The following is a 55529-nucleotide window of genomic DNA, read 5'->3' on the forward strand; positions in this document are numbered from 1 at the left end:
GCTTCTGAAGCTCTTGCTTTTCCTCTGACGTTAGATAGTTTCTGACTCCCATGGCTTATTCCAGAATTTTAATGTATTATACGCAGTTTAGATGACTAACAGCTTACCAACGATACCTAGGGAATCTATCAGAGCTTTGTAGCCATTTTTTCTGATTTCAGTTTGTTTCATAACGTCTACTTTCTCTCAGAAGGTAGAGATAATGGGAATCGCCTAAGATTAGGCGGTTGTTTCTAGCAAGATTTGTTGCCAGGAATTAGGGCTACGTTGACTGATGTAAAGAACTTCGATGCCAACGACCTTTCCTTCTGCGTTGTAATCCAAGATAATACCTTCACTGACTTCTTCAGACTCGATGATGGCCGTATCGTCTAGGCGCAGGGATAGGGCATCATCATCTTTATGAACGGTTAGTTTCATTTTAGCCTCCTGTCGAAAAACAGCGTGATTACTCGGTTGGGAAAAATGTTAGGGTTAACCACTACGCGCAACCATCGATGGCCAAACTCTGGAATCTGCTTTAGATAGTGGGTGTTGCCGTGAGAGTCGGCAAGGAGCAAAATCTGATCAGGGTTAGAAAGGGTTTCTGTCAACCAAGATGGTTGAATATTTCGCTCCTTCATCTGGAATCGAGCGTGATCAGAGAGTTCAAACTCATTCATAGTTATCCCTCCCTCCAATAATGGCAAGTTCTGCGTCGGTGAGGCCGTAGGGTTGGGCGACGATGGTATCCATTTCGGCTTCGTAGGGGGCGATAGCTTGTCCCTTAGCATTTAGGCAATGCTGAGAAAATCCTTTTCTGCTAGCAAGTTTTCTTCTCATCTTAGCCTAGGTAAAGGTAATATTCTGAATACGCTTCTAGACAAATATAATGCTCTCTATTCTATAGCGGTTCCTGAACGAATGAAGTACAGCAGGAACCTTTCCAGACAAGGGTTTTAGGTCTCTGTACGTACCTTATGCCAACGAGAACCACTATAGTGTTGTCCACTAACAACTATTTGGAGATTTGATCCACAAGCATTGATTAAAGTGATGCCTTAAAGCACTCTCGCTTACGGGTGGATATTTAGGACGCACTTTCCTAAGCGGCTTCCCATTCAATTCACGATACTCGGTTTCCATCAGCTCTGGAGCTACGCAAACTATGAGCGTGTCTGGGTTGATAGCAATCTTGAATGAGTCAAATAGCTTATGCAAGTCGGATCTTAAAATCAGCCCATTTGACAGGTGATTGGTTTTCACGCCTAGATAGGGAACAATATGAGCCGCCTCTAGAACATCTTTGACCGAACAATCTGTGATTGCACACCGACCATCATAGGCAGAAAGTAAGTTTTCCCTGAATGCAGCTTGGCCTTCGCGAATGACGACTAACTTTAAATCTTTTTCTCTTTCATCTTCAAGGTCAGCGACTTCGATGGCTTCTAGCCAGTCAGCCTCATCCAAGTCAAGCTTGTCTAAGTTTTCGTTCTCCAGATCTTCTAGCTCTTCATTTTCCAGATCTTCTAAATTTTCGTCATCTAGATCCTCTGGTTCTCCGTTACGGATTTGCACAGGCATTACCAAATAGATAATGTTGGCATCTCCGAGAGGACTTAATATTGCAGGACTTGTGGCCGTGCTACACCTCATTTGCACCTGTTGACTATTAAACGCTTTCAATCCATCCAGCAGATAGCTAATATTAAAGGCAATGTCTAGGTCGTCACCCATCATTTGGGCCGCTAAGTCCTCACGCCCTCTTACTACTCCCTGGACTTCTACCGATAGATTCACTCGCTGGACTACGCTGTTCAATGAGAATTTGGCAATGCCGTCCTTGGGGCTTGTCAGCACAGCTATCCGATTCAGGCTTTTGATGAGTTCATCCCGATTAAGAATGATGTGACGGGTCAATTTCTTCGGCTTCGGAAACGAATCCCGATAGTTGGGATATTGCCCCTCCAGCAATCTCGTAGTCAGCTCGTGAAGACCACCCAGATCAAACAGGACTTGGGTGTCATCCCAGCGAACCTGAACTATCCCAGTAAAAGTATGGGCTTTAATCGTATGCGCTAGTTCCCGCAGAGCCTTAGCGGGTATCGTCATCTTCATTGGTGGGATCAGCTTGCCCGTTCTATCCACCATTTGTACTTCCGCTAATCGATGGCCATCAGTGGCCACAAATTTGAGGGTATCTTCATCCGATAGCCAATGAACCCCAGTCAAGACCTGCTTGGTTTCATCATTACTTACAGCAAATAGAGACCTTTCCAGCCCATACAGAAGTGACTCCGCCGATAGAGACACCGCATCCCCGTCCTCCACCGTTGGAAGAGAAGGATAATCCTCAGCACCAAGTCCCCGAATTTTGTAGCGCCCTGGGCTACTGGTTATGATGACCGTTGTCTCATCGACATCAGCTTCAATGTGTACCGCTTCATTGGGCAATCGAGAGATCAGATCTCCCCAGAGCTTAGCGGGCAATGTCAGGTTTCCAGGGGCTTCAACCTCCGCCGGAAAGCGACTCTCTATCCCCAACACCTCATCAGAGGCGACTAAGGTGACGGTTTGCTGTTTTGCGTCCGCCATCACCAAAATATTGCCGAGGACAGGCCGACTTGGACGCGAGGGCACCGCTCGGCTCACCAAGGACAAATGATGATTGAGTTCGCTCTGGAGACAGCTAAACCTCATGGCGGGTTAACCCATGTCGAAGGGCAGCGGGCCGCTAGGGAAACGATGCTACTGTACTCCTCCCATTATGCAGCCCCCGGCTTCCTGAAGAAACCGGGGGTCTCGTTATCTGCGATTTAGGACTGGGCTGAACTCAGCACCTTTTCCGCCGGATTGGCCTCTGGGCTGTCGGCCTCGGAGGGGGAACCACCTGCCAGAACTTGGGTAGATACTCGCTCCAGAACTAGCTCTAGCGCAATAGATCCAGTTATTGACCAGCAAGGATTACGCTTTGCGCTAGGCCATCCCCTGTTCTTGACCTAGGGCGATAGCGAAAAACCCTGCTGTACCAAATCAGCTTGGACGGATGACAGCACTTCCTGAGCCAGTTCCAATGCAGTCTGGGCATCCTCTAGGGTTGGCTCTTCTAGTCTGCTAGGGTAGCGGCTTTCCACAGTCCATTCTGTCAATCTTGGAAGGTTCGTGAGTTGACTACAGACCAAGTTTTTTGGGAAAAGTGAGGCGAGAAGTTCGAGATCGTGGCGAAACGGAAACTCTATTTGGAGAAAAATTAGAGCTGCTTTTAAGCTTTTTTCAGCAGCCTGTTGGGACAAAACGCAAATCTGTGGAGCAAACCTATCCCCTTCCCGTGCCAGGGCTTGTGCAGCGGTGAAATCCCGCTGAGCATAGGCCAGCCAACGGCGAGTCTCAACGAGGATTTTATTCATCTCGCTCATAGATCACCTTGCCTTCCCGGAGAGCAGGTCTGAGAATTGGGCCAACTAAATCCCCATACTCAGCAATCTCAACGGGGGTGGTTACCACAATATTCTTGGCGATAGGTAGATCGTAATGATTCACTCCCCCCCTGGCTAAATCGCTATAACCCTTGATCTCTCGTTCAAGGAGAGGGGGGATGTGAACGGTTACCTGCCCCCTGTGGGCTGGGGTAAGGTATGGCGCAAGGGCAATCTGCCACAATAGACTGAAACTAGATTTGGTATGGTCGATGCGAAAGCAAATCATCGAATACACCAACCCCCTCGATGCCCTCATTGCCTTAGCCAAGCAGCTCACAACCTATGAGCTGCAATACCAGATGGATTCCTCCGAATTCTTCAGCCAATACAGCCAGGGCAACACCAGCGACGACGAAGACCTTGTGGAGTGGGCAGGTCTCTATCAACAATACCTAGGTCTCTATCAAGAGCTAGGCCAACGGCTGCAATATGTCGCGTGAGAGATTGATCGCTTACATTTCCAGGCCAAATATTTGCTAGCCGTTAGTGAGGCGCTGCGGGTGATTGATGGCCAAGTTACGCAGCTTGACTATCCCTATCATTTCCAAGATAAAAATCACCAACTCATCTTCCGTTACGACAGCACCCCCCATTTCCCCGACCTAGCGAGTTTTCCCCATCACAAACACCTACCTGATAACGTGGTTGCCACCGATAAGCCAGAGCTTGCCCAAGTTCTGCAAGAAGCCAACCGCTATTTACGTTGACACCGTTTGAGGCGCGACGACTAGGAGGCTTTTATTCATCTCGCTCATAGATCACCTTGCCTTCCCGGAGAGCAGGTCTGAGAATTGGGCCAACTAAATCCCCATACTCAGCAATCTCAACGGGGGTTGTTACCACAATATCCTTGGCGATAGGTAGATCGGCCAAAATGTTTCGGATAGCAATGGTCGTTTCCCGTTTGTGTGTTAACGCAGAAAGCACGACCAGCAGATCAATGTCGCTATCTGCCGTCGCTTCTCCCCTGGCATAGGAGCCAAATAGGATAATTTTAAGGGGATCGAACTGCTGAACGATGCGATCCGTCATCACCTGGAGCCAGGGAACTGAGGTTGGGGGTAAGGGCATAGGCCAGTGGAGGATGGCAATAATGGCATGATAGCCCCTGATCAAATCCAGATCATCATATTGCACTGCCTCCGTGAATCAGCCCCCCAGCTTCTTGAAAAAACCGGGGGGCTCGTTATCTGCGATTTAGGACTGGGCCGAACTCAGCACCTTTTCCGCCGGATTGGCCTCTGGGCTGTCGGCCTCGGAGGGGGGCACCACCTGCCAGAACTTGGGCAGATACTCGCTCCAGTTGTCGAGGATGCGCTGGCCCTTGGCGCTGCCCGTATGGGCGACGTGGGCCTCAATCAGCGCCTTCAACTGGGCCTCCCCAGCCGGAGTAATCACCCGCTGCACCTTGACGATTTCCGGGTTCACCAGGGTGGGGAAGTTACCGTCTTCGTCCAGGAAGTAGGCCAAGCCCCCGGTCATCCCCGCACCCACGTTGCGACCCACAGGGCCAAGCACAACCACGGTGCCGCCCGTCATGTATTCGCAGCAGTGGTCGCCAGCGCCTTCAATCACCGCTTGCCCCTTGGAGTTACGCACGGCAAAGCGTTCCCCAGCGCGGCCTAGGGCATACAGAGTGCCCCCAGTTGCGCCGTAGAGACAGGTATTGCCGATAATCACGTTCTCGGAGGGGTCGTAGGTGATGTCTACGGGGGGCTTCACCACCAGTTCACCGCCGTTCATGCCCTTGCCCACGTAGTCGTTCGACTCGCCAACTAGGGTGAGGGTCATCCCCGGCAGGTTAAACGCGCCGAAGCTCTGGCCCGCGCTGCCCTCAAAGGTGAGGTTCAGTTGGCCCTCAAAGCCAGAGTTACCGTACTTGTCGGCAATCACCCCCGCCACCCGTGCGCCCACGGTGCGGTCGGTGTTGATGACTTTGTAGCTCTTGGCCACGGTGCCCTGGTTGTGGATCGCCTGCTGCACCTCGGCATCGGCCAGGATGGTGTCATCCAGCACGGGGCCGTTGCTGTGAACGGCTTCGTGGGTGAGCCAGCTCCGGTCTTGGCGCACGTCGGGCAGGTTGATCAGGGTCTCCAAATGCAGGGACTGGGTTTTGGCGGGTTTTGCACCGTCGCGGGGCTTCAGCAGGTCGGAGCGACCGACGATATCCACCAGGTTGGCATAGCCCAGCCGTGCCAGCAGGGAGCGCACTTCTTCGGCAATGTAGAAGAAGAAGTTGACGACGTGCTCAGGAACGCCCGTGAACCGCTTGCGGAGTTCTTCCTTCTGGGTGGCGACGCCGACGGGGCAGTTGTTGGTGTGGCAGACGCGAGCCATAATGCAGCCCTCGGCAATCATGGCGATGGAGCCAAAGCCGAATTCCTCGGCCCCCATCAGGGCACCCATCACCACATCCCAGCCCGTCTTCAGGCCGCCATCCACGCGCAGGGTGACGCGGTCACGCAGTTGGTTGTCTAGCAGCACCTTGTGAACTTCCGTCAGGCCCAGTTCCCAGGGCACCCCGGCGTGCTTGATCGAGCTGAGGGGCGAAGCACCCGTGCCGCCATCGTGGCCGGAGACCTGGATGATGTCGGCGTTGGCCTTGGCGACCCCCGCCGCGATGGTGCCGATACCCACCTCAGACACCAGCTTCACGGAAACGCCCGCCCTGGGGTTGATCTGGTGCAGGTCAAAGATGAGCTGGGCCAGGTCTTCGATGGAGTAGATGTCGTGGTGGGGCGGCGGCGAAATCAGCGAAACCCCAGGCTTCGACCGCCGCAGCATAGCAATGTAAGGGCTGACCTTTTTACCGGGCAGTTGGCCCCCCTCACCGGGTTTTGCCCCCTGGGCCAGCTTAATTTCAATCTGCTTGGCGTGCATCAGGTATTCCGGCGTCACCCCAAAGCGACCGGAGGCCACCTGTTTGATGGCGGAACTGGCGGTGTCACCGTTTTTCAGGCCGCGCAGGTGGGGGAAGGTGGGAGAATTCCCCTCACCATCCACATCCTTCAGCACGTTGAAGCGCACCGGATCTTCGCCGCCCTCACCGGAGTTGGACTTGCCGCCGATGCGGTTCATGGCGATGGCCAGCACCTCGTGGGCCTCGCGGGACAGCGCCCCTAGGGACATGCCCCCGGTGCAGAACCGCTTCATGATCGACTCCACCGACTCCACCTGTTCCAGCGGAATGGGCTGACGGTCGCTCTGGAGATCCAACAAATCGCGCAGGGCGGTGAGGGGACGATTCTCAAGCTGCTGTTTGTACAGTTCGTAGTGGTCGTACTGGCGATCCGCCACGGCCTTGTGCAGCAGCTTGGTCATGGCCGGGTTGTTCATGTGGTACTCGCCGCTGGGCCGAGACTGCACAAAGCCCATGTTTTGCAGGCGCTTGGCCACCTCGGGGAAGGCCCGCTGGTGGAAGCTCATGGTTTCCTGGGCCAAATCCGCGATGGACAGGCCCCCCAGCCGCGAGGTCGTACCCCGGAAGGCCAGTTCTAGCAGGTCTTCGCCAATGCCGATGGCCTCGAAAATCTGTGCCCCTTGGTAGCTGGTAATCAGCGAGATCCCCATTTTGGAGAGAATCTTCAGCAGCCCCGCATCCACAGCCTTACGGTAGTTGTCCTGGGCACCGTTGAGGGTGGACACAGGCAGCTTGCCGCTTTCCATCAGCTTTTGGGTGCGGCTGTCCGACCACCAGTGGCGCACCGATTCCAGCGCCAGGTAGGGGCACACGGCACTGGCCCCATAGCCAATCAAACAGGCGAAGTGGTGGGTGCTCCAGCACTGGGCCGTATCCACCACCAGGGAGGTGTGCATCCGCAGGCCGTTGCGAATCAGGTGATGGTGGACGGCCCCCACGGCCAGCAGGGGCGGAATGTAGGTGGTATCAGCGCTGAGGGTAGTGGGGTTGCCGTTAGCGTCTACACGATCACTCAGTACCAGGATGGTCTTGCCCGCCTTCACGGCCTGGTCGGCCTGCTCACAGAGGGCATCCACCGCCTTGGCCAAATCCCCAGGGCCAGCGGCCAGGGTGTAGAGGGTGGACAGGGTGGCGGTGTCAAAGCCGGACTGGTGGATTTGGTTAAGTTCGACTTCGTTGATCACCGGGCTTTCCAGCTTCAGCAGACGAGCGTATTCCGGCTTTTCGTCTAGCAAATTGCCCCGTGCCCCCAGTTGGGTGGTCAGCGACATCACTAACCGCTCCCGCAGGGGGTCGATGGCGGGGTTCGTCACCTGGGCAAAGCGCTGCTTGAAGTAGTCGTAGATCAGGTGGGGCTTTTCGGACAGCACCGCCAGGGGAATGTCGTCGCCCATGCAGTAGGTGGGCTCCTTGGCCTGGGCCGCCATGTCTTGGATGATCATGTCCACATCCTCGACGGTGTAGCCAAAGGCGTTTTGCTGCTTCAGCAGGGCTGCGCCATCGTAGAGGCTGTCTTCGGCGAACAACTGGGGCGAAATCTCTTTGCGGTTTGTCTTCAGCCAGTCGCCGTAGGGATGGCGATGGGCCACCCGCTGCTTCAGTGTCCAGTTTTTCAGAATTTCCTGGGTATCCAGATCCACCGCGATCATCTGACCGGGGCCAAGCCGCCCCTTTTCCACGATGTCGCTGGCGGCCACATCCAGCACCCCGGCTTCCGAAGACACCATCAGCAGACCATCTTTGGTAACCACATAGCGGGCTGGACGCAGGCCGTTGCGATCCAGCGTTGCCCCCACCTGATGACCGTCACTGAAGACGACCAGCGCAGGCCCATCCCAGGGTTCTTGCAGGCCGCTGTAGTATTCGTAAAAATCGGTAATTTCGGGATATTGATCGAGGGCGGGCTGGTTGTTGTAGGCTTCCGGCACCATGATCATCAGGGCTTCCTGGGGCGTGCGGCCTGAGCGCACCAGCATCTCCATCACGTTGTCGAGGTTGGCGGAGTCGCTGTTGTCCAAATTCACGATGGGCTTCAGCATTTCCACCCGGTCGCCCCACACCTCGTTGGCCAGATCCGCCTGCCGTGCCATCATCCAGTTGACGTTGCCCACCAGGGTATTGATTTCGCCGTTATGGCCCAGCAGCCGCATGGGGTGAGCCAGGGGCCACTTGGGCATGGTGTTGGTGCTAAAGCGACGGTGATACACCGCAAAGGCACTGACGTAGGCGGGGTTGGTGAGGTCGTTGTAGAACGAAGCCAGCACCGAAGAGCGCACCATGCCCTTGTACACAATCGTGCGGCAGGAGAAGGAGCAGACATAGAAGTCGCCTAGAGCCTGCACTTGCTCAGCGGGGAGCGTACCACCCGTTTTCAGTTGGGCTACTGCTTGGAGCACCTGCCGCCGCACCAGATAAAGCTTGCGTTCTAGGTCTTCGCCCGTGGCCGACTCCGAAGCCACCACCAACTGTTCGATGTGGGGCTGGAACTGTTTGGCCAACGCACCCAGAACATCAGGAGTAACGGGCACCTGCCGCCAGCCCACGAGGGTCAGTCCCTCATCTTTGATGACACGCTCGAAGGTCTCCCGCACCAGAGTCGCTGCGGCCTCGTACTGGGGCAAAAAGATCATCCCCACGCCCGTCTGATCTGGGTTGAGAGCCGCTTTGCCCGATTCTGACGCCCAGGTCTGCAAAATCGCCCAGGGAATTGCCGTCATCACCCCAGCCCCATCGCCAGAATCCTGGTCGGCACAGCAACCGCCCCGGTGTTCCATGCAGTCCAACGCTGCCAAGGCTCTGGCGACTAGATCATGGCTGGCCCGATTCTGCTGATCGGCCAAAAAGCCAACGCCACAAGCATCCCGCTCTTCCACAATGGATTTCGGCCCCCAGTTGGGCCAAGGAGCAGAGGATTGAGGCAGCGATGGATGCGAGTGGTTCACAGGTGTATGTCCCATGGGATAGCAGGTCAAGCGAGGGGATAGGTCTGAAACAAGCGGTCAAAGAGTGAGCCAATCCATCAAAGAATTGACTGCATCACGGGCGAAACCTTGGACAATTCAATCAGCCTTACGAAGTCAATCAGCCTTACGAAGGCCGAGGCGGTGGTGTCATAGAGGCATAGCAGGATCCGTATGATAAACCATCCAGCCCCGGCACCTAAACCGCTTTAACACCGTCATGGGGAGTTGAGAGAAGCGGAGCCGAAAAGATCGCCCTCCCTTGCCCATAACTTACAGACTTTATCAGTAGTTTACAGACCTTAGCATCTCCTTGGGTCAAGGTTCGATAATGGATGAGCCCACCGTGCCCGATGCCCATCTTCATCCAGTCTTCACCCAGTCCCCCAAGAGAGTCGGTTTTCCATGACGCCATCGCCCCGTATCGGTTTTCCTGTGCTCCTGCTAACTGGCCTCCTGATCGGTTTGGCCCATCCAGCCATCATCCACAGCGCCGCCGCAACCTCCCCCGATTCGCTCAAGGCTGACGCTCCCATCGCTCAGGCTTCCATCGATCCTACTCCCATTGCTCAAGCGGTTCGCGCCACGGGTAATCGCGTCAGCATCAATGGCGTTAGTGTATCTGTCCCCTGGATGCAGCAGGATGGCCGAATTGGCCTCGCGGATTACGGTCTGACGGATCACTTGGGAATAACGCTACTCAATAGCAACGATTCCCAGCGCCAACCCGTGCAGTGGTTTTCCAGCAGTCAAACCCCGACCGTCCTCAGCGTGTGGGTGCAGGGTGGCTACCGCTACCTTGACCTCGCGCCGCTGCAAACTACCCATGGATGGACGGCCACGGTACAGGGACAAACCCTAAACCTCACGGTACCCACCACCCAAATCACCGCCCTGCGTTCCGGCAATCAGCCCTGGGGCCAGCGTTGGGTGATTGATGTCTCTGGGCCAACCGTGGCTCAAATTAACGAAACCGGGGGATCTGTCACCGTCACTCTCGCCGCTACTGTCACCTCTGCCGTGGCCCAATCCGTCGCCCGTCCGCCCAGTGGTCAGACCCCGGCGCAAATCACCCCAGCGGGGCAATCCACCCAGATCACCCTGCCCATCCCCAATGCCAACGCCCGCCCGGTGCTATTCACCCTCGCCAATCCCCACCGGGTGGTGGTGGATGTGCGCACGGATCATTTGCGGCCCTTGGATATTCTCTGGGCACCAGGTCTGCGCTGGCGACAACAGTATTTCACGGTCGGCACCAAAACCTTACCCGTCTACTGGCTCCAACTCAGTAGCCGGGAGGCCCAAACCACCCTGCGACCGATCTGGACGGATCCTACAACGGCAACGGGAACCGCCCCCCTACAAACCATGGCCCAGCGCTGGCAGGCCACAGCGGCCATCAATGCCGGATTTTTCAACCGCAATAATCAATATCCGTTGGGAGCCGTCCGCTACAGCAACGACTGGATTTCCGGCCCCATCCTCGGTCGTGGGGTGGTGGGCTGGGGCAACGGCCAGGTGCAGATGGATCGACTAACGCTGCGACAAACCCTGCGGACGGGGAACGGCCAAAGTTATCCCATTCAGGCCATCAACAGCGGATATGTGCAAGCCGGAATGGGCCTCTACACCCCTGCCTGGGGCAGCACCTATCGCCCCATCACCGAGTCGGAACGCATTATCACCGTGCGAAATCAGCAGGTAGTCGGTCAACAGTCGGTCACTGGCGAGATGGCCGTGCCCATCCCACAAGACGGCTATATCCTCGCTCTACGTGCCTACGATACCCCCGCCCCCGCCCTGACTTCTGGCACCGCTGTCACGATTCAATCCGACTTCCTCCCCGCTAGCCTTTCCCCCTTTCCCCATATCGTCGGTGGTGGCCCGCTGTTGATTCGGAACCGAGGCATTGTCCTGGATGCCGCCCTAGAGCAATTCGGGAGCGCCTTTGCCAGCCAAGCCGCCCCCCGCAGCGCCATCGGCCACACGGCGAACGGGGATCTCCTGCTGGTTGCCATCCATAACAGCCCTGCTGGCTCCGGCCCTACCCTGGCCGAAACCGCCCAAATCATGGCCCAACTCGGCAGCGTCGATGCCCTCAACCTCGATGGCGGCAGTTCCGCCAGCCTCTACCTGGGGGGACGACTCATTAACCGTCACCCCCGCACCGCCGCCCGCGTCAACAACGGCATTGGCCTATTTTTGCCCTGATGGAAGATGGATGCCCCACGCCCCAACAGAAATTCGGAAGGCTCCTCCTAGGGCATTACTTCTTGGTTGCTTTCCCCTCTCTGTTGCTTCAACCATTTGAAGAGTCGGTATAGTTTCAGGGATCCTTCTGTCTACACCCTTGCGCCCCAAGGAGGGATTGCTAAACTAGGCTCCAAGCATGGGAAATTTCCCCGATGGCCAGTTACTAATATCTGTGAATCAGCCCCAAACTCGTCGGTTTCTTCCGTAGTGTTCACGAGTTTCCAATCGGCCTATCTCCCAAGAGTTGCTACCATCAACCAATTATTCCAGTGGATGTGCGGGGGGTATCTTGCATCAACATGGGAACCTTATGTCAGGTCAAGTCCTGTTTAAGCCTACAGCCACAGTCCTATTGAAACCGTTACCTCATCCATAATCTAGGAGACCATCATCACTATGCCTAAGCTAGAAGAGTCCATCCAGGCCGCTACCCTAACCCTCGCCAGTAGCAATGGCAAAGAGAAAGATATTGCCGAAACGGGCCAGCGCCCCTGGGGTTCCTACACCGTGCTCGAAGAGGGCCGGGGCTACAAAATTAAGCGCATTGAAGTGAAGCCCGGTCATCGCCTCAGCCTGCAACTGCACCACCACCGCAGCGAACACTGGATTGTGGTCTCCGGCACGGCCAAGGTCACCTGTGCCGAGCAGGAAATCCTGCTTTCCACTAACCAATCTACTTATGTGCCCCCCTGCACCCAACACCGTCTAGAAAACGTTGGCGTCATTCCCCTCGTGCTGATTGAAGTGCAAAACGGCGAATACCTCGGCGAAGACGACATCGTGCGCTTCCACGACGATTATGCCCGTGCAGGCGAAAAGGCGAAGTAAGCCCATTTCTCGTCACCTAGATCCCCAATGGGATCCCTAACGAGAACTGAGCTACACGATTAAGACCCCCTGCCGACAGCGTCTCACCTGTCGGCATCGTTTTTAGGAGGACTTATTTCGGAGGACTGGATCGGCTGGAGCGGCTGGCCCATCAGTGCCCTCCGGCTGGCGTGATAGTCTGAGGATCGGCCCAATTTTGGTAGGCCATCAGCCCCTAGTCCACACGTCACCATGATTCATCTGCGCCCCGCAGCCGCCCAAGAGATCCAGCGCCTTTTGCAATCGTCCCCCAATCACCATGGCTTGAGAATTCATCTCCAGCCGAGCGACTGTGCCGAGTGGATTTACGACCTCAGCCCAGCCCAGGGCGTCGATCCTAAGGACGTAACCTTTCAAGTGGGCGATCTTCACATCGTCATCGCCGAATCGATTGGGCGACTTATCAACGGCCTCACCATTGACTACGCCGAGGATTTGATGGGCGGGGGCTTTCGCTTCGTCAATCCCCAGGCCAGCCAGACCTGTGGCTGCGGTAACGCTTTTTCTACCACCACCCATGCGGTCGCCGAGGACTGCCATACCGTGGCCGAAAATCCTCGCTAAACGAGGCCCCTAGCTCACCTGTGACCGCAGAGGCAGCGCCATCCTCAACGAACGCAATTCTCAAGATGACTTGACTCATTGACGCAAGACCGCTCAGGCTGAGCTTGTCGAAGCTCGTTCACCCTTCGACAAGCTCAGGGCGAACGGCCAATGTACCAAAATGAGAATGGCTACGAACATAAACCAAGATTGACGAAAGCATCTTCACAGTGATACGCTAGACCCTTGTGAAAACTTTCAAATCACTAGCCATACTGTAGCGTCTAGAGCACCTGATCTATGCCCACGATTCAGCAACTCATTCGGAGTGAGCGTCAGAAAACCGAGAAAAAGACCAAGTCTCCTGCCCTAAAAAGCTGCCCCCAACGTCGTGGGGTATGTACCCGTGTCTACACCACCACCCCCAAGAAACCGAACTCGGCCCTGCGGAAGGTGGCCCGTGTGCGCCTAACCTCTGGCTTTGAGGTCACGGCCTATATTCCTGGCATTGGTCACAACCTGCAAGAGCACTCCGTGGTCATGATTCGTGGTGGTCGGGTTAAGGATCTTCCCGGTGTTCGTTATCACATCATTCGCGGCACCCTAGATACCGCTGGCGTTAAGGATCGTCGTCAAGGACGTTCCAAGTACGGCGCTAAGCGTCCCAAGGCGTAGATCAGAATTCTAGCTTTCGGCAATGGTGTGGCTAGTCGCAGCGGTTCATCGTGTCTGGAAAGCAAGTTTTGGTCTTCAATCCTTTAGACTGGTTGCCCTTAACGCCTGGGAAAAGCATCCTTGGCTGCCTTTTCCCTACTTCTAAACTCGATCATTACGTTCCACAGACTTCGGAAGATTAAGTTATGTCCCGCCGTACCGTTATTCAAAAACGTCCGATTCCCCCCGACTCGGTCTACAACAGCCGCCTCATTACTATGATGAGCCGTCGTTTGATGACCAGCGGCAAACGCTCCCTGGCCGACCGCATCATCTACGATGCGTTCAACATCATTAAGGAGCGCAGTGGTGGCGATCCCCTCGAAGTATTCGAGCGGGCTGTCCGCAACACCACGCCCCTGGTGGAGGTGAAGGCTCGTCGGGTGGGGGGTGCCACCTATCAGGTACCCATGGAAGTCCGCCCTGAGCGGGGTGTGGCCCTGTCCTTGCGCTGGCTCACCCAGTTCTCCCGCCAACGGTCGGGTAAATCCATGGCCATCAAACTGGCTAACGAACTGATGGATGCCGCCAACGAAACTGGCGGTGCTGTTCGTAAGCGCGAAGAAACCCACCGCATGGCCGAAGCCAACAAGGCCTTTGCCCACTACCGCTACTAAGTCCCAGTTTGTCCATCGCTGGTTGGCTGTTTAAGACGATGAAAGCGGCTGGCGATGGGGGTTGGTTGAGAAAAAACAGTGCGGTTAATAAACTAGCTCCATACTAATCAGGAGGTAGCTGTGGCACGGACAACGCCCCTAGAGCGGGTTAGAAATATCGGTATCGCCGCCCACATTGATGCAGGCAAGACCACCACAACGGAACGTATCCTCTACTACTCTGGGATCGTTCACAAAATTGGTGAAGTCCATGAGGGCACCGCCGTAACCGACTGGATGGAGCAGGAGCGGGAACGGGGAATTACCATTACCGCTGCCGCCATCAGCACCAGTTGGCGGGATCATCAAATCAACATCATTGATACCCCTGGCCACGTCGATTTCACTATCGAGGTCGAACGTTCCATGCGGGTATTGGATGGGGTGATTGCCGTGTTTTGCTCGGTGGGTGGTGTTCAGCCCCAGTCTGAAACCGTTTGGCGGCAAGCGAATCGGTACAAGGTGCCGCGCATTGCCTTCGTCAACAAGATGGATCGCACCGGGGCCAACTTTTTCAAGGTCTATCAACAACTGCGGGATCGCCTTGGGGCGAATGCTGTGGCGATTCAGGTACCCATTGGCTCCGAGGGCAACTTCCAGGGGCTCATTGATCTAGTGGCGATGCGGGCACGTATTTACCATGACGATCTCGGTAAAGATGTTGAGGATGCTGAGATCCCTGCCGATCTGCTGGAGGTGGCTGAAGAATACCGCACGCGCCTCGTGGAAGCGGTGGCGGAGGTGGATGATCGCCTAATGGAGAAGTACCTGGAAGGGGAAGACTTTTCCCCTGAAGACATTGTTACGGCCCTGCGCCAGGGAACCGTCAGTGGCAATATCGTCCCGGTGCTTTGTGGATCCGCCTTCAAAAATCGAGGCGTTCAACTCCTGCTGGATGCCGTCGTGGATTATCTTCCAGCCCCTCCCGATGTACCTGCTATCCAGGGGCTTTTACCCGACGGCAGCACCGCCGAGCGTCACCCCAATGACGAAGATCCCCTAGCCGCATTGGCCTTCAAGATTATGGCCGATCCCTATGGTCGCCTAACCTTTGTGCGAGTGTACTCCGGGGTATTGAAAAAAGGCAGCTACATCTACAACGCCACCAAGGACAAAAAGGAGCGTATCTCCCGTCTGATTGTGCTCAAGGCCGATGATCGTATCGAGGTGGATGAGTTACGAGCCGGGGATCTAGGAGCCGCCATTGGCCTTAAGGACACCTTCACAGGCGACACCATTTGTGAGCCTGAACATCCCATCATCCTAGAGTCTTTGTTTGTGCCAGAGCCTGTGATTTCTGTGGCCGTAGAACCAAAGACCAAACAGGACATGGATAAGCTTGCCAAGGCACTGCAATCCCTTTCAGAGGAGGATCCAACCTTCCGAGTCAGCACCGATCCCGAAACCAACCAAACCGTGATTGCGGGCATGGGAGAACTGCACCTCGACATTCTCGTAGACCGTATGTTGCGGGAATTTAAGGTGGAAGCCAACATCGGTGCGCCCCAAGTGGCCTACCGCGAGACTATCCGCCAGAAAACCGCAGCGGAGGGTAAGTTTATCCGCCAAAGTGGCGGCAAAGGCCAGTACGGACATGTTGTAGTTGAGGTTGAACCTGCTGAAGAAAGCAGCGGATTTGAATTTGTGTCTAAGATCGTAGGGGGAACAATTCCAAAAGAATATATTCCTTCTGCCGAACAAGGCATGAAAGAGGCCTGCGAATCTGGTATCCTAGCTGGGTATCCTGTGATCGATTTAAAGGTTACACTAACCGACGGGTCTTACCATGAGGTGGATTCTTCGGAAATGGCCTTTAAGATCGCGGGGTCGATGGCGATGAAAGAAGCCGTCATGAAGGCATCTCCCGTCCTTCTTGAGCCCGTTATGAAGGTCGAGGTTGAAGTTCCGGAAGACTTTCTGGGCGATGTCATGGGAGACTTAAACTCCCGACGTGGTCAGATCGAAGGCATGGGGTCTGAGGCTGGTGTTGCAAAGGTTACCGCCGATGTCCCATTAGCTGAGATGTTTGGTTATGCTACCGACATCCGCTCTAAAACGCAGGGTCGGGGCATTTTTTCGATGGAGTTTAGCCATTATGGCGAGGTTCCTCGAAATGTGGCTGAGGCCATTATCTCTAAAAACAGTGGGAACGCTTAGAAAAAGAAAGGACACGTAACGTAAATGGCACGCGAAAAGTTTGTACGGACTAAACCACACGTTAACATTGGCACCATCGGTCACGTTGACCATGGTAAAACCACCCTCACCGCCGCTATCACCATGGCTCTAGCGGCAGTTGGTGGTGCTCAGGCTCGTAAATACGATGAAATTGATGCTGCCCCCGAAGAAAAAGCTCGTGGGATTACCATCAACACCGCCCACGTGGAGTATGAAACGGAAACCCGTCACTACGCCCACGTAGACTGCCCCGGCCACGCGGACTATGTGAAAAACATGATCACCGGTGCCGCCCAGATGGACGGCGCTATCCTGGTGTGCTCCGCCGCCGATGGCCCCATGCCCCAGACCCGTGAGCACATTCTGCTCGCTCGCCAGGTTGGTGTGCCCAGCCTAGTCGTCTTCCTCAACAAGCAGGACATGGTGGATGACGATGAACTGCTGGAACTGGTAGAACTGGAAGTGCGTGAGTTGCTCAGCTCCTACGATTTCCCTGGGGATGACCTGCCCATCACCCCTGGCTCAGCTCTGCAAGCTGTAGAAGCCCTGACCGCAAATCCTAAGCTCCAGCGTGGCGACAACCCGTGGGTAGACAAAATTTTGGCACTGATGGACACCGTTGACGAGTACATTCCTACTCCTGAGCGTGCTGTCGATAAGCCTTTCCTGATGGCCGTTGAAGACGTGTTCTCCATCACGGGTCGGGGTACTGTGGCCACTGGCCGGATTGAGCGCGGTGTCGTCAAGGTTGGCGATGTGGTTGAGCTGGTAGGTATTCGTGACACCCGCAACACGACGGTCACGGGTATCGAAATGTTCAAGAAGAGCCTTGACCAAGGCCAAGCCGGTGATAATGCTGGTCTTCTGCTTCGTGGCATCCAGAAGGAAGATGTAGAGCGGGGTATGGTGTTGGCCAAACCCGGCAGCATTACTCCCCATACTCAGTTCGAGGGTGAAGTCTACATCCTGACTGAGAAAGAAGGTGGACGGAAGACTCCCTTCTTCCCTGGCTACAAGCCTCAGTTCTATGTGCGTACCACCGATGTAACGGGCAGCATCAAAGCGTTTACCGCCGATGATGGCGGTGAAGCTGAAATGGTTATGCCCGGTGACCGCATCAAAATGACTGTAGAACTCATCAACCCTGTTGCCATTGAGGAAGGTATGCGCTTCGCAATTCGTGAAGGTGGTCGTACTGTGGGTGCGGGTGTTGTGTCCAAGATCATCAAGTAGGGTCTAGTTCCTACTGTTAGAAGACAAGGGCAGGGTCATGTTGTCCTGTCCTTGTTCTTCTTGATTCTTCTTTTTGTTGAACCTTGAAAACTTAACTGGAGTTAGCCCTATGGCCACCATTCAGCAGCAAAAAATTCGCATTCGCCTCAAAGCTTTTGATCGCAGACTGCTCGATACCTCCTGCGAAAAAATTGTGGATACCGCCAACCGCACCAACGCTACCGCGATTGGCCCTATTCCTCTGCCCACCAAGCGGCGTATTTATTGTGTGCTCCGTTCTCCCCACGTGGATAAGGACTCCCGCGAACACTTTGAAAGCCGCACCCACCGCCGCATTATTGATATCTATCAGCCGTCCCCTAAAACCATTGATGCGCTGATGAAGCTGGATTTGCCTGCGGGAGTTGACATTGAGGTGAAGCTGTAGGTTTACCGTGGGATCACGCATACCTCTTCCGAGTCGTTACCTTTGACAGGTCGCTCCCTTTATTTCCTTTGGAATGGAGGGAGTTTTTATTGCCGTTGCCCTAGCTATTGAAAAAAACTTGTCTGGGTATCGGAAAAGGTGGTGGACAGCTTCACTAGGAAGGCGACTTTCTGCTCAATAGGTGAGTTAGGATAGAGAGAGATTATATTAAAAAGTATTACGCTTGAGCGGTGTTGAGTGTTCTGACACTGAGCACAGAGACATTTTGATCCATAGGGGAGTCCATGGCATTCTCTGAATCAATTTCTGTCCGGGAGCTACCGCTGTTCCCTTTGCCAGAACTGGTGTTGTTTCCTGGGAGGCATCTCCCCCTCCACATTTTTGAATTTCGCTATCGAATTATGGTGAATACGCTGCTCCAAGGGGATCGGCGGTTTGGGGTATTGATGCTGGATCCGGCGACGGGGGAGCCTGCGCAGGTAGGCTGCTGTGCTGAGATTTTGCACTATCAGCGATTGCCCGATGATCGCATGAAGGTTCTGACCATTGGGCAGCAGCGCTTCCGAGTGTTGAGTTATGTGCGAGAGAAGCCCTATCGGGTTGGCCTGGTAGAGTGGCTGGAGGATACGCCCACGAATGGTAACTTGGCTCCTTTGGCTTCGGATGTGGATCGGTTACTGCGGGATGTGGTTAGACTGTCGGCTAAGTTGACCAGCCAGGAAATTGAGATACCCGATAATATTCCGACCCTGCCCACGGAACTCTCCTATTGGGTGGCTAGCAACCTCTATGGCGTGGCGCTAGAGCAGCAATCCTTGTTGGAAATGAATGATACAGAAGCTAGGCTGGAGCGTGAGGTCGAAATTTTGACCTCGACCCGTAACCATTTGGCCGCCCGCACCGCCCTCAAAGAAGTGCTGGAGTAAGTGAAGCCAGTTCAACCTACCAACGTGCGATATTGCACTAAGTTACGTGGGTTGACGCCAAGCGAGTTGTGGTCTACTGGGGTTTCTAACTATTTCGTGGCCTAGGTTGGCAACTACCTAGGTTGATCGGCACTGTACTTGGCCTTGGCTGCCGTTAAGCTACTGGTCACAGCAATAAGGTCGTAGCTGCCAAAATCCATCAGTTGTTCTGTGCATTGGCTCAGTTCTTGAATGGCTTGCAGGGTTTTATCCTGATGGCAGTCGGCCTCTAGATCGACGAAAAAGAGGTAATCCCCCAGGGCTCGCTTGGCAGGACGGGACTCGATGCGGCTGAGGTTGATAGCGTGGTGGGAAAAGACCTGGAGGGGCTTGAGCAGCGCACCGGGAGCGTTGACGGGCAGGGTGAAGGCCAGGGAGGTGTAGGTTCCGGCGGCGGGGGCCACGAGGCTATACGGTGGGCCAAGCACCCAGAATTTGGTGCAGTTGTCGGCTAGGTCGTTGATGTCGTGGGCGAGGATGGGCAGGTCGTAGAGTTCGGCGGCCCACTCGGAGGCGATGGCGGCGATGGTGGGGTTGTCGGCCAGGTGCTGAAGGGCTTCGGTGGTGGAACTGGTGGGAACAAGGGTAGCCTGGGGCACCTGTTGCTCTAGCCAGTTTTGGCATTGGGAGAGAGCTTGGGGGTGGGAATAGACGGTCTGAATGTGGTCTAGACCAGAGGCGTAGGACAGAAAACCGTGGCGGATGGGCATGACCAGGGCGCGATGCACCCGCAGGGTTTCTAGCCGCCAGAGGGTATCGAGGGTGGTGGTGACACCGCCTTCAATGGAATTTTCTACCGGGACGATGGTGAGGGTGGTTTCCCCGGTGGCGGTGGCCTGCATGGCCTTGGGAATGCTGGGAAAGGCCCGCAGGATAACGGATTCCTGACGCTGCTGTTCCAGTTCGAGGCTGTAGGCTAGGGCGGCCAATTGGGAGTAGGTGCCTTTGGGGCCGAGGTAGGCGAGGGTAAGCGTCATAGGCGACACAAGGAGTTTGGGCAGGATGAGGCGACCGAGCTACTGTTTATACACGTCTTGTTTTCATGGTGTAAGTCCTTGGAGATCCCCCTAAATCCCCCTTAAAAAGGGGGACTTTGAGTCCGGTTCCCCCCTTGCTAAGGGGGGCTAGGGGGGATCAACCATCGGAACACCAGTTTAGAGAGAGCCTTGTGTATAAGCAGTAGCCCCTAGGATGGGCTGGAGTCATCCTTGGGATTATCGCATTAGGAGAGGCGGGGTTTGAACTTCCGTAACCGCAGGGCATTACTGACCACGGACACGGAGCTAAAGGCCATCGCCGCCCCGGCAATGATGGGGTTCAGCAGCCAGCCCACTAGGGGATAGAGCACCCCCGCTGCAATGGGAATGCCGAGGACGTTGTAGATGAAGGCGAAGAACAGGTTTTGGCGAATGTTCCGCAGGGTGGCGCGGGAGAGCTGGATGGCGGTGACGATGCCGTGGAGGTCGCCGGAGATCAGGGTGATGTCGCTGGCGGCAATGGCCACATCGGTTCCGGTGCCAATGGCCATGCCCACATCAGCTTGGGCGAGGGCGGGGGCGTCGTTGATGCCGTCGCCTACCATGGCCACGATTTTCTGTTCCCGCTGCAAGTCCTGAATCACCGACGCCTTTTGGTCGGGGCGCACCTCGGCGATGACGCGGCTAATCACCACCTCCTGGGCAATGGCTTCGGCGGTGCGGCGGTTGTCTCCGGTCAGCATCACCACTTCTAAACCCATCCGTTGCAACAGGCTGATGGCGTGGACAGAGGAGGGTTTCACCGCATCGGCAATGGCCAAAATGGCCTCCACCTGGCTATCCACCGCCAGCCACACCACCGTGCGGCCTTGGGATTCCAGCCGTTCCCAGGGTTCCTGAAGCGCCTCCGTGGCGATGCCCAATTCCCGCAGCCAGCGATGGGTGCCGATGTGTACCCATCGCCCATCCACAGAGCCTTGGACGCCGCTGCCTGCCATGGCTTCAAAATCCTGGGCGTCGCTTAGACCAACCTGCTGGGTTTCGGCGTAGGCCACCACCGCCTCGGCCAGGGGATGCTCGGAATACTGCTCTAGGGAGGCCGCCAGCCGCAGCAGCGCCAGTTCGTTGTCGTGGGCTGTGCCGCGCACCGTCACATAGTCTGTCACGGTGGGTTTGCCCTGGGTGATGGTTCCGGTTTTGTCCAGCACAATGGTCTGAATCCGGTGGGCCAGTTCCAGACTATCCGCCCCTTTGATGAGAATGCCGTGTTCCGCCCCCTTGCCCGTGCCCACCATAATCGAGGTCGGCGTGGCCAATCCCAACGCACAAGGACAGGCAATGATCAACACGCCCACGGTGGTGGTCAGCGCCATGGTGAGGTTGCCCGTGGCCATCATCCACACCCCAAAGGTCAGCACCGCAATGGCCATCACCACGGGCACAAACCAGGCCGTCACCCGATCCGCCACCCGCTGAATGGGAGCCTTCGACCCCTGGGCCTGCTGCACCAGGGTAACAATCTGGGCCAAAAAGGTGTCCTTGCCGACCCGCGTGGCCCGAAACTTGAAACTGCCCGTTTTGTTGAGGGTGGCCCCAATCACCTCGTCGCCCGCGCCCTTTTGCACCGGAACGCTTTCCCCCGTCACCATGGATTCATCCAGGGTGGAACTGCCCTCCAAAATTTCGCCATCCACCGGGATTTTTTCGCCGGGACGCACCACCACAATGTCCCCCAGCATCACCTCGGTAATGGGGATGTCTAGGGTTTGGCCCCCGCGCACCACCCGCGCCGTCTTCGGTTGCAGGCCAATCAGGTTGCGAATCGCCTCGGAGGTTTGGCCCTTGGCTCGGTTTTCCAGCAAATTCCCCAGCAAAATCATGGCGATGATGACGGCGGCCACCTCAAAGTAGACCTCCACCATGTCGCCGTGGCTGTGGAACCGCTGGGGGAACAGCATCACCACCACAGAATAGAGATAGGCGGCTCCGGTGCCCACGGCCACCAGGGTATCCATCGTGGCCGTGCGGCGTTTGAAGGCTTTCCAGGCGTTGATAAAAAACGACTGCCCCGCCCACACCATCACCGGAGTGGTCAGCACAAACTGAAACCAGGGCGCATGGAGCCACATGGGAATGAAGGGCATGGGAATCCCGGTCATCATTGGCAGCGACCCGACGATTAAAATCGCCCCAATTCCCAGACTAAACACCGCCTTCCGCAGGAACTGTCGCCGCTCGGCTTCCCGCTCCCGACGGTCGGCCTCGTCGTCAAAGTCCAGCACGTTGTCGTTGAGGGGTTGGGCACCGTAGCCCGCCGCCTCCACCGCCGCCTGGATGTCTGCCACCGTGACCCCCTGGGCATCGTAGGTGACAGCGGCCTGCTCGGCCCCAAAGTTGACGTTGCAGGCTTCCACCCCCGGCACCGCCAGAATCGCACCTTCCACACTGCCCGCACAGGCGGCACAGCTCATGCCCCGCAATTTGAAGGTTTGGGTGGTGGTTTGGGTGGTTTGGGTCGGTTGGGTGAGCATGGCGGCTCTCCTAGCGTATGGGCACAGCAAACATGGACACAGCGCATCAGAAGTCTGGGTCGTAGTCGGTCGGTGGAACGAATGACCTCCTGACCTGGGTTAAGCGACGGTATAACCAGCGGCCACAATGGCGTCTTTAATCGCGGATTCGGATGCGCTAGTGGTCACAGAGACTTCCTTCGTTTTCGGATCTGCTGCCACTTCGGCCCCATCATCCACCGCTTTCACCGCCTTGGTCACGGCCTCTACACAGGCAGAACAGGCTAGGTTAGGAACTTTAAAATCCAACGTCATCGCGACACCTCAAGACTAGAACCCGGTCAATAACTGAGACCCCTCCGTAGTGGGCACCGCCCACCGACAGAAAGCCAATGTCCCAATTATGCATGGGTCTATTGTGAAGCCTACAGTTCACTGTAGAGTCAAGGGGGATAGGGGGAAAATCAACGTTGGAATGACAGCACCGAGGCTCCATCAACGTCTCCCCTGGGTTCTAGGCCATGACCACCCAGCCCCAACCCGAACCCACCCTAAGAGACCTCGCTAACAAGCTTGATTAACCTCAGTTCGGGTTAAGCTCAGTGGTTCGATGCCCCGGAAGCCCTCACCCCCCAGCCCCCTCTCCCCGTGGGAGAGGGGGAGCTAGAGTTTCAAAGTCCCTCTCCCTTGGGGAGAGGGATTTAGGGTGAGGGCCAGCGTCGTTGCCAGAAGCGGGTTTCTAGCGATTGAAGCCTTTGGCTTATCCCGAACTCAGGTTGATTAGCTCATTGCCGATGTGGATCAGTGGTTTAATGCCCTCAGCCGCGAGATGGGGCGATCTAACGATAGGTTTGACGCTTACCAAAAAGGAACCCAAGGGGTGGTGCAGTTGGCCTTTACCCTCATCGCCAGCGCCACCATCACCGTAATTCTGACCTCAGGCTTCAAGTAGGGGCTTCACCAGGCAACCGTAGGGTGGGGCAATGCCCACCAACTTTAATGACTTTAATGAAGAGCCTAAGTTAGATATTTAGGTTAAGATTAGCCGTCATTGTTACCCATTTGTTGCTCAAAGGCTTGTCGAATCAGGCCCATGATGTAGGGAAGTTCCTCAATGGTTTCTAGTCCTACTTCTACATCACCATTACCCCAACGTCCTAGGTTGGTGACATCTCGACATAATCCTTTGGGATCATAAATCTCAGGAAATCGCATATTAAGCGATAGCCGAAATCGTTTAGCTTGGGGTACAAGATCAACGAAATTAGTTTCAGCTTTGTAGGCAACATAGAGTTTGAGAAATTCCTCTGTAACACAGGGATCAAGAGCTAATACTTGAGTACGAAACGACTCAAATAAATCCGCCATAGCTGGAGTTAGCAAATAGGGATGATCTTGAATCGTGTAACCTTCGGGGCGTTGAGGTTTAGAGCGGTAGGCATCTAACACATCTGGAGCTAGACTAGGGGCTTGCCATACGGTAACAGCTAAATTGGCTAACCGTTCCGCCCGGTTTTGAATCGCGCTTTCATCCCACATGTTCACTTGCCCTAACCCTTCATTCATGCGTAGCGGACTTTGCCCAAATCCTCCTGACATATCGCGCTTTTCAGGGAAGGGACGATCACTATATTCAACGTTATATCCTGTCAGGGTTAGGTTGCCTAGGGTATGTAGCCAGGTTTGCTGAATCCGTTGCCAGTCAGGGCCGAGAGCTTCTTGCCAAGCAGGGGATAGATTTTCATTTTGCGGCAGGATGTGTTCTATAGTGTACTCATCCACAGGCACCCGTTCTTTGCGATTATGGTTTTCCATTCGTCGCAGCCAATAGGAACGGCGGGGAAATTTGTAGAGATCACGAGTCTTAATTTCACGCTTAAATTCCTCATCTTGGGGAAATCGACGATAGGAAGGTAGTCGTAGATATTGAGCCTGAATACTTTCTAGATAGCGATCCTTTTTCAGCGCACGGCCAAAGGTGGCAAAGGTTTTGTTCATTGAGTTAGTCGGAATGGCACATACTGCTCGACGAAACACATAGGCTTCTGTCAATCTCACGGCCTCTAATAATTGCTCCCATGGCAAAAGTCCTGTTTGATAATCATGGTATAACTCCAACAAAAATGGATAAGCTACATCAACTTTCAATTCTCGTAAATCTTGAAATGCTTCAGCCAGTTTCTTGTCCGGCTCTTTACCTAATGCCATCGCACAGAAATAACGAGCATAGGCATGAATATCGGCTACTAACGTATCAACTTTAATCGCAATATCATCCTTGGCACGAACATGATTTTTGAATGCCTCGTAAACATCACGAATATTAGGGATTTCGCCTGTCTTAACGGTTAGATAGTGACGCATGAAGCTATCAAAGTAACTACTGTAGGCTTCCTGCCCAAAGGCAACTTCCATCGGTCGCCAATGATCTTGATATAAGCGTGCTTGATGTTCTGGTTCTAAGCCCATCAGGATAAAATTACGAATCAAATCAGCTTGACTTAACTCTTTCCCGGTTGAGTTCATACTTTCAAAGATAAGCTGAGGATTATCTTGATCACGATTGAGTGCAACGTCTACAATGACCAACTTTGCCAATCCTTGACACAGAGGAATAAGATTGTCTTGGTGTGCCTTAACTTGTTTTTCAAAAAAGTCGAAATTCTCTTTTACCCGCAAGGAGTAATTTTCAGGTAAATTCTTTTGCTGGACTAAGGCTAGAAGTGTATCTTTATCTGTCTGGGTTAACAACAGCTTAAAACCACGATCTCCATCTTCTAGATGATTTAGTAAGTAGTAATTTCTGAGCTTCCTTGCTGAGAACCCAGCGATTAATTCCGTATCACCTAGTTGACGAGCTAGGGCTTCGAGAAGTAGCGAGAGCGTTGTTAGGCGCTGCTGTCCATCAATAACCAGTAAGGGTGATTGACTCGAAACCTGATAAAGTCCCTGTTCAATATAGACAACCGATCCAATAAAGTGAGCAGATATATTAATGTTGCGACCAGCCCGCAGAATATCCTCCCAAAGCTGAAGACATTCCTTCATGGTCCACGAATAGGTGCGTTGGTAAATCGGAATGATGAACTGTGGCGATTTCTGAAGGAATGCTAACAGTTTGGTTTCAGTCGCTTTCATTAGATCTCTCTGCCTTTCAACCTTTCCTGACTACCGATCCCAACTCGACTTTGATCATGGCTCAAGCTTGAGTCTTAGAAGCGAACTGGCCTAAATCTAGCCATGCTGGGTTCGTATTGATTTTAAGATGCCCTGATTTTTGGACGACATCCCAAATCGGTAGGTTTATTTGGGAAATAAGATGTTTCGTTACAGGCACACCACAAAAATCAACATGGTGACTCTAGAATTAGGTGGCAGGCGGCCAGAATCGGGGTTTTTACCCAGTTTTCTGCCATATTTCCTGTAAGTTAGCCGTTTGTCCGTTACCGATCAGTAATCAGGAAGTGGGGATGGCCCGCAGTAGCGTCAATGCTCGGCCCGTCATTCCCTTGGCGAGGGCCAGCCAGAGGAGATGGGAGCTACCGAAGCGCAGGTTAAGCATCGGTAGGACGAGGCAGGCGTCCCAATCCGACATGGAGCACGAGTATTGCAACGGCTAGGGGCAACATCAGCTACGGCTTAGAGGGCTTCCCCCAAACCCTGTGTCCAGTCTTGGCCGAGCTGAATGGTGATATCGGAGTTGAGGGCTCCGGTGCTTTCCACACGGGCTTCACCGATGGCAAGGAAGCGCTGCACCATTTCGGCGGTGGCCATATCCCCTCGCTGGGCCACAATGCGGCTGATGGGCAGGGGCGTTTGTAGGGTTTTGTCCACATAGATGTTGGAGTAGCCGCTATCTCGCAGGGTGCGGGTGAGCGCCTGAACCGCTACGGGGTTGTTGGTACTGTCTTGGATGGCAATGCGAACGCGGCTGGGGTCGGGGTTATTGGAGACCGTTTGGGTGCCAAAGCCAAAGTATTGATCCACCATGGTATCGATGTCGCCATAGCTGGGGAGCCAGTAGCTGACGTTGTATTCGCTGGGGCTACTGAAGTTTCCGGGCAACATCAGCATTTGTACGTTGGAGCGATTGACCTGGGAGGCATAGCCCAGCAGCGCCAGCAGTTCCTCCACTGAGAGGTTGGTATCGACGTTGGATTGAATCACCGACAGAATTTTGGGCAGGCGAGCAATGGTAGCAGGGTTGATGGTCTGTTCTGCCAGGGCGCGCATAAACATTTGCTGACGCTGGATGCGGCCAATGTCGCCGTTGGCATCGTAGCGGAAGCGCAGGAATTGTAGGGATTGGTTGCCGTTGAGCTTTTGTTCTCCAGCCTTGAGATTGATGTAGAGGTGTTGGCTGTCGTCTTGGTATTTCATCTCCTGGGGCACTGTGACCGTTACCCCGCCCAGGGCATCAATCAGCTTTTCTACCCCCTGCACGTTGATGCGCACGTAGCGATCCACCGCCACCCCGCCCAGCAGGTCGCTGACGGATTCCGCTGCCAGGGCGGGGCCACCATAGGCATTGGCTTCATTGAGCTTGGTGAGGCTACCGCGCACATAGGTACGGGTATCCCTAGGTAAGGACAACACCACAAGCTGCCCCGTCTGCGGATTAAACCGGATCAGCAACATGGAATCGGACAGCCCCTCAAAGGAATTGACTAGGGCGTGGTAGCCCGCATTGCGCAATTCCGGGGGCAGATCGTTCGTGTTCACATCGCTGGTGAGCACCTTGACGCCCAACACCAAAATGTTCACAGGCCGAGTGAGGCGGGGCAGGCGTAAATTACCGCCCGAAGAAATCGGGTCGCCCTGGTTAAACACGTTGGCATCATCCGCCGTGAGCTGTTGGTGTTGCAGGGGCGTCGCGGATAGAGACACCGCCAGCAGTGCCCCCGCCATCGCGGATACACTCGCCACGCCCGCCAAGGCCACACTGATGCCAATCACCCGAGGCAACCGCCAGCGGGAGGGCTTGTGCTTGACGCCTGCCCTTGACCAAGAGGCTGGGGGCTGGGGGTGTTGAGGCTGGGGACGCATGGAGGACGGGCGGGGTTTACGAGAAGACACGGGCTACCTCATCCAGGGAAGTCGAGCGGGAAAGGACTGATGTCACAGGTGGTTACCGATCATAGAACCTATGGCGTTTGGGGCACACGCTATCCAGTTTTGGCCTAGGGTGGCTTTTGGCCTTCGGATAGCGGCGGACAGCAAGCCTCCCTCCATCAGCATGGTGAACCATGACCCTGCCCACACACCCTGATCGAATCGGCATAGCTGGATCTCCATGACGAGATCGAATGCGACAGAGTTGTTCGAGGCCATTATGAGGCAAACGGCCAAAAATGGCGCAAGGAATTCGCCCCGTGGCTAAACAACGCCCCAAAGCCAGCGCTCCAGCCCATCCGAATTCGGCCCATCTAGTCGGTATGCCCAGGCCACCCCCTAATCGGGCCAACGCCGACTGAGGCGGCTAAACCCAGGCACCTTAACCGACTTGCCCTGCAATAGTCTCACCATCAACACCAAGTTGGTGAGGGTATAGCCCGTGGTCACCAGGGTATTGCTAATTAAAAACCGTAGGGATAGCCCCGGTGCCAGGTGGCTTCCCGTACTCAGCAGGCCGTACACCATCACCCAAGTCAGGGCTAGGGTAATCACCAAACGGCTGACAGATTGCTCTTGGCGGCTGCCCTGCTTTTGCCACACACGGTAGGCCGCTGGCACCACACCAAAAATAGGCACCAGATAAATCATCAGTTTCAGACGTTCTAGGGTGGTGCCTTCAGCAAGGTCATTGGGTTTCATCGAGATCTATCCCCAGGTATAGGGCGCAGCGGGGGTGATTGTGGTACGGTATGGCCAGTTTTGGGTCGGAAAGGTCGTCAGAAGGTTGTTTTTGAAGTCAGAAAAGATGAGGGCTGAGCTTGGAGGCTTTATTCGTGGGCATACTCTTATCCTAAGGTCAGTCTACCCAACTCTAGGGTGCCACGATCCCTCAGCTTGGGCCTGCACTTTTTCGAGCGTGCCCAAGACTCCACCCCAAAAACGCCCCAAAACATTGTTACTCGTCATAACACAAGGAGATCAAAATCCGTGGAGAAGATGACCCAGTGGCTCGTCACCGCGCAAGAACTGGTGATGACCTTTGGTTTGAATATTTTGGCTACCCTGGCCATCCTCGTCGTTGGTCAGTGGTTGGCTAAGCTCATTGGGCGCACCACCAAGCGCGTCATGACCCGCCGGGGCGTCGATCCAACCCTGATTAACTTCACGACCAGTTTGGTCTATTACGCCGCCTTGGCCTTCGTGGTGATTGCCGCCCTCAATCGCCTAGGTGTGCAAACGGCCTCGCTGATTGCGGTTCTGGGGGCGGCAGGTTTGGCTATTGGTTTAGCCCTGCAAGGGTCATTGTCCAACTTTGCCGCCGGGGTGCTGATGATTATCTTCCGTCCCTTCAGCGTGGGAGATGTGATCGAAGGGGCGGGCGTCTTTGGCACCGTGAAGGCCATTCAACTGTTCACGACCACTATCGTTACCCCCGACAACGCGACGGTGATTGTGCCCAATGCCAAAATCGGCGGCGACAACATCACCAACTTCACCCTCAAACCTACCCGCCGCGCCGAAACCATCGTGGGCATTAGCTACGGCGACAGCATCGAAAAAGCCCGCCAGGTCATCCTGGATGAACTCGCTAAGGATGCCCGCATTCTGCCAGACCCTGCCCCAGCGGTCACGGTTGGTGTGCTGGCCGACAGCAGCGTGGATTTGCAAGTCTGGGCCTGGACAGAAACCCCCCATTTCCTAGCCGTTCAGTTGGCCCTGCCAGAACTGATCAAAAATCGTCTGGATGCGGAAGGCATCACCATCCCCTTCCCCCAGCAGGACGTGCATATGTTTCAGCGCAACTAGAACCACGGTGCCTCGCCGGGAACCTGGGTGGGATGCCAAGGGTGAATGGTCAATCCCATGGCCGCTCTATTATCCTGGAGTCTGGGATTTTTTCTAACTCAGTCTATGTCTGCACCGTTCCTCCGTTCTCCATCGTCTCGTGATCGCAAGTTTAGAACCATGCTTTGGCAGAGGTGCCGCTGGCTAGGGGGCATGGGAGGTCGGGGGCTGGCCCTGGTCTTGGCGGTCATGGTTGGCTTGGGTGGCCTAGCGCCTGCCTGGGCGGAGGGAATGCGCTCTGGGCAGGCCTCCATTCAGCCCTATCTAGATCGCTTTGCCGAGGCGGTTAGCCAGTTCACCCTGGCCAACGGCATGACTTTTATTGTGCTAGAGCGGCCCCAGGCTCCGGTGGTGTCGTTTATGATCCATGCCGATGTGGGGGCGGTGGACGAGGAAGACGGCAAAACCGGGGTGGCTCACTATTTAGAACACCTCGCCTTTAAGGGCACTAGCCGCATTGGCACCCTTGACCACGCCTCTGAAATCCAAGTGTTTGAGGCCATGGATCGGACGTTTGCCGAGCAACTTCAGGCCGAGGCGATGGGGAACAACGACCGGGCAGCGGAACTGAAGGCTGAGCTAGAAACCCTGCGGCAGCAGGCGTCTAGCTATGTGGTGCAAAACCAATATGGTCAAATTATTGAACAGGCCGGGGGTGTGGGCCTGAATGCCACCACCGCCGCTGATGCCACCCGCTATTTCTACAGCCTGCCTGCCAATAAGCTGGAGCTATGGTTTTCCCTAGAGTCGGAGCGATTCCTCGACCCTGTATTTCGGGAATTTTTTGAGGAAAAGGACGTAATTCTGGAAGAACGGCGGATGCGGGTGGACAACTCCCCCATCGGTACCCTAATCGAAGAATTCCTAGGGAACGCCTTTGAGCAACACCCCTACCGTCGGCCCATCATCGGCTACCAGGAGGATCTCTATGTGGCCACCCGCCAGGATATTCAAGACTTCTACGACACCTACTACGGCCCCGACAACCTGACCGCCGTGGTCGTGGGCGATGTGGATGCCGCTGAGGTGAAACGCTTGGCGGAGGTGTACTTTGGCCGCTATCCAGCCCGCCCCACGCCGCCCCCGCCCGTCATTAACGAGCCGACCCAAACAGATCCCCGCAACCTCACCCTAGAGCTACCCTCCGAGCCGTGGTATATCGAGGGCTACCATCGCCCCAGCCTTAGCCATCCCGACCATGTGATCTACGACATGATCGACGGTCTCTTGACCAGTGGTCGCACCAGCCGCCTCTACAGAGCTCTGGTGGTCGATAACCCGGTCGCCCTGGATATCGGCACCCTGAACGGCTTTCCCGGCAACAAGTACGACAACCTGTTCGCTATCTACGGTCTCACGGCCCCCAACCATAGCCCCGACGACATTGCCATTTTGCTCCATGCCGAACTGGATCGGCTCCAGCGGGAACCCGTTACCCAGGCCGAGTTAGATCGGGTGAAAACCCAGTCCAGAGCCGGACTGTTACGCAGTCTCAATTCCAATAGCGGGCTAGCCTCCCTCTTGGCGGAATACCAAGCCAAAACCGGAGACTGGCGCAATGTCTTCCGAGATTTAGAGGCCATCGAGAAGGTGACCGCTGCCGATGTGCAGCGGGTGGCCCAGAGCCTCTTCCAACCCCAGCAGCGCACGGCGGTAAGGCTACTCTCGGCCTCGGATCAGTAAGTTTGGACGATGATTCAGTCCTCAAAGGCTTGCCATTTCCGGTGTTGGTAACATTGCCTTGTCCAGCGCTGGCCCACCCTTCGAGAAGCAAGCCCCACTCCCCTCTCCCTACCCCGCCACCTCTCCTAAGCCATGCTTCACAACCGACCCAACGCCCATGTTTCTCGTCTGCGCCGATTGCCCCGCCGTTGGGTGTCGATGGCGATTCTGGCCCTCTTGGGGGCAGGATTGGGCCTCCTGCTGGGCTGGCCCGCCCCCGCCAATGCCCTCACCCCTCGCCACTTTGACGAACTCTCCTTTCCAGACCTGCCGCAGGTGCAGGTGCCCGATTTTGAGCGCTACCCGTTGGCCAATGGTCTAGTGGTGTATTTGATGGAAGACCACGAACTGCCCCTAGTCAGCGGGTCGGCCACCTTCCGCACCGGATCTCGGTTTGAGCCAGCGGATCAGGTGGGTTTGGCTGGCATTACCGGGGAAGCCATGCGCCTAGGAGGCACCGTTACCCTAGACTCCGACGCCCTGAACGAAGCCCTAGAACAGCGAGCCGCCTCCATTGAAACGAGCTTTGATGTGGCGGCAGGTAGCGCCAGCTTTAGTGCCCTATCCGAAGACACCGAGGACATCCTGGCCCTGTTTGCCGATGTGATTCAGCGGCCCGCCTTTGCCCAAGACAAAATTGATTTCCTCAAGCGCCAGACCAGTGGCGGCATTGCTCGTCGCAACGACAACCCCGACAGCATTGCCTCCCGTGAGTTCCGTAAGCGAATCTATGGGGCCGACAGTCCCTACGCCCGCACCGTGGAATACGCCACCCTAGCTGCCATTGATCGGCAGGATGTCGTGAACTTCTACCAAGCTTCGGTACGCCCTGATCGAACCATCCTCGGCATCGTTGGGGATTTTGATCGGACGGCCATGAAGCGCCTGATTGACCAATACTTTGGCCCCTGGCAGGGCAGTGGAGAAGCCTTAGCCGTCACCCCCCTGCCCGATGTGGCCCAGGCGGACTCTGGGGTATTTGTGGTGGATCAGCCTCAGATGACCCAAAGCTCGGTGCAGATTGGCCACCTGGGGGGGCAGGTAAACTATCCCGACCACGCCGCCCTTTCAGTGATGAATGAGGTACTGAATGGCTTTTCGGGCCGATTGTTCAACGAAGTACGTTCTCGTCAGGGCTTGGCCTACTCGGTTTATGCCTTCTGGTCGCCCCGGTTTGACCACCCCGGTCTGTTTGTTGGTGGTGGCCAAACCCGCACCGAAACCACCGTGCCCTTTGTGCAGTCCGTCAAGGCTGAAATTAACCGCATTCGCCAAGAGCCTATCACCGCTGCTGAACTGGCCCAGGCCCAAGACTCGGTGCTGAACAGCTTTGTGTTTAACTTCCAAAGCCCCGGCCAAGCCCTCAACCGCCTGATCCGCGATGAATACTACGGCTACCCCGCCGACTTCATCTTTCAGTTCCAGGCCCAGGTGAACGCCACCACCGCTGAAGACGTGATTGCCGCTGCCCAGGCCCGCCTCGATCCCGAAAAGCTGGTGGTTCTTGTCGTCGGCAACCAGTCCGGCATTAGCCCAGACCTCTCCACCCTAACGCCCAACGGCCAAGTCACCGCCATCGACATCACCATCCCCCCTCCACCAGGAGCCTAGCGATGCCTGGGGCCACCCATCGACACCCGCTGATACCGGGGGCAAATAAGCCAGATTTAGTATCAGTCAGGGGGGACAAGTCAGGGGATGCTAGGGATCCACAAAGCGTTGGGCAATGGCTTGGAATTCGGCCTGAATGTCTAGGAAGGCGTCCACGATGTCGGGGTCAAAATGGGAGCCTCGACCCGCTTGGAGGATGGCAACGGCTTCCTCGTGGGACATCGGCTCTTTATAGACGCGACGGCTGATTAAAGCATCGTAAACATCAGCGAGGGCCATCAGGCGGGCGGAAATGGGAATCTCATCTCCAGATAGCCCCTCTGGGTAGCCGCTGCCGTCCCATTTTTCCTGGTGGGAATAGGCAATTTCTTTGGCTAATTGCAGGAAATCGACGGTCATTCCCAGGCTTTTTTCTGCTTGGATGATGGCGTCTCGTCCAAGGGTCGTGTGAGTTTTCATCATCTCAAATTCCTCCGGCGTCAGGCGACCGGGTTTGAGCAAAATGTGATCGGGAATACCCACTTTGCCAATGTCATGGAGGGGGGCAGATTTATAGAGTTGCTGGATAATAGAATCGCTTAGAAAATGGCGAAAGCGAGGATGATCCTTGAGATGTTCGGCCAAGGCTTTGACATAGTTTTGGGTGCGGCGAATGTGGTTGCCAGTTTCATTATCACGGGTTTCGGCGAGGGATGCCATCACCTGGATAGTGACATCTTGAATCGCCTGGATTTCCTGGGTACGACGGGCCACTTCTTGCTCTAGGAAAGCGTTTTTATCGCGCAAGAAATCCGCTGATGCCTTAAGGGTAAGCTGAGTTTTAACCCTAGCCAATAAAATCGGAGGACTAACGGGTTTTGTAATGTAATCTGCTGCGCCCAATTCCAGGCCCTTACGTTCGTCCTCAATTTCTGATTTAGCTGTCAAAAAGATAATGGGAATTTGGGCCGTTTGACGATTTGACTTCATGCGACGGCAGACCTCATAGCCATCTAACCCAGGCATCATAATATCCAGTAAAACTAAATCAGGAGGGTTCTCAGACTGGACAATAGTTAGAGCTTTTTCGCCGTTATTGGCCACCTTAACACGGTAAAAGTCCTTCAGCAAACCACTCATAAAGGCTAGATTTTCTGGGGTATCGTCTACTACCAGAATAGTCTCCCGTTCTCCTACACTGTGCATTCGCTTGGTTCCTTTGGTTCAAGGGTAGTGCTATCCAGGGTGATGGTAAAAATCGATCCCTTGGGCTGGTTATCTTCTACGTTGATTTGGCCTCCGTGGGCTTCTACCGCCAGTTTACAAAAGGCTAACCCTAGGCCAATTTGGCTCACACCCCGCATCAGGGTACCAATTTCATACTTATCAAAAATGTGTTGGCGCAGTTCGGCGCTAATTCCTGGCCCTTCGTCAACAACCTGAATCCTGGTCTGTTCATTGGGGGCATAGGCCAAACGGAGGTTGACTGTGCTATGGCTAGGTGAATATTTGATAGCGTTAGATAACAGATTTTCGATGGCGCGACGGATAAGTAAAGGATCGACATAGACCGGAAAGGCATTGTCTCCTGGTAAGTCTAGGTGTAGAGTCAACTTTCTCTGTTCAGCAATATCCTGTACATCACTCAGGGCGGTGCGACAGAGTTCGCCTAAATCCACTAATTGACGATCTAGGCTAAAGTGCCCCGATTCGAGCTTGGCTTTGAGCAGTAGATCATCGACTAAGGTTTTGAGTTTTTGTCCGCTGCGCCAAATAATATCGAGGTTTTTGCGAAGTTTCTGGGGTGGCGAATCAATGTTTTCTAGAAATATTTCAGATAGCAGCAGGATGTTGGTGATGGGATTACGCAGATCGTGGACAATCATATTGACCATGTCTTCCCGCGACCGCAGAAGCTCCTGAAGGCTGTCATAGGAGGCTTTGAGGTTGAGCTGGGTTTTAACCCTAGCCATCAAGATAGGAGGACTAACGGGTTTAGTAATGTAATCCACCGCACCTATTTCTAAGCCGCGTCGCTCGTCTTCAATATCTGATTTCACCGTGAGAAAAATGACGGGAATTGGCTTGGTTTGAGGGTTAGCCTTGAGTTGCTCGCAAACCTCATAACCATTCAGACCAGGCATGACGATATCTAACAAAATTAGATCGGGGTGAGGTTGAGCCTGGGCAATGGCGATGGCTTTTTCCCCGCTGGTGGCTACTTTTACCCGATAGTGATCTCGCAGGAGACCGCTGATGAATGTGAGATTATCGGGCGTGTCATCAACGACTAGAATAGTGGCTCGATCTAAATCGTCTAGCATGGGATTGTCGGTGATGGTCATGGTTTTTCTGAGGGCGAAGGGGATGACAGTTGAGCTTGGGCAGCAAGTAGGGCTGAATAGGCAGCTTCAAAATCAAATTGATTGATTGCAGATTCAATCTTGCCGTAATCTTGGGGAAAAGCTTGGCTTAGAAGTCCCACATTTTCCTGGAGAATATCAGCGGCTTCCGCATCATCATCGACTAATAATTCCCCAAGGCGGCTACACACGGCATCGAGTTGTTTCCGATCTATAACTCCCATTTCAGGACGTTTTTCCGCTGGCAACTGGGCCTCTAAATGACCAATCAGTTCCCCTAGGGATAGACGCAATTGTTGGATGAGGGTTGCGGTTTGTTCCTCAGAATAGTGTTCCCGAATGGCGGTTTCTACATCGGTGGCTAGGCGGTGAATTTCCATCGCGCCAATGTTGCCCGCTACGCCGCGCAGGGAATGGGCCAACCGTTCGGCGTCAGCGCGTTGGCCTGCCGCTAGGGTTTGCACCAATTGGTTAGGGGTATCGGCCTGTCCGGCCACAAATTTTCGCAGCATGGAGAGATAGAGCGCTTGCTTACCCAACACCCGACGCAGTCCTTCCTGGACTTCCAAGCCGGGAATATGGTCAGGGATAGAGAGGGTCTCCACGGGGGCGGTGGGCGCTGCGGTGGGGACTGGCCCAATGGGAGCGCCCTGGGGCGGAATCCATTCCAGCAGAGCTTTCCAGAGTTCGTCGGGTTCGATGGGCTTGGCGAGGTGGCCGTTCATTCCCGCCTCTAGGCAGCGCTGGCGATCCTCCTGCATCACGCTGGCGGTCATGGCGAGGATGGGCAGGTCGGCGAACTGAGGATCGCGGCGAATCTCCACCGTGGCCGCTACTCCGTCCATCTCCGGCATCTGCATATCCATCAGCACTAGGGCGTAATGCCCCGTTTTGACCCTATCAACGCCAATGCGCCCATTTTCGGCTAGATCCACGATAAACCCTGCATCCTTCAGCAGTTCCGTGGCTACTTCCTGGTTAATCTCATTATCCTCCACCAATAGAATTCTGGCCCCCTGAATAGATCGGAGGCGATCCATCCAGTCCTCGGCGGGGGCATAGTCCTGGGCGTGGTCGTCGGGCAGCCGTTCCCCCAGCAGGCGCACCAGGCTGTCAAACACCATGGAGGCACTGACGGGCTTGATGAGCACATCGCGAATGTCTAGGGCGTGGGCCTGTTTGAACACCTCTTCCCGACCATAGGCGGTGACGATCAGGTGGTGGGGTCTGTGGCTGAGGGGCATCTCTTGGATCCGTCTTGCCACTTCTAGCCCATCCCAACCGGGCATTTGCCAGTCTAAAAAGACCAGATCGTAGGGGCTCTGTTCGGCGTCGGCTTGGCTCACCTTGGCGACAGCTTCTTTGCCGTCGCTGGCCAGATCAACCTCCAGTTGCATCGGTTCCAGCAGATCCTTCAGCACCCGCCGCGCCGATTCAATGTCATCCACCACCAAAACCCGCTTGCCCTGGAGATCGCGGCTGAGCACCAGGCGACGTGGCGGCTTGGTACTGCGGCCCACGCACACCGTGGCCCAAAAGGTGCTGCCTTGGCCATACTCGCTCTCTACCCCCACATCACCGCCCATCAGGGCCGAGATGCGTTTACAGATCACCAGCCCCAGGCCCGTGCCGCCAAACTTGCGGGTGGTGGAGGTGTCGGCCTGTTGAAAGCCCTGGAACAATTGCCCCAGTTGCTCCGGCGTCAGGCCAATGCCCGTATCCCGCACCGCAATGTACAGCACCACCTCGGTGTCTCGGTATTCCTGGGCTTTGACGATGATGTCGATTTCGCCCCGCTCGGTAAATTTGACGGCATTGTTGGCGTAGTTAATTAAAATTTGGCCTAGCCGCAAGGGATCACCCACAAAGTGGGAGGGCAGATCGGAATCGACCTCAAAAATGACCTCTAGCCCCTTGTGGGCTGCTTTTTCATTGATGAGGGTAGCAACATTGTCGAGGACGCGATCTAGCTCAAATTCAATGTGTTCGATATTGAGTTTTCCGGCTTCAATTTTAGAGAAATCTAAAATGTCGTTAATCACCCCTAGCAGGTGTTGGCTAGAGGACTGAATTTTACGAAGATAGTCCTGTTGACGCGGGCTAAGATCCGTTTTTTGCATCAGGTGGGCCATACCAATCACCGCATTCAACGGCGTGCGGATTTCGTGACTCATATTCGCCAAAAAGTCGGCTTTGACTTGGCTGGCTTCTTCAGCTAATTCCTTCGCCCGACGCATTTCATCCTCGGCGGCTTTGATTTGGCTAATATCCGTTAACCAGCCCAGCACACCAGGCTTTCCTTCGTATTCCGTGGCCATGAAGGTAGCCATGATGTCCCGAATATCGCCTGTGGGGCTGTACATTTGAAACCGCTGATTTTCCACAATTCCGGTTGTGGTCAGGGTGTTCAACATGTGTACCCGACTGGAGGGATCAACATAGATTTTGAGGGGAGAATCGCCCACACTTAAGCCAACTAAATCTAGAATGCGGGGGTTGGCAAACTGAACAATGCCCTCCACTGTAATCGCCACCCCCACCGGGGCTTTATCCAAAATCGATTGCAGAATTTCCCGCTGGCGATCCATCTCCTGGGCGGCCCGCTGGCGTTCGGTGACATCCCGCACCGCCACAAACAAACTCACCCCGTGGGTGCCAATGGCTGGAAGCCGCGTTACCCCCATCTCGATGGGAAATTCTCGGCCATCCTTGCGCCGTCCGATGCCCGATCGGGTGCGCCCAGGCCGATCCGCCAGGGAACATTTTGCCGTAGGGGCGTGGTCGGGCAGAGCCAAAACGCGGGCATCGTACAAATCCCCTAACCCCAGGCGATCCAAGGACTGCCCCAGCAACTCCTGGTGGGTGTAGCCGAAGAGGGTTTCCATGGCGGCGTTGCTCAGCACGATGCGACCGTCCTCATCCACCACCACCATGCCATCGGGGGCTTGTTCAATCATGGCCCGATACCAGGCTTCGGTTTCGGCCAAAAGGCGCTGTTGATCCCGCTGACGATTGGTTTCCCGCAGCACCACCAGCATCACGCTCCCCGTCAACAGGGCCGTGGTCAGCGTGACCCCGGTGGCCAGTTCGTAGAGTTCTAGCCCATCCTGAAGGCCCATACCCTCTGGATTACAGAAAAACCGCGCCGCCTCCATGCCCACGTAGTGCATCCCCGCCGTGGCCAGCCCCATCACCCCAGCCGACAGCCCCAGGCGATGGCGATGGGCCAGTCCCAGGCGGTGGCCACCATAGAAGCGGAACCACAGGGCCAGGGTGGCTAGCAAAATCGCCACCACCATCGAAGCCGCCACCACCAGCGGGTTGTAGCGAATCAGCCCGTCGATCTGCATCGCCGCCATGCCTGTGTAGTGCATGGTGCCAATGCCCAGACCAAACAGTGTGCCCCCCGCCCACAATACCCTGGCCCTAGGGTGATGCCGGGTGACAAAGTGCATGGCATAGATGCTGGCTACCACCCCAGGCCCCATCGACAGGATGGTGAGGCCCAAATCGTAGGTGACGGGGCAGGCAATGTGAAAGCCCAACATGCCAATGAAATGCATGGCCCAGATGCCAATGCCCAAAGACAGCCCACTCAGGCCCAACAGGGTATGGCGCAGCCATCGATCCGTCACAGGTTCGGCAAACTGGGCCATCAAAAAGGCGGTGTAGGCCGTGAAAATCGCAATGGCAATGGACAGCGCCACCAAGCCGGGGTGGTAGTGGCCTAGGTGGGTGGTCAGACTCCCCAGCATAGGCCCAGAGGTCAGCCCAGAGGTCAGCCCAAAGGTCAGCCCAGATACCAGACAGGAAAAGGTAAGCATGGTGGATGTCGTCCGCTATCGCCGGAAGTTAGCCTCTCTGGAGGTTAGGCTCTCTGGAGATTAGGCCACTAGAAGTCAAATCTGATACCTGCAACTATACTCCCCCCGCCAAAGCCCCCTAGGGGATTTTTGCGAAAACTACGGAATTCCAGGAATGCCCTAGACATCCGGGTAGTCCTATTTCGTACAGGCTAGAGAATAATCAGGCGACCCTAGAGACCTTACGGCAGTAGATTGCTGTTTTTGGCTGTTTTTTCTCTGACCCGTAGATTAATGCACTACCGTTTTCGGTACGGCATTTCGATGCGCACCCCTTAGGTCGTCTACGCCAAAAGTGCCTGGATGAGTTCTAGAAAGCCGTCTACTTCGGGCCGATGGGTGACGCAGCGGGGATGGTGGGCCAAGTGGGGCCAGTAATGTTTCACATTGGCCACGCCGACGGAGTGGGGAAACAGGGCCGCATCAAATAAACTGACATCATTGGGGCTGTCACCGAGGGTGATCACCTGCTGGGGGGAGAACTGGGGAAAGTGGCGCTTCAAGACCCGCTGCAATCCTGCCGCCTTGGATTGCCCCTGGGGAAAAAGGTGGCACTGCACGGTGCTATAGGTGAATCCCCAATCAAGCCCGTGGCAAATTTCGGCCATGCGGGTGAGATCGGTCGAGGTTAGCCCCTCGGTGGAAAACGTCCAGTCGGTGAGACGGAAAGTGTTGTCTTCGGCGGGGGTGAGGTCAAACCCATGCTTGCCAAGGTGGCGGAAGACCTCCTCTAGGGACTCGCGATGGCTAGCTAGATTGGGTATGTCGCTGAGGTATTCGGGACGGTCGCTGCCGGGGAAATAGACGCCGCCATTTTCGGCCATGGCCCCGGCGATGGGTAGATAGTGGGCCAATCCTTGCACCCAGCCCGCCGAACGTCCGGTCACTACCAGTACCGTCCAGCCCTCCCGCTGCAACTGATCTAGGGCTTGGATGAGGTCAGCACTAAATTTCCCTTGGCGGGTAAGGGTGCCGTCCATGTCAGTGGCCATTAATCCGGGCTGGGGGCAGGTTTGTTGAAACTGATGGACAAACTCGGCGACGGTGCATGGTTGGAACTTGTCCATCGGTTCTACACTAAGTGACGACTGCAAGGCTAAGGACGCAGCAATTTTCAGTATGACTAGGTTGGCGAATAAAACACCGCCCAGGCTGAGCCTGTCGAAGCCTTTTCACCCTTCGACAGGCTCAGGGTGAACGGCCAATTTGCCAAAATGAGAATTGCGGCTAAGGACGTTAGTCCATTGACAAAGCCATTGTAGGGTAGGCATCTGGCTTGCCACAAAGACAAGTCCAGGTAGCTGTTCGACCAAGCTTGGGGAGGCAGAAACAGGGGTATGGACAAACTAGCACCCGATCAGCGCAATCACTACTATCTCCTTGAGGCGATCCGCACGGGCCTTCATAAGCCTCTGCTGGCAGCACTGTATGCCGTCCAGGGGCAGCCGCCCTTGGCCGATGGCGAAACGGGCCTAGGCTTGGTGCCCATTCATCAGGTTGACCTAGCCCAAATGGAGACCTTTGTGGGGCAGGTGCAATTCGCGGCCAACACCCTGCGCCGCCTCACCCAACGGTTGATTGACCAGGGCTGGACGAATGCCGACCTGTGGAATGCCGCCGCTGGTCGCTATACCGACCGATTTTTAGCCACCGTAGCCGAGGGCTATACCCCCACCTTGGAGGAAACCGATGCCGCCCAACTGGAGCCCTGTGAGGGGCCAGCCCTACGACAGGCCTACCTCGCAGACTTGGCCGCAGACGGCGGCGATACTCTCCCCAAGGGCTTAGTCCAGCTTGACCCCACCCTGCTGGCCTTTGTGGAACGAGTGCCCCCCAACTACAGCCGCCTAGAGTGCCAGCGGCAAGCCCTAGTGGAGGCGGTACGGCTGTGGCGACAATTAGACGATGCCGAGGCGGTCTATGGGGCGCTTCAGGTGCCCGTGGTGGATCAAGTACCCGACGAAACGGCCCTGGATCAAGCCCTGTTGGCGTTTCTCCAGTCTGCCCTGCGCTACTATTCCGGCTACCCCAACCAGCGAGAGGCGTTGATTCGTCTGGCTCAGATCTGGCGCAAGCTAGATTCCCGCGAAGAAGCCATCGCCACCCTGCTGGCCAGCGACCCCTTCGCCCATGAGACCAACCTGCCTATCATCGATCCGGCCCTGATCGCCTTTGTGCAAACTCTGCCCAGTCTCTACCGAGGCCAGGGCGACCAGCGCTTTGCCCTCACCGAAGCCTACCGCCGCTGGTTTGAGCTAGAGTCTCGCAACGAAGCCCTCGAAAAGCTAGGGGTGAACCCCGATGATCTGGTGGCCAACGCCGACAACCCCACAGCCCTGATGGGAACCGCCCAAACCCTAGACCGAGCGCTCCTAGAATTTGTGCAACGCATTCCCACCACCTACACCGAAACCGACCCCCAGCGGGAAGCCCTGATTCGCCTCGTGCAGCTTTGGCGCAGACTGGAGGGCCGCACCGCCACCGTGCAGGCATTGCTGGAGGATGTGCGCCGCATGGAACGAGCCGCCCCCACCTCACCAGACGCCATGCCCGTGCCCCTGGCGCTGCCCTCGCCGCCCCGCCCCGCCCGCTGGACTCCCCATAACCTTCAACTCGCGGCTAGCATTATCCCTAACGGCAACTTCACCTGGGCCGAAGCCACGCGAGGCGGAGCCCGAATGCCCCCCAACCAGGCCACCGTAGACGCCATTGTCCGCATTGCCCAGTTGGCCCAACAGGCTCGTGATCGCCTCGGTCGGCCCTTCATCATCACCAGTTGGTATCGACCTGCCAGCATCAACCGCCAGGTGGGCGGCGCATCCCACAGCCGCCATATCGTTGGCGATGCCATCGATTTCTACTGCCCCGGTCTCACGGGCAACCAACTCTACTGGTTCCTCGATCCCTGGTGGCCCGGTGGCCTAGGCCGTTATCGCCGCTACCCCAATCTGGCCCACCTCGATGCCCGCCCCGAACGTGCCCGCTGGACGCACTAGCCCTAATCAACCTCGCCGCATGGGCAGGGTGGGCAGGGTGGAGGGGGGCGGGTCTAGTTCGATGGTGGCGACGACTTGACCGTGGTCAGACTTCCAGGGTTCGATGGTTTCGTCTAGCAGGGTTTGGTCAAACAGGTGGTCGTTGTAGACCGAAACGTAGGTGACGCGGCCAATGCGGTCGCGGTTTTGGGCGGCAAATTCCTCGCTCACCATGATGTGATCGAGGCTGTCGTAGTGGCCGTTGTGGATGTGGGTGTAGTAGTGGTCGCCGTAGCCCAGGCGGGCCTGGATATCCTTCACCTGGTAGAGTAGCACGTCCCACACCGGGGCTTTTTTGCGGTAGGGCCAACATTCCCAGGGGGGCTGACCAGCCACGATTTGGGTGGTTACCGCTGTGTGGTTGTCGTTCACGTCGCCCATCACAATCACCGGATAGCGGCGATCTTGCAGCACCTCCATCAGGATGCAGCGTAAGGCCGTGGCCTCCGCCGCCCGCCGAATCAGCGACCGCGCATAGCCCTTGGCCACTTCCACCGGATCCCCCCGATCCACGCCATCGGCCAGGGTGGGACGTTTAGACTTAAGGTGAATTACAAAGGCGGTGCATTGAATCGTGTCGGTGAGGGCCAAATCTACCGCTAGCACGGGGTGGGAAAACTGGCGAATGGGTAGTTCGGCCCCATCCAGTTCTAGGGCACTGCCGGGGGGGAAATCCTCATATACCCGCTGATCCAGCACCGGAAACCGCGTCGCTAGAGCCAACCCAGGGCCACGTCCGGCCCCCTCGGCCATCACAATCGTGTGCTGACGGTGGTATTCACTGCGGTGCAGCGCTTCCTTCAGCGCTCCCTGATGAAACACCTCCTGAAAGCCCACAATATCCACCTTCATGCGGTCGAGCTGGCGGCCAATCCAGGTGAGTTTTTTGAGGTAGTCGTCGCGGCTGTAGGCTTCGCCGGGGTAAAAGTCACGCTCCGGCAGGGCCAGGTTACACAGGTTAAAGGTGCCCACCCGAAACAGGCGGCGTTCTGGGGCAGAAAGGCTATCGACCACGGTAGTACGGATCCTAAGTAGAGTTATGAAGTAGATTGACGGAGACTGAGCAGGGCAACGCTAAGGGTGACCAGAACGACGCCGAAGGACTGTACCCAGGATAGATGTTCTTGCAGGGCCAGGGCGGCCAAAACAGCGGTGAGGGCCGGATTGGCGGATCCCACCATGGCGGCGGCGGTGGCCCCCACCCAGCGAATCCCTAGGTTGTTGAGCAGATGGCCCGATGCCGTGGCCAGGGCCGAGAGGAGCGCCCCAATCCAGAGGCCCGCCCAGTCTAATCCCTGGAGGTTGACGGGCCAAATCAGCAGACAAAGCCCAGACAAAACCAAGGTGCTAGCAAAGCTGATGCCCGTGAAGGGGAGGGGATGGTAGGTTTCAAAGGCCTTTTGGGCCACCACGGTGTAGAGGGCATAGGCCAGGGCCGAGGCGAGACCGAGGATCACCCCCAGCCAACTCATCGATCCTTCGCCACCCAGGGGCACCGTGAGGCTGCTACCGAGCAAAATCAAGGCCATAATGCTCCAGCGCATGGCTGTGGGTCGATGGCCAAACCACCCCCAGGACAGCAGCGCCGTATAGACCGGAAAGGAGAAAAACAGGGTGAGGGCAATGCCCGTAGGAATCAGTCCGATGGACACATAGAGCAGCCCCAGGTAGAGGAACATCAGCCCGCCCCCGGCCAGGGCCAGCCCCAGTTCCCGGCGGTGATTGGGCTTTTGCAAACGCTGCAAGTCTGGCCATAGATTGGGATAGAGGGGGGTAAGCACCAGGGCCATCAGCGGCACCCCCAACAGCATCCGCATAAACAGCAACAGAAAGGAATTGGGTAATGTGGGTTCCACAAAGCCGCCCACCATTGCGCCGCCGAGGGGATAGGCATTAAACAGCACCCGCGCCACCAGATTTTGCAAGGAAAAGAACCCTGCCGCCAACACAATGATTAGGTAGCCCATGGATCGTTCTCCTCGTTCGTTCCCACCCTATGTCATTAAATCCCCCTATTTCTAGGCTGGCTTTTCGAGATCTTTCCGCTATGCTCGATCCAGGGTAGGGATGCGACCTTCGATCCGCCCCATTCCCCTCGCTCTTTCTCCACCCCCTTGCCACCGTGAGCCTAAAAACCCTCGTCCAAAAGTCTCTCAAATCCTTGCCCTTCAACGGCAACGGCCACAACGGTTTCTCCCCGGCCCAGTTTGATGCGGCGGTGATGACCACCTACGGGCGCTTTCCCCTCACCCTCACCCGTGGCAAGGGCAGCTATGTGTGGGATGACCAGGGCCGTCGCTACCTAGATTGTGTGGCGGGTATTGCCACCTGCACCCTCGGCCATGCCCACCCCGCCATGGTGGAGGCCGTTAGCCAGCAGATTCAAACCCTGCACCATGTCTCCAACCTCTACTACATTCCCGAGCAGGGTGCCCTAGCCCAATGGCTGGTAGAGCATTCCTGCGCGGATCGGGCGTTTTTCTGCAACTCTGGGGCCGAGGCCAACGAAGGGGCGATTAAGCTGGCCCGTAAATATGCCCACACCAAGCGGGGCATCGCCAACCCGCTGATCATCACCGCCCAGGCCAGCTTCCACGGACGCACCCTGGCCACCATCACCGCCACCGGGCAACCCAAGTATCAGAAAAACTTTGACCCGCTGATGCCCGGTTTTGCCTACGTCCCCTACAACGATATCGCCGCCCTAGAGAGCCTGATTGCCGAACTGGATGCCGAAACGCCCCAGGTCGCGGCCATCATGCTGGAAGCGCTTCAGGGGGAAGGGGGTGTCTGTCCGGGGGATCGGGCCTATTTCCAACGGATTCGGCAACTTTGCGACGAAAAGGGCATTCTGCTGATTCTGGACGAGGTGCAGGTGGGCATGGGCCGCACGGGCACCCTCTGGGGCTACGAAAACCTCGGCATCGAGCCAGATATCTTCACCTCGGCCAAGGGCTTGGGCGGCGGTATTCCCATCGGGGCCATGCTCTGCAAAGCCTCCTGCGATGTGTTTGAACCGGGCGACCACGCCAGCACCTTTGGCGGCAATCCCTTCGCCTGCAAAGTGGGTCTCACCGTCTGCCAAACCCTAGAAGCCGAAAACCTGCTAGAGAATGTGCAACAACGGGGCGAACAACTGCGCCTAGGGCTGCAACGCCTGATTCAGCAGTATCCAAACGTGCTGGAACAGGTTCGCGGCTGGGGGCTGATCAATGGCCTAGTGCTGCAACCCGAAAGCTCGATCAAGTCTGTGGATATTGTGAAAGCGGCCATGGGCGAAGGCTTGCTACTCGTCCCGGCTGGCCCCCAGGTGGTGCGCTTTGTGCCCCCGCTGAACGTGAGTGCCGACGAAATTCAGCAGGCCATTCTGTCTACCGAAAAAGCCATGGCCATGGCCATCAAACGGCAGCATTCCTAGGCTGGGGGGGCTGTTTCACTAGGGCGAATCGCCTGCTCAACCTCATCCACAGACAAGCTCAGAATCGTCGCGATTTCCACCGCCGAGAGCCCCCGTTGATGGAGCGGTTGAATGGCCCCTAGACGGGCCTGACGTTCTTGCTGGGCCTGGATTTGGTACGTCTGGGCCTGGGCTTCCAGTTCTAGGGCTTTTTCTTCGGCGGACGGATAGCGGTTGCCCTCGGCATCAAACCAGGTGAGTACCTCGCGAATCTCGCCGCCTAGAAGCCCCTGCGCCCGACCGATGGCGAGGCCGACCTCTGGCATCCATTAGGGTTCACCCCGTTGCAGTTGATACTCACCGTCGATGAGTTTGTAGACCTCGAAGGGCTGGTGCTTGTCGCGTCCCCAGTATTCCGGGTTGTAGATGACGTAGTACAGAACGCCGAGGTTGGCGTAGATAGCCATTTTCTCGACGTACTCCCCGCCCGGACTCAGGACACCATCTCCAGGGCCATGATTCGGAACGGTGTCGGCTTCTTCCCAGAGTACGTAGCTTCTGCGGAAGCGCTGACCGGGCTTGCGACGGGGCACGCCGAGGGCCAAAAAGCCATCGGGAATCACCGGAACGCGGTAGTCCCCCCCTGTGGTGTGGTAAATGCCCATATCCACGCCAAAGTACCAGTCTTGGCGGTCGGCCCAGATAAGTTTCAGCAAAAAGAGTAGGTAGTTGGGTAAAAGATTCTGGTCTTCGTCGTCAACGGGGGTATCGTCGGAGTCGAGCAGCTCGTCGCTGGTGGGGAGGTTTTTGTAGAGGTCGGCTTGTACCATGGCGGTGGCCTAGGATCGCATGGCTTTATCATAGCGGTGGGTGAGGCGATCACCAGACGCCGAAAAGGAGGCTGGAGGGGAGGTCGTTAACGCCGGGACCCCAAGGGCTAGGAAGCTAGACAAATCGGCGTTACAGTGGCGAAATATCGGGTTTTCTACGGCCTAAAGTGAGCTATGGTAGCTACAGAATTTATGCAGTCTGGACAGATTCATGGAATGGCATGTCACCGACGCCCAAAGCCTGCGAGTCATTGACAACGAAATTGGCGACCATGGCTTCTCCCCGGCAGAATACGAGATTGTGCGTCGAGTGATCTATGCCACCGCAGATTTTGACTACGTGGCCCACGTCCGGTTTTCTGACCAAGCCCTGCAATCGGGGGCCGCTGCCCTAGCCGCCCGCACTACCATTGTGGTGGACGTTCCCATGGTGCAGGTGGGCATCACCCCAGCCATCCAGGCTACCTTTGCTAACCCGGTCTATTGCAGCATGGACGCCCTCACCCGTCCCCAGAAGGGCAGAAGTCAAGCCGCTTGGGGCATTGAAACCTTGGCCCTGCGCTATCCGGAGGCTATTTTTGTCGTGGGGGACTCGGAGGTAGCCCTGGCGACCCTGGTGGATTTGATTGAAACCCAAAAAGTGCGTCCTGCCCTAGTCGTTGGCACACCTGCCGGATTCCTAGACACCGCTGTGCTTAAGGATCGGCTGCAAGACACGATGATTCCCCATGTGCGGATTGATGGCCGCAAGGGCAGTGCGGTGGTGGCCGCCGCCATCGTCAATGGCTTGGTGGATCTGGCATGGCAAGCCTATGGCCAAGATCCAAAATCGGTGAATTAGGCCCAGGGTTCTGGGGGTATGGCAAGATAACAGCGGTGTTTGACGGTATCCCCTGTGATTTGGATTGACTGGGCCATTGTGGTGGTCTACTTGGTGTTTTCCCTCGGCCTGGGCCTGTATCTGGGCCGCAGAGCCTCTGGTAGCCTGGTGGATTTTTTTGTGTCGGGGCGATCTCTGCCCTGGTGGCTGGCGGGTACCAGCATGGCCGCTACCACGTTCTCCATCGATACGCCCCTCTACATTGCCGGGGTGGTGGGCAATCGCGGCATTGCGGGCAACTGGGAATGGTGGAGCTTTGGCATCGCCCATGTGGTGATGATTTATGTCTTTGCGCGGCTGTGGCGGCGGTCGGAAATCATCACCGATGCCGAACTAACGGAACTGCGCTATGGCGGCCCCATGGCGGCGTGGCTGCGGGGGGTGAAAGCCTTTTTGTTTGCGGTGCCGATCAACTGCATCGGCATTGGCTACGCCATGTTGGCCATGGTGAAGGTGATCGATGCCCTACAACTATGGCAGTCTGTGGGTGTAGAACCGGGGGAGAGCCTTAAACTGCTCAGCGTCATCGGCGTTAGCGTCTTGGTGTTGGTCTATGCGGGCTTTTCGGGCTTGTGGGGCGTGGTGGCCACAGACTTTTTCCAGTTCTTTCTGGCCCTGCTGGGGGCGATGATCGTGGCGGTGGTGGCGGTGACCAACCTCGGCGGCATGGGGAGCTTGGTGGAACAGGTCAAAGCCGTGGGCGGCACCGATCTGCTGGCCTTTGTGCCCTTGGAACGTGCCGATGAGGGGGGCTGGTACCGCTGGAGCGAAACCGCAGGTATCAGCGTCAGCACCTTTTTGGCCTACGTCACCCTGCAATGGTGGGCCTTTCGTCGCAGTGATGGCGGAGGGGAATTCATCCAGCGCCTCGCCGCCGCCAAGGACGAAGCCGAAGCGGAAAAAGCCGCCTGGTTTTTCAACATCCTCCACTACGTCATCCGCACCTGGCCCTGGGTGATTGTGGCCCTGGCGGCGGTGGTGATCTATCCCAACCTAGACGACCGAGAACTGGGCTACCCCATGCTCATGCTGGACTTTCTGCCCCCGGTGCTGCTGGGTCTGGTGGTGGCCTCGCTAATTGCCGCCTTCATGAGCACAGTCTCCACCCTAATCAACTGGGGTGCCTCCTACTTAACCAACGATTTGTACGGGCGGTTCCTGCGTCCAGAAGCTTCCCAATCAGAACTGGTCTTGGCGGGGCGACTGGCCTCGGTACTGGTGACGGCCCTGGGTGCGGTGGCAGCCTTCTATTCTCAGGACGTAACCACGGTATTTCGCTTGGTGATTGCCATCGGCACCGGGCCAGGGCTAGTGTTAATCCTGCGCTGGTTTTGGTGGCGGATCAATGCCGCCGCTGAACTCGCCGCCATGGTGGCCGGGTTCCTGGTCGGCCTGGTGACCACAGTGGTACCCATTCTCACTATTTCCGACTTCGGCCTGCGCTTGCTGACCACCACCCTGATTACGATGGTGATCTGGGTCACCGCCATGCTGGCCACCCCGCCAGAAAGCGACGACACCCTAGATACCTTCTACACCAAAGTGCGCCCCGGTGGCCCCGGATGGGAACGACAACGCCAGCGCACCGGACTCTGGCCCGCCCAATCCCTCAGCTACGATTTGCTCAAAGCCCTCGCCGCCCTACTACTGCTGCTAGGTGCCATGCTGGGAGTCGGCGGATTCCTGCTATATCAACCCCTGACAGGCTGGGTATGGCTGATCGTAGCCGTAGGGGGCGGCTGGTGGCTGCGTCGCCTGGGCAAGAGCACTCCAGCCAGTCCTCCAGCCAACCGAAACGAATTTTAGGACTTTTCCCTGATTCACCCAGCGACGGGTAGTATTCTATCTACGGTGAATCTATAACGGTTAGGCTAGTATCTAGACATACTTAAGGTGGCCTACGTATAGACCTAGAGGCTCTTGACGTAAGGGTTCCCGAACCTCGGTGGACAGTTTCACAACTGGCTAGTCTAGGCTAAACCCCAAGTCACCTGTAGAATGTATCGAAGTTCAAGGGCGTTTCAGCGGTTTTAAGATAGCTCCTTCCTTAAATCAAGATGACTTACCTGATGCACTGGAGACTCTTTTTCTCAGCCCTTCCCTTGTCTGGTCTGGCGTTTTTTCCCCTGTCTATGTCCCAGGCTTTGGCTCAATCCAGTCTTCCCTTCGCTGATCCCGAAAGCTCACGCGAAGCGCCATCGCCAGCCCCCCAGCCAATAGTCGGTAGTACCCCTCATTCGCCGTCTTTGGGTCAACGGGATGCCTATGTGCTTGGAGCGGGGGATCAAGTCCAGGTAGATGTGTTTAATGTGCCCGAATTTAGCGCCTCCTACACCGTTCTGGTGGATGGCACCCTCAGCATCCCGTTGCTCGGCGACGTAGATGTCCAGGGTATGACGCTCCTAGAGGCGACCAGTCTTCTAACCCAGCGCTATGCCCCCATGCTGACCCGCCCGCCCCAGGTGACGGTGACCCTAGAGTCCCCTCGTCCCGTGAGAGTGGCGGTGGCGGGGGAGGTTAGGAGACCAGGATCCTATGATATTGAGTTTACCCCGACTGGCTCCGGCGACGGATCTAGTCTTAGTTGGCCAACCTTGACCCAGGTCATCCAAGGTGCTGGGGGAGTGACTGAACAGGCCGATGTGCGCCGAGTCCAGGTCATTCGACCTACCCTCACGGGGGAACCTACGGTTTTGGAAGCGAACCTGTGGGATTTAATTCAGGCAGGAGACTTGGATCAAGATATTCGGTTGCGGGATGGGGATAGGGTGATTGTATCCGTTGCCACGGCTCCTCCAGAGGAACTGATCAGGATTGCCACTGCCAATTTCTCGCCCGATAAGATTATGGTGCAGGTGGTAGGGGAGGTATCCCAGGGCGGCAGTATCGAATTGCCAGTCAATGCTAGTCTGAACCAAGCCATCTTGGCTGCTGGAGGGCTAGATAACCCCAGGGTACAATCCTCCTCCGTAGAACTCGTGCGCCTAAACCGAGATGGCACCGTCCTGCGACAAACCTACGACGTGGATCTCTCTGCGCCACCCAACGATCAAAACAACCCTATCCTGATATCCGATGATGTGGTGATCGTGCGACGTACTACCATTGCTCGGACTACTGACTGGTTGAACGTCCTACTGGCCCCTTTTGTCGGAGTTTCTACTTTCATTCGACTATTTGGTTTTTAGCTCGGCGATAGGTTCTTAGGCAGGGTCATGGAAGATTTGAAACATATCGAGCCAGCAGCCAATGGCAATCGCGACTATCCACAATTAGTCGTCAGCCCTAATCTGGATGCCTATCGCACTGAGCCAGACGACGAAATTGAACTCCGCGATCTGTTTGCCGCTCTCAAACGGCGCTGGCTTCCCCTATTGGGAGTAACCACGGCCACTTTTGTCGGGCTATTAGCTTTTTATGTAAGCCGCCCCCCGGTTTATGAACGATCCTTCTCCATGGCCATAGAGCCCCTCGATAAGCTTACGGGACGTGAATCTGCCTCTTCCGGTCTAGCCGCCCTCGCTGGAGGGGCTGGCTTAGCTGGGGTTGCCCTACCGAGAGGGGCTGGAGGGGCTGACTACAGCAGTCTGATTGCCGTCCTACAGAGTGAGCTTGTTCTGGAACCGGTTGTCGAGGCGGCGCGGGCACAGACTGAGGATCCAGAATTTGGACATGGGGCACTACTGGAAGATCTAACAGTTGAGCAAGTGGAGCTATCTAAGATTTTGGAGGTGTCATTTCGTTCCAAGGATCCAGATCTGGTGGACAGAGTGATTTCTGAGCTGCAAACGGTCTACGTTAACTACAGCACCGAAACCCAGCAGATGTCCCTCATCCGGCGACTCAACGATCTGAATGCCCAGGTGGCGGTGCAGCGCCAGGAGGTGGCGAGTACGCAGGCATCTTTGCTTCAGTTCCAGGGGCAAAACCAAATTCTGGATCTCAAGTCAGCTAGTGAGGCTCTAGAAACTCGTCGTAGTGAAGTTTTGCTAGAGCAACAAAACACTCGAATTACCATTGAGACGACCTTGGAAAAATACAATAATCTCCGAAATCAGGTAGGTCTACAGCCAGCGGAGGCAATCTTGGTCGCCAACTTGAGTGAGTCTCCGGTGTATCAAAGTTTGTTGACTCAATACCGAGAACTGGAAAGTGAAATTGCGGTGGAATCGGCCCGGTTCAGAGCTGATACACCGATGATTCAGGCGCTTCAGGACAAACAGCGACAATTACTACCGCTCCTCGAAGCAGAGGTGGAGCGAAACTTGGGTAGTGCCGTCACTTCCGCTGGTCGCGTCACCCCGCAAACGCTAGGCTACCAGGGCTCCATTGGTCGTGATTTGGCCAAGGAACTGGTCTCAGCAATCAACCAAATTCAAGTTCTAGAAGTTCAATACCAATCTCTATCCCAACTCTACGGGACGCTGTCTGACCAGCTCGACAACTTAGTCAACCTCGGCAGTAACTTTAGAGAAATTGAACGTAATCTAGCTCTCTCAGAGGCCGCCCTACAAGGGCTGCTAGCCGCCCAGCAGGAGTTGAAACTCCAGCTAGAAGCCGAAACCAATCCCTGGATCATTGTCTCAGGCTATGACCTAAGCAAGCCTCTGGAGCCAGAAAGTCGTCTTGTCCGGGGCTTAGTGATCGCCTTAGTCGGCAGCACAGTGCTGGGCTTAGGCACCGTTTTCCTGCTAGAAATGCTAGATCGTTCTTACCATGGCCCAGATCATGTCGGCGAAGATACTGGGCTTCCCATTTTGGCCTCTGTGCCCAAGGCCCGCCGTCTGCTGCCTTTGATACATCAAACTCAGGCTAACTTGGCCCACACAATGGCGGGCTCCCTCGCACTTCCTATGGCTCAGTCTGACGTTCGACGTCAGGCTAATCCTAGGTCATCACATTTCTCTTTAGATCAGCTTCGGTTTGAAGCGGCGTTTCAGGATCTAAGTGCTAACCTCCGTTTACTCAGTGCCAATCGGTCAATTCAAGTGGTCGCCATCTCCTCGGTAGCAGCGGGAGAAGGGAAAACAACGGCAGCCTGCCACCTAGCCCTTGCCTCGGCCAAGGCAGGTCGGAGAGTGTTGCTGGTAGACTGCGATTTAGTCCATCCTCAGCTTGGATCGCTATTTGGTCTAGAGACTCCACACAAGGCGTTCACTGCTAATGAAGGACTAGGGCCGACGGTGAAGCCCCTCCTCGATAATGGCAACCTTGATCTGTTGCAGTTTGCCGATCAGGACATGGTCTTATCGACAGGTCTGTGGAGCAACTCCGATTTTGATCGATGCCTGAAAAAATGCCGAACTGACTATGATTTGATTATTCTTGACACTTCAGGATCCCTCAATGAGGCTGCTACTAAACTTGTGAGCTACCACGCCGACGGTTTATTGCTTGTTATCAGGATAGGTCAAACGAATCGAGATCTCGTCAATGACGCGGTCAGGGATTTTCGCACAACGTCGCAAACGTCTATCCTGGGCCTAGTGGCCAATGGCGTCGATTTAGGTGCAGGCAGGTAATCCATGGGTTTATTTCGCAAGTTAGCTGATCTTCCCCGTCGAGCCAAGCTCTATATGCTTTGGTTGACTGATGTGTTGGCCATTATCCTAGCCCTCTATATTGCCCTTTCTCTGACACAGCACTCTCTGTTGCTCTTCAGTGAACTGTCGGTCTACAGGTTATTGTTCTTGGGTAGTGTGCTAGTGAAAACCTTGGTGTTTTATGCCGTAGGACTCCATCGATCTGTCCTGAAGTACATCAGCTCTGAACTGCTTTGGAAAGGGGTTGTTCTATCGAGCTTACTCTTTGGCATTCTGTTGGTAGTCATGACCTACCCAGCCTACTCCTTCGTGCTCTGGGTGAATGATTTCGTCTGGACGTTCCTGCTAGTTCTGGGGATTCGATCTTTAGCGCGATTTCTGGTTTATGCCGAATCTATCCACCATCCTAGAAAGCCCCTGATTATCTATGGTGCGGGCATGGCAGGTTCACAATTGGCTAAAACCCTATCCGCAGGTCGTGAGTTTAAGATTGTCGCCTTTGTGGACGATAATCCACAAATACAGTCACACCTAGTCGGTGGCATTATGGTATACAATCCCGTTTTTTTGCCGAAACTGATCGGTGATTATGGGGTGGAGACGTTGCTACTCGCCATGCCATCCATCTCCAGATCAGAGCAAGCGACGATCCTGAATTCCCTAGCCTCTCTGCCAGTGACCGTAAAAACAGTGCCGACCCTAGAGGAAATTGTGTCGGGCCAGACGGGAATTAACACATTGCTCTCGGTCAGCGTTAAGGATCTCTTAAACCGCGATGAGGTGTTACCCGATGAATCACTTTTGGCTGCTGATATTAGGGGAAAAGTCGTCCTGGTCACCGGGGCTGGTGGATCTATTGGGTCAGAACTCTGTCGTCAGATTGCTCGACAAAAGCCACAACAGCTCATCCTCTATGAACTCAATGAGTTTGCCCTCTATCAGATTGATCTAGAGCTCAGCGAAACGTTCCCAGATTTAGCTTGCCTCCCCTATCTAGGATCGGTCACCGATCCGGCTCGTCTAAGGGCTGTTCTCACGCAGCATAGGGTGAATACGATTTATCATGCTGCTGCCTATAAACATGTCCCCTTAGTGGAGCATAATGCCGGGGCGGCAGTGATAAACAATATTCTAGGAACCCGCATTGTGGCTGAGGCGGCTCTTGACCATGCCATCAATACCTTTGTCTTAATTTCGACAGATAAGGCGGTACGTCCTACCAATGTGATGGGAGCAACCAAGCGAGTAGCGGAACTGATCCTACAATCCATAGCCAGTAGCAGCACAACGACCCGGTTTAGTATTGTTCGATTTGGCAATGTGTTAGGCAGTACCGGATCGGTAGTACCACGATTTACCGATCAAATTAGGGCAGGCAAGGCAATTACGGTAACCCACCCCGAGGTGACCCGCTACTTCATGTCCATTCCAGAGGCAGCTCGGTTGGTGATTCAAGCTGGTGCCATGGGAGGTCAGGGCGAAATTTTTCTATTAGATATGGGTAAACCAGTCAAAATCTATGATTTAGCTAAACAAATGATTTATTTGAGTGGTTTACTACCGGAGATAGATATACCTATTAAGATAACTGGGCTTCGCCCTGGGGAAAAACTATATGAAGAGCTTTTAATTGATCGAAAGAAAGCCATGCCTACGAAGCATCCAAAGATATTTATGGCCCAGGACTACGATGGTAACATCGGTGATCTTCATCGGTACATAGATCAACTACTTCAGGCGGCCCAAACAGGCGACATGATGGCAATTCGGAAATACCTCCAAGCCCTCATCCCTGAATATCAACCCAAGGACAAGGTTCTCCCCCTAGCGCCAGCCAGGTTAGAAAACAATCAGATTATTGCCTAGGCTGATCAGGTGATTGATGATACAACGTTTCTAAAAAGGATGGTACCTATGGGTAAACTTGAAAGCGAAAAGCGATGTAATCGCAACCGTAAGCGTTCTAAGCGTCGTCAGATTTACTGTCCCGATCACGGCTGTTATTTAGATAGCGCTAGTCGCAAATATTGGCTCTATACCGAATCCCCAGAGCAACTACGCCAGCGCGGTGTCAGCCGCCGGGTCGCCCTCATGCTGATCGCCACGGAAACTGCTGTTAAGCTAGATAATGAGTGGATTGAAGGGTTTTGGTGCCCAGAATGCGAGGCTGTATCCTGGTACCATATACAAATGATCGATCAACGAGAATATCGTATCTCAGCGGTTGCACGAGAGCTATGGGAACAAGCCGCTGGAGTTATCCATCCCGAAGGCAACCCCTCCGTTGGAGCTTTTACCCGTCGCCAAGCGCGGGCAAACAATTATGGTGGCATTAAGGATTTCAGATTTGTTGTTTAACCTATAGCGGTTCTCGGTGGCATGAGGTACGTACAGAGACCTGTAACCCTTATCCAGCAAGGATCCTCCTGTACTTCATTCGATCAGGAACCGCTATATTTCTCCCTAGGTCATAGATCTCATGGTGGAGCTTTTCCCAACAATATTCCAACCCTGAAAACACTCTTTAGGAACTGTCACAGAGCAGAACTCTTCCTATCCATCGATTCATTTTTGTTTACTGGACAGTCATAAGTTCTGGACAGGGGTACTAAGTTACTAAGCTTTGGGAGACCTGAGGGGGCAAGGGGTTAAGCTTAGCGGCGATGAATTTAGGCAAAAGTAGAG

The 55529-nt window shown here is 55.5% G+C and carries 44 protein-coding genes; 23 read left to right on the forward strand and 21 right to left on the reverse strand.

Annotated features, from left to right (window positions below; all coding sequences use genetic code 11):
• Positions 1–219: 219 nt before the first annotated feature.
• From H6G62_RS11790 to H6G62_RS11805, 4 genes are all read right to left on the reverse strand, one after another.
• Positions 220–420: a DUF2283 domain-containing protein gene (locus H6G62_RS11790; RefSeq protein ID WP_190495304.1), complete on the reverse strand. Its 201-nt coding sequence runs from the start codon at positions 418–420 to the stop codon at positions 220–222.
• A complete protein-coding gene (locus tag H6G62_RS11795) occupies positions 417–662 on the reverse strand; it encodes a DUF4258 domain-containing protein (RefSeq protein WP_190495306.1) in 246 nt (81 codons plus the stop codon). The genes H6G62_RS11790 and H6G62_RS11795 overlap by 4 nt, the downstream gene beginning before the upstream one ends.
• A 328-nt stretch (positions 663–990) precedes the next feature.
• Entirely contained in the window at positions 991–2679 is a 1689-nt protein-coding gene (gene dnaN / locus H6G62_RS11800; protein ID WP_190495308.1) for a DNA polymerase III subunit beta, read from the reverse strand.
• Positions 2680–2978: 299 nt separating this feature from the next.
• Positions 2979–3395 (reverse strand): HEPN domain-containing protein, encoded by a 417-nt coding sequence (locus H6G62_RS11805; RefSeq protein WP_190495310.1) that lies wholly within the window; start codon positions 3393–3395, stop codon positions 2979–2981.
• A gap of 272 nt (positions 3396–3667) precedes the next feature.
• On the opposite strand from H6G62_RS11805, the gene tumA reads away from it, so the two are divergent.
• Both tumA and tumE read left to right on the forward strand, forming a co-directional pair.
• Positions 3668–3898, forward strand: coding sequence for an antitoxin TumA (tumA, locus tag H6G62_RS11810; protein WP_190495312.1), 231 nt, complete (start codon positions 3668–3670; stop codon positions 3896–3898).
• 3 nt (positions 3899–3901) lie between these two features.
• Entirely contained in the window at positions 3902–4165 is a 264-nt protein-coding gene (gene tumE / locus H6G62_RS11815) for a toxin TumE (protein ID WP_347239346.1), read from the forward strand.
• Positions 4166–4196: 31 nt separating this feature from the next.
• Here tumE and H6G62_RS11820 read toward each other — a convergent pair whose 3' ends face one another.
• Both H6G62_RS11820 and gltB read right to left on the reverse strand, forming a co-directional pair.
• Positions 4197–4529 carry a nucleotidyltransferase domain-containing protein gene (locus tag H6G62_RS11820; RefSeq protein WP_190495316.1) on the reverse strand — a complete coding sequence of 111 codons (333 nt, stop codon included), beginning with the start codon at positions 4527–4529 and terminating at the stop codon, positions 4197–4199.
• A gap of 126 nt (positions 4530–4655) precedes the next feature.
• Positions 4656–9335, reverse strand: a complete 4680-nt coding sequence (gene gltB, locus H6G62_RS11825) for a glutamate synthase large subunit (RefSeq protein ID WP_190495318.1) — start codon at positions 9333–9335, stop codon at positions 4656–4658.
• 438 nt (positions 9336–9773) lie between these two features.
• Here gltB and H6G62_RS11830 point away from each other — a divergent pair, with 438 nt between their 5' ends.
• The 9 genes from H6G62_RS11830 to H6G62_RS11870 all read left to right on the forward strand — a co-directional run bounded on the left by H6G62_RS11830 (position 9774) and on the right by H6G62_RS11870 (position 19135).
• Entirely contained in the window at positions 9774–11549 is a 1776-nt protein-coding gene (locus tag H6G62_RS11830) for a phosphodiester glycosidase family protein (RefSeq protein ID WP_190495319.1), read from the forward strand.
• A gap of 438 nt (positions 11550–11987) precedes the next feature.
• A complete protein-coding gene (locus H6G62_RS11835) occupies positions 11988–12419 on the forward strand; it encodes a phosphomannose isomerase type II C-terminal cupin domain (RefSeq protein ID WP_190495321.1) in 432 nt (143 codons plus the stop codon).
• A gap of 231 nt (positions 12420–12650) precedes the next feature.
• A complete protein-coding gene (locus H6G62_RS11840; protein ID WP_190495324.1) occupies positions 12651–13022 on the forward strand; it encodes an iron-sulfur cluster assembly accessory protein in 372 nt (123 codons plus the stop codon).
• A gap of 279 nt (positions 13023–13301) precedes the next feature.
• On the forward strand, positions 13302–13676 hold the full coding sequence (rpsL, locus tag H6G62_RS11845) for a 30S ribosomal protein S12 (protein ID WP_190495326.1): 375 nt from the start codon (positions 13302–13304) through the stop codon (positions 13674–13676).
• 185 nt (positions 13677–13861) lie between these two features.
• Positions 13862–14332, forward strand: coding sequence for a 30S ribosomal protein S7 (gene rpsG / locus H6G62_RS11850; RefSeq protein ID WP_190495328.1), 471 nt, complete (start codon positions 13862–13864; stop codon positions 14330–14332).
• 120 nt (positions 14333–14452) lie between these two features.
• Positions 14453–16528: an elongation factor G gene (gene fusA / locus H6G62_RS11855; protein ID WP_190495329.1), complete on the forward strand. Its 2076-nt coding sequence runs from the start codon at positions 14453–14455 to the stop codon at positions 16526–16528.
• A 24-nt stretch (positions 16529–16552) separates the two neighbouring features.
• Positions 16553–17782 (forward strand): elongation factor Tu, encoded by a 1230-nt coding sequence (tuf, locus tag H6G62_RS11860; protein ID WP_190495331.1) that lies wholly within the window; start codon positions 16553–16555, stop codon positions 17780–17782.
• Positions 17783–17900: 118 nt separating this feature from the next.
• Positions 17901–18209: a 30S ribosomal protein S10 gene (rpsJ, locus tag H6G62_RS11865; RefSeq protein ID WP_347239347.1), complete on the forward strand. Its 309-nt coding sequence runs from the start codon at positions 17901–17903 to the stop codon at positions 18207–18209.
• A 284-nt stretch (positions 18210–18493) separates the two neighbouring features.
• Entirely contained in the window at positions 18494–19135 is a 642-nt protein-coding gene (locus tag H6G62_RS11870) for an LON peptidase substrate-binding domain-containing protein (RefSeq protein WP_190495335.1), read from the forward strand.
• Between the two features lie 113 nt (positions 19136–19248).
• On the opposite strand, the gene pheA is transcribed toward H6G62_RS11870, so the two are convergent.
• The 3 genes from pheA to H6G62_RS11885 all read right to left on the reverse strand — a co-directional run bounded on the left by pheA (position 19249) and on the right by H6G62_RS11885 (position 22976).
• On the reverse strand, positions 19249–20151 hold the full coding sequence (pheA, locus tag H6G62_RS11875; protein WP_190495337.1) for a prephenate dehydratase: 903 nt from the start codon (positions 20149–20151) through the stop codon (positions 19249–19251).
• Between the two features lie 245 nt (positions 20152–20396).
• Positions 20397–22682: a heavy metal translocating P-type ATPase gene (locus H6G62_RS11880; protein ID WP_190495338.1), complete on the reverse strand. Its 2286-nt coding sequence runs from the start codon at positions 22680–22682 to the stop codon at positions 20397–20399.
• A 99-nt stretch (positions 22683–22781) separates the two neighbouring features.
• Positions 22782–22976 (reverse strand): heavy-metal-associated domain-containing protein, encoded by a 195-nt coding sequence (locus H6G62_RS11885; RefSeq protein WP_190495340.1) that lies wholly within the window; start codon positions 22974–22976, stop codon positions 22782–22784.
• A 481-nt stretch (positions 22977–23457) separates the two neighbouring features.
• Between H6G62_RS11885 and H6G62_RS11890 the strand changes: the two genes are divergently transcribed.
• On the forward strand, positions 23458–23613 hold the full coding sequence (locus H6G62_RS11890; protein ID WP_190495342.1) for a hypothetical protein: 156 nt from the start codon (positions 23458–23460) through the stop codon (positions 23611–23613).
• A gap of 89 nt (positions 23614–23702) precedes the next feature.
• Here the strand turns inward: H6G62_RS11890 and H6G62_RS11895 are convergent, their stop codons facing one another.
• From H6G62_RS11895 to H6G62_RS11910, 4 genes are all read right to left on the reverse strand, one after another.
• Positions 23703–25799, reverse strand: coding sequence for a DUF262 domain-containing protein (locus tag H6G62_RS11895; RefSeq protein WP_190495344.1), 2097 nt, complete (start codon positions 25797–25799; stop codon positions 23703–23705).
• A 319-nt stretch (positions 25800–26118) separates the two neighbouring features.
• Positions 26119–26256 carry a hypothetical protein gene (locus H6G62_RS11900; RefSeq protein WP_190495346.1) on the reverse strand — a complete coding sequence of 46 codons (138 nt, stop codon included), beginning with the start codon at positions 26254–26256 and terminating at the stop codon, positions 26119–26121.
• 44 nt (positions 26257–26300) lie between these two features.
• The gene (locus tag H6G62_RS11905; RefSeq protein WP_347239343.1) at positions 26301–27737 is read right to left on the reverse strand and encodes an LCP family protein; all 1437 of its coding nucleotides are present in this window, start codon (positions 27735–27737) and stop codon (positions 26301–26303) included.
• 375 nt (positions 27738–28112) lie between these two features.
• Positions 28113–28475, reverse strand: a complete 363-nt coding sequence (locus H6G62_RS11910; RefSeq protein ID WP_190495347.1) for a hypothetical protein — start codon at positions 28473–28475, stop codon at positions 28113–28115.
• A 297-nt stretch (positions 28476–28772) separates the two neighbouring features.
• On the opposite strand from H6G62_RS11910, the gene H6G62_RS11915 reads away from it, so the two are divergent.
• The 3 genes from H6G62_RS11915 (at position 28773) to H6G62_RS11925 (ending at position 32954) form a co-directional block, all read left to right on the forward strand.
• Positions 28773–29582 carry a mechanosensitive ion channel domain-containing protein gene (locus H6G62_RS11915; protein ID WP_190495349.1) on the forward strand — a complete coding sequence of 270 codons (810 nt, stop codon included), beginning with the start codon at positions 28773–28775 and terminating at the stop codon, positions 29580–29582.
• 57 nt (positions 29583–29639) lie between these two features.
• Complete coding sequence (locus H6G62_RS11920) at positions 29640–31304, forward strand: pitrilysin family protein (protein ID WP_242051952.1); 1665 nt, start codon at positions 29640–29642, stop codon at positions 31302–31304.
• Positions 31305–31436: 132 nt separating this feature from the next.
• Positions 31437–32954: a pitrilysin family protein gene (locus H6G62_RS11925; protein ID WP_199324926.1), complete on the forward strand. Its 1518-nt coding sequence runs from the start codon at positions 31437–31439 to the stop codon at positions 32952–32954.
• Positions 32955–33044: 90 nt separating this feature from the next.
• Here H6G62_RS11925 and H6G62_RS11930 read toward each other — a convergent pair whose 3' ends face one another.
• The 4 genes from H6G62_RS11930 to H6G62_RS11945 form a co-directional block, all read right to left on the reverse strand.
• A complete protein-coding gene (locus H6G62_RS11930) occupies positions 33045–34139 on the reverse strand; it encodes a two-component system response regulator (RefSeq protein ID WP_190495351.1) in 1095 nt (364 codons plus the stop codon).
• Positions 34127–35278 carry a hybrid sensor histidine kinase/response regulator gene (locus tag H6G62_RS11935; RefSeq protein WP_199324927.1) on the reverse strand — a complete coding sequence of 384 codons (1152 nt, stop codon included), beginning with the start codon at positions 35276–35278 and terminating at the stop codon, positions 34127–34129. Before H6G62_RS11935 ends, H6G62_RS11930 begins: the two co-directional genes overlap by 13 nt.
• Complete coding sequence (locus H6G62_RS11940) at positions 35275–39120, reverse strand: response regulator (RefSeq protein ID WP_199324928.1); 3846 nt, start codon at positions 39118–39120, stop codon at positions 35275–35277. The genes H6G62_RS11935 and H6G62_RS11940 overlap by 4 nt, the downstream gene beginning before the upstream one ends.
• A gap of 323 nt (positions 39121–39443) precedes the next feature.
• Positions 39444–40226 (reverse strand): HAD family hydrolase, encoded by a 783-nt coding sequence (locus H6G62_RS11945; protein WP_190495354.1) that lies wholly within the window; start codon positions 40224–40226, stop codon positions 39444–39446.
• A gap of 270 nt (positions 40227–40496) precedes the next feature.
• Between H6G62_RS11945 and H6G62_RS11950 the strand changes: the two genes are divergently transcribed.
• A complete protein-coding gene (locus H6G62_RS11950) occupies positions 40497–42155 on the forward strand; it encodes a D-Ala-D-Ala carboxypeptidase family metallohydrolase (protein WP_190495355.1) in 1659 nt (552 codons plus the stop codon).
• 6 nt (positions 42156–42161) lie between these two features.
• Here H6G62_RS11950 and H6G62_RS11955 read toward each other — a convergent pair whose 3' ends face one another.
• Both H6G62_RS11955 and H6G62_RS11960 read right to left on the reverse strand, forming a co-directional pair.
• Positions 42162–43208, reverse strand: a complete 1047-nt coding sequence (locus H6G62_RS11955; protein ID WP_190495357.1) for an endonuclease/exonuclease/phosphatase family protein — start codon at positions 43206–43208, stop codon at positions 42162–42164.
• Positions 43209–43231: 23 nt separating this feature from the next.
• The gene (locus H6G62_RS11960; protein ID WP_190495359.1) at positions 43232–44161 is read right to left on the reverse strand and encodes an EamA family transporter; all 930 of its coding nucleotides are present in this window, start codon (positions 44159–44161) and stop codon (positions 43232–43234) included.
• Between the two features lie 194 nt (positions 44162–44355).
• Between H6G62_RS11960 and H6G62_RS11965 the strand changes: the two genes are divergently transcribed.
• Positions 44356–45612 carry an aspartate aminotransferase family protein gene (locus tag H6G62_RS11965; protein WP_242051954.1) on the forward strand — a complete coding sequence of 419 codons (1257 nt, stop codon included), beginning with the start codon at positions 44356–44358 and terminating at the stop codon, positions 45610–45612.
• On the opposite strand, the gene H6G62_RS28585 is transcribed toward H6G62_RS11965, so the two are convergent.
• On the reverse strand, positions 45609–45917 hold the full coding sequence (locus H6G62_RS28585) for a hypothetical protein (protein ID WP_347239344.1): 309 nt from the start codon (positions 45915–45917) through the stop codon (positions 45609–45611). The genes H6G62_RS11965 and H6G62_RS28585 overlap by 4 nt on opposite strands.
• A gap of 3 nt (positions 45918–45920) precedes the next feature.
• Positions 45921–46421, reverse strand: coding sequence for a Uma2 family endonuclease (locus H6G62_RS28590; RefSeq protein ID WP_347239345.1), 501 nt, complete (start codon positions 46419–46421; stop codon positions 45921–45923).
• A 211-nt stretch (positions 46422–46632) separates the two neighbouring features.
• Between H6G62_RS28590 and H6G62_RS11975 the strand changes: the two genes are divergently transcribed.
• From H6G62_RS11975 to H6G62_RS12000, 6 genes are all read left to right on the forward strand, one after another.
• Positions 46633–47262, forward strand: coding sequence for a precorrin-8X methylmutase (locus tag H6G62_RS11975; RefSeq protein WP_190495361.1), 630 nt, complete (start codon positions 46633–46635; stop codon positions 47260–47262).
• Positions 47263–47316: 54 nt separating this feature from the next.
• Positions 47317–49107 (forward strand): Na+:solute symporter, encoded by a 1791-nt coding sequence (locus tag H6G62_RS11980; RefSeq protein WP_190495381.1) that lies wholly within the window; start codon positions 47317–47319, stop codon positions 49105–49107.
• Positions 49108–49547: 440 nt separating this feature from the next.
• The gene (locus tag H6G62_RS11985; RefSeq protein WP_190495363.1) at positions 49548–50489 is read left to right on the forward strand and encodes a polysaccharide biosynthesis/export family protein; all 942 of its coding nucleotides are present in this window, start codon (positions 49548–49550) and stop codon (positions 50487–50489) included.
• A 27-nt stretch (positions 50490–50516) separates the two neighbouring features.
• Positions 50517–52823 carry an AAA family ATPase gene (locus H6G62_RS11990; protein ID WP_190495365.1) on the forward strand — a complete coding sequence of 769 codons (2307 nt, stop codon included), beginning with the start codon at positions 50517–50519 and terminating at the stop codon, positions 52821–52823.
• 3 nt (positions 52824–52826) lie between these two features.
• Positions 52827–54710, forward strand: coding sequence for a nucleoside-diphosphate sugar epimerase/dehydratase (locus H6G62_RS11995; protein WP_190495366.1), 1884 nt, complete (start codon positions 52827–52829; stop codon positions 54708–54710).
• Between the two features lie 48 nt (positions 54711–54758).
• Positions 54759–55202 (forward strand): hypothetical protein, encoded by a 444-nt coding sequence (locus H6G62_RS12000; protein ID WP_190495368.1) that lies wholly within the window; start codon positions 54759–54761, stop codon positions 55200–55202.
• Positions 55203–55529 lie beyond the last annotated feature (327 nt).

Origin of the sequence: Phormidium sp. FACHB-1136, from assembly GCF_014697375.1 — a bacterium.
Classification (GTDB): domain Bacteria; phylum Cyanobacteriota; class Cyanobacteriia; order Phormidesmidales; family Phormidesmidaceae; genus Nodosilinea.

Coding starts and splice junctions, on each gene's coding strand:
- H6G62_RS11895 (WP_190495344.1), bottom strand. CDS start 25,799: ATGAAAGCGACTGAAACCAAACTGTTAGCATTCCTTCAGAAATCGCCA.
- H6G62_RS28590 (WP_347239345.1), bottom strand. CDS start 46,421: ATGGTACAAGCCGACCTCTACAAAAACCTCCCCACCAGCGACGAGCTG.
- H6G62_RS28585 (WP_347239344.1), bottom strand. CDS start 45,917: ATGCCAGAGGTCGGCCTCGCCATCGGTCGGGCGCAGGGGCTTCTAGGC.
- H6G62_RS11900 (WP_190495346.1), bottom strand. CDS start 26,256: ATGTCGGATTGGGACGCCTGCCTCGTCCTACCGATGCTTAACCTGCGC.
- H6G62_RS11805 (WP_190495310.1), bottom strand. CDS start 3,395: ATGAGCGAGATGAATAAAATCCTCGTTGAGACTCGCCGTTGGCTGGCC.
- H6G62_RS11920 (WP_242051952.1), top strand. CDS start 29,640: ATGGCCGCTCTATTATCCTGGAGTCTGGGATTTTTTCTAACTCAGTCT.
- H6G62_RS11870 (WP_190495335.1), top strand. CDS start 18,494: ATGGCATTCTCTGAATCAATTTCTGTCCGGGAGCTACCGCTGTTCCCT.
- dnaN (WP_190495308.1), bottom strand. CDS start 2,679: ATGAGGTTTAGCTGTCTCCAGAGCGAACTCAATCATCATTTGTCCTTG.
- H6G62_RS11925 (WP_199324926.1), top strand. CDS start 31,437: ATGCTTCACAACCGACCCAACGCCCATGTTTCTCGTCTGCGCCGATTG.
- H6G62_RS11935 (WP_199324927.1), bottom strand. CDS start 35,278: ATGACCATCACCGACAATCCCATGCTAGACGATTTAGATCGAGCCACT.
- H6G62_RS11940 (WP_199324928.1), bottom strand. CDS start 39,120: ATGCTTACCTTTTCCTGTCTGGTATCTGGGCTGACCTTTGGGCTGACC.
- H6G62_RS11910 (WP_190495347.1), bottom strand. CDS start 28,475: ATGAAACCCAATGACCTTGCTGAAGGCACCACCCTAGAACGTCTGAAA.
- H6G62_RS11930 (WP_190495351.1), bottom strand. CDS start 34,139: ATGCACAGTGTAGGAGAACGGGAGACTATTCTGGTAGTAGACGATACC.
- tuf (WP_190495331.1), top strand. CDS start 16,553: ATGGCACGCGAAAAGTTTGTACGGACTAAACCACACGTTAACATTGGC.
- H6G62_RS11950 (WP_190495355.1), top strand. CDS start 40,497: ATGGACAAACTAGCACCCGATCAGCGCAATCACTACTATCTCCTTGAG.
- tumA (WP_190495312.1), top strand. CDS start 3,668: ATGCGAAAGCAAATCATCGAATACACCAACCCCCTCGATGCCCTCATT.
- pheA (WP_190495337.1), bottom strand. CDS start 20,151: ATGACGCTTACCCTCGCCTACCTCGGCCCCAAAGGCACCTACTCCCAA.
- H6G62_RS11840 (WP_190495324.1), top strand. CDS start 12,651: ATGATTCATCTGCGCCCCGCAGCCGCCCAAGAGATCCAGCGCCTTTTG.
- rpsL (WP_190495326.1), top strand. CDS start 13,302: ATGCCCACGATTCAGCAACTCATTCGGAGTGAGCGTCAGAAAACCGAG.
- H6G62_RS11990 (WP_190495365.1), top strand. CDS start 50,517: ATGGAAGATTTGAAACATATCGAGCCAGCAGCCAATGGCAATCGCGAC.
- gltB (WP_190495318.1), bottom strand. CDS start 9,335: ATGGGACATACACCTGTGAACCACTCGCATCCATCGCTGCCTCAATCC.
- H6G62_RS11960 (WP_190495359.1), bottom strand. CDS start 44,161: ATGGGCTACCTAATCATTGTGTTGGCGGCAGGGTTCTTTTCCTTGCAA.
- H6G62_RS11975 (WP_190495361.1), top strand. CDS start 46,633: ATGGAATGGCATGTCACCGACGCCCAAAGCCTGCGAGTCATTGACAAC.
- H6G62_RS11995 (WP_190495366.1), top strand. CDS start 52,827: ATGGGTTTATTTCGCAAGTTAGCTGATCTTCCCCGTCGAGCCAAGCTC.
- H6G62_RS11795 (WP_190495306.1), bottom strand. CDS start 662: ATGAATGAGTTTGAACTCTCTGATCACGCTCGATTCCAGATGAAGGAG.
- H6G62_RS11820 (WP_190495316.1), bottom strand. CDS start 4,529: ATGCCCTTACCCCCAACCTCAGTTCCCTGGCTCCAGGTGATGACGGAT.
- H6G62_RS11790 (WP_190495304.1), bottom strand. CDS start 420: ATGAAACTAACCGTTCATAAAGATGATGATGCCCTATCCCTGCGCCTA.
- H6G62_RS11945 (WP_190495354.1), bottom strand. CDS start 40,226: ATGGACAAGTTCCAACCATGCACCGTCGCCGAGTTTGTCCATCAGTTT.
- H6G62_RS11915 (WP_190495349.1), top strand. CDS start 28,773: ATGACCCAGTGGCTCGTCACCGCGCAAGAACTGGTGATGACCTTTGGT.
- H6G62_RS11880 (WP_190495338.1), bottom strand. CDS start 22,682: ATGCTCACCCAACCGACCCAAACCACCCAAACCACCACCCAAACCTTC.
- H6G62_RS11835 (WP_190495321.1), top strand. CDS start 11,988: ATGCCTAAGCTAGAAGAGTCCATCCAGGCCGCTACCCTAACCCTCGCC.
- rpsG (WP_190495328.1), top strand. CDS start 13,862: ATGTCCCGCCGTACCGTTATTCAAAAACGTCCGATTCCCCCCGACTCG.
- H6G62_RS12000 (WP_190495368.1), top strand. CDS start 54,759: ATGGGTAAACTTGAAAGCGAAAAGCGATGTAATCGCAACCGTAAGCGT.
- H6G62_RS11885 (WP_190495340.1), bottom strand. CDS start 22,976: ATGACGTTGGATTTTAAAGTTCCTAACCTAGCCTGTTCTGCCTGTGTA.